The sequence below is a fragment of the Clostridium sp. L2-50 genome, from assembly GCF_000154245.1.
In the GTDB taxonomy this organism is placed as follows: Bacteria; Bacillota; Clostridia; order Lachnospirales; family Lachnospiraceae; genus Coprococcus.
The window spans coordinates 1-57,671 of record NZ_DS480323.1 but is presented as its reverse complement, the minus strand read 5'-3'; the positions used below and the strand labels follow the sequence as shown (position 1 = coordinate 57,671).

Annotated in this window: 52 protein-coding genes and 1 other annotated feature (1 of these 53 running past the window's edge); of the genes, 3 read left to right on the top strand and 49 right to left on the bottom strand. The window is 41.6% G+C overall.

Annotated features, from left to right (window positions below; all coding sequences use genetic code 11):
- The 12 genes from CLOL250_RS09085 to eno form a co-directional block, all read right to left on the bottom strand.
- Nucleotides 1–423 carry the 5' portion of an SMI1/KNR4 family protein gene (locus CLOL250_RS09085; RefSeq protein WP_008402087.1) on the bottom strand. Its footprint begins 3 nt before the window's first position, so the window shows 423 of its 426 coding nt (coding positions 1–423); its start codon is at nucleotides 421–423; its stop codon lies beyond the left edge, outside the window.
- 15 nt (nucleotides 424–438) lie between these two features.
- Nucleotides 439–1,512, bottom strand: a complete 1,074-nt coding sequence (locus tag CLOL250_RS09080; protein WP_008402086.1) for a hypothetical protein — start codon at nucleotides 1,510–1,512, stop codon at nucleotides 439–441.
- A 352-nt stretch (nucleotides 1,513–1,864) separates the two neighbouring features.
- Complete coding sequence (rlmD, locus tag CLOL250_RS09075; RefSeq protein WP_008402085.1) at nucleotides 1,865–3,256, bottom strand: 23S rRNA (uracil(1939)-C(5))-methyltransferase RlmD; 1,392 nt, start codon at nucleotides 3,254–3,256, stop codon at nucleotides 1,865–1,867.
- A 30-nt stretch (nucleotides 3,257–3,286) separates the two neighbouring features.
- Nucleotides 3,287–3,820: a metallophosphoesterase family protein gene (locus tag CLOL250_RS09070; protein ID WP_008402084.1), complete on the bottom strand. Its 534-nt coding sequence runs from the start codon at nucleotides 3,818–3,820 to the stop codon at nucleotides 3,287–3,289.
- Nucleotides 3,801–4,400 carry an XTP/dITP diphosphatase gene (locus tag CLOL250_RS09065; RefSeq protein ID WP_008402082.1) on the bottom strand — a complete coding sequence of 200 codons (600 nt, stop codon included), beginning with the start codon at nucleotides 4,398–4,400 and terminating at the stop codon, nucleotides 3,801–3,803. The genes CLOL250_RS09070 and CLOL250_RS09065 overlap by 20 nt, the downstream gene beginning before the upstream one ends.
- 265 nt (nucleotides 4,401–4,665) lie before the next feature.
- Nucleotides 4,666–6,366 (bottom strand): lectin like domain-containing protein, encoded by a 1,701-nt coding sequence (locus tag CLOL250_RS09060; RefSeq protein ID WP_147554322.1) that lies wholly within the window; start codon nucleotides 6,364–6,366, stop codon nucleotides 4,666–4,668.
- 7 nt (nucleotides 6,367–6,373) lie between these two features.
- On the bottom strand, nucleotides 6,374–7,519 hold the full coding sequence (locus CLOL250_RS09055) for a THUMP domain-containing class I SAM-dependent RNA methyltransferase (RefSeq protein ID WP_008402079.1): 1,146 nt from the start codon (nucleotides 7,517–7,519) through the stop codon (nucleotides 6,374–6,376).
- A gap of 85 nt (nucleotides 7,520–7,604) precedes the next feature.
- The gene (locus tag CLOL250_RS09050; RefSeq protein ID WP_008402077.1) at nucleotides 7,605–9,176 is read right to left on the bottom strand and encodes a hypothetical protein; all 1,572 of its coding nucleotides are present in this window, start codon (nucleotides 9,174–9,176) and stop codon (nucleotides 7,605–7,607) included.
- Between the two features lie 236 nt (nucleotides 9,177–9,412).
- The gene (locus tag CLOL250_RS09045; RefSeq protein WP_008402076.1) at nucleotides 9,413–9,721 is read right to left on the bottom strand and encodes a rhodanese-like domain-containing protein; all 309 of its coding nucleotides are present in this window, start codon (nucleotides 9,719–9,721) and stop codon (nucleotides 9,413–9,415) included.
- A 105-nt stretch (nucleotides 9,722–9,826) separates the two neighbouring features.
- Complete coding sequence (locus CLOL250_RS09040; protein WP_008402075.1) at nucleotides 9,827–11,068, bottom strand: PrsW family glutamic-type intramembrane protease; 1,242 nt, start codon at nucleotides 11,066–11,068, stop codon at nucleotides 9,827–9,829.
- A gap of 19 nt (nucleotides 11,069–11,087) precedes the next feature.
- On the bottom strand, nucleotides 11,088–11,918 hold the full coding sequence (locus CLOL250_RS09035) for a hypothetical protein (RefSeq protein ID WP_008402074.1): 831 nt from the start codon (nucleotides 11,916–11,918) through the stop codon (nucleotides 11,088–11,090).
- Between the two features lie 348 nt (nucleotides 11,919–12,266).
- Nucleotides 12,267–13,562 (bottom strand): phosphopyruvate hydratase, encoded by a 1,296-nt coding sequence (gene eno / locus CLOL250_RS09030; RefSeq protein WP_044945806.1) that lies wholly within the window; start codon nucleotides 13,560–13,562, stop codon nucleotides 12,267–12,269.
- A 439-nt stretch (nucleotides 13,563–14,001) separates the two neighbouring features.
- On the opposite strand from eno, the gene CLOL250_RS09025 reads away from it, so the two are divergent.
- Together CLOL250_RS09025 and CLOL250_RS09020 are read left to right on the top strand one after the other, a co-directional pair.
- A complete protein-coding gene (locus CLOL250_RS09025; protein WP_008402072.1) occupies nucleotides 14,002–14,553 on the top strand; it encodes a DUF3793 family protein in 552 nt (183 codons plus the stop codon).
- Between the two features lie 147 nt (nucleotides 14,554–14,700).
- The gene (locus CLOL250_RS09020) at nucleotides 14,701–15,123 is read left to right on the top strand and encodes a flavodoxin (RefSeq protein ID WP_044945779.1); all 423 of its coding nucleotides are present in this window, start codon (nucleotides 14,701–14,703) and stop codon (nucleotides 15,121–15,123) included.
- 149 nt (nucleotides 15,124–15,272) lie between these two features.
- On the opposite strand, the gene CLOL250_RS09015 is transcribed toward CLOL250_RS09020, so the two are convergent.
- The 22 genes from CLOL250_RS09015 to CLOL250_RS08910 form a co-directional block, all read right to left on the bottom strand.
- Nucleotides 15,273–17,048: an oleate hydratase gene (locus CLOL250_RS09015; protein WP_044945777.1), complete on the bottom strand. Its 1,776-nt coding sequence runs from the start codon at nucleotides 17,046–17,048 to the stop codon at nucleotides 15,273–15,275.
- Between the two features lie 222 nt (nucleotides 17,049–17,270).
- Complete coding sequence (locus tag CLOL250_RS09010) at nucleotides 17,271–17,852, bottom strand: TetR-like C-terminal domain-containing protein (protein ID WP_044945775.1); 582 nt, start codon at nucleotides 17,850–17,852, stop codon at nucleotides 17,271–17,273.
- 80 nt (nucleotides 17,853–17,932) lie between these two features.
- The gene (locus CLOL250_RS09005; RefSeq protein WP_008402066.1) at nucleotides 17,933–18,181 is read right to left on the bottom strand and encodes a hypothetical protein; all 249 of its coding nucleotides are present in this window, start codon (nucleotides 18,179–18,181) and stop codon (nucleotides 17,933–17,935) included.
- 171 nt (nucleotides 18,182–18,352) lie between these two features.
- Nucleotides 18,353–18,853 (bottom strand): DNA-deoxyinosine glycosylase, encoded by a 501-nt coding sequence (locus tag CLOL250_RS09000; protein WP_008402065.1) that lies wholly within the window; start codon nucleotides 18,851–18,853, stop codon nucleotides 18,353–18,355.
- A gap of 307 nt (nucleotides 18,854–19,160) precedes the next feature.
- On the bottom strand, nucleotides 19,161–19,805 hold the full coding sequence (locus CLOL250_RS08995; protein WP_008402063.1) for a methylated-DNA--[protein]-cysteine S-methyltransferase: 645 nt from the start codon (nucleotides 19,803–19,805) through the stop codon (nucleotides 19,161–19,163).
- The gene (locus tag CLOL250_RS08990) at nucleotides 19,806–20,378 is read right to left on the bottom strand and encodes a cytidylate kinase-like family protein (protein ID WP_008402062.1); all 573 of its coding nucleotides are present in this window, start codon (nucleotides 20,376–20,378) and stop codon (nucleotides 19,806–19,808) included.
- Nucleotides 20,379–20,416: 38 nt separating this feature from the next.
- The gene (locus CLOL250_RS08985; protein ID WP_008402061.1) at nucleotides 20,417–21,100 is read right to left on the bottom strand and encodes a FadR/GntR family transcriptional regulator; all 684 of its coding nucleotides are present in this window, start codon (nucleotides 21,098–21,100) and stop codon (nucleotides 20,417–20,419) included.
- 159 nt (nucleotides 21,101–21,259) lie between these two features.
- The gene (locus CLOL250_RS08980; protein ID WP_008402059.1) at nucleotides 21,260–21,952 is read right to left on the bottom strand and encodes an LrgB family protein; all 693 of its coding nucleotides are present in this window, start codon (nucleotides 21,950–21,952) and stop codon (nucleotides 21,260–21,262) included.
- Nucleotides 21,945–22,316, bottom strand: a complete 372-nt coding sequence (locus tag CLOL250_RS08975) for a CidA/LrgA family protein (RefSeq protein WP_008402058.1) — start codon at nucleotides 22,314–22,316, stop codon at nucleotides 21,945–21,947. Before CLOL250_RS08975 ends, CLOL250_RS08980 begins: the two co-directional genes overlap by 8 nt.
- 301 nt (nucleotides 22,317–22,617) lie before the next feature.
- Nucleotides 22,618–23,448, bottom strand: a complete 831-nt coding sequence (locus CLOL250_RS08970; RefSeq protein ID WP_044945770.1) for a TrmH family RNA methyltransferase — start codon at nucleotides 23,446–23,448, stop codon at nucleotides 22,618–22,620.
- 52 nt (nucleotides 23,449–23,500) lie between these two features.
- Nucleotides 23,501–24,403 carry an NAD-dependent epimerase/dehydratase family protein gene (locus CLOL250_RS08965; protein ID WP_044945768.1) on the bottom strand — a complete coding sequence of 301 codons (903 nt, stop codon included), beginning with the start codon at nucleotides 24,401–24,403 and terminating at the stop codon, nucleotides 23,501–23,503.
- A gap of 764 nt (nucleotides 24,404–25,167) precedes the next feature.
- The gene (locus CLOL250_RS08960; protein ID WP_008402053.1) at nucleotides 25,168–26,109 is read right to left on the bottom strand and encodes a helix-turn-helix domain-containing protein; all 942 of its coding nucleotides are present in this window, start codon (nucleotides 26,107–26,109) and stop codon (nucleotides 25,168–25,170) included.
- A gap of 150 nt (nucleotides 26,110–26,259) precedes the next feature.
- Nucleotides 26,260–26,634, bottom strand: coding sequence for a DUF3784 domain-containing protein (locus CLOL250_RS08955; protein ID WP_008402051.1), 375 nt, complete (start codon nucleotides 26,632–26,634; stop codon nucleotides 26,260–26,262).
- Nucleotides 26,618–26,995 (bottom strand): SdpI family protein, encoded by a 378-nt coding sequence (locus tag CLOL250_RS08950; RefSeq protein WP_003864540.1) that lies wholly within the window; start codon nucleotides 26,993–26,995, stop codon nucleotides 26,618–26,620. Before CLOL250_RS08950 ends, CLOL250_RS08955 begins: the two co-directional genes overlap by 17 nt.
- A 52-nt stretch (nucleotides 26,996–27,047) precedes the next feature.
- Nucleotides 27,048–27,464 carry a YjdF family protein gene (locus tag CLOL250_RS08945; RefSeq protein WP_008402050.1) on the bottom strand — a complete coding sequence of 139 codons (417 nt, stop codon included), beginning with the start codon at nucleotides 27,462–27,464 and terminating at the stop codon, nucleotides 27,048–27,050.
- 263 nt (nucleotides 27,465–27,727) lie between these two features.
- Entirely contained in the window at nucleotides 27,728–28,102 is a 375-nt protein-coding gene (locus CLOL250_RS08940) for a TnpV protein (RefSeq protein WP_008402049.1), read from the bottom strand.
- A gap of 4 nt (nucleotides 28,103–28,106) precedes the next feature.
- Nucleotides 28,107–29,525: a plasmid recombination protein gene (locus CLOL250_RS08935; RefSeq protein ID WP_342413218.1), complete on the bottom strand. Its 1,419-nt coding sequence runs from the start codon at nucleotides 29,523–29,525 to the stop codon at nucleotides 28,107–28,109.
- Between the two features lie 199 nt (nucleotides 29,526–29,724).
- A complete protein-coding gene (locus tag CLOL250_RS08930; protein WP_008402047.1) occupies nucleotides 29,725–29,955 on the bottom strand; it encodes a DUF5348 domain-containing protein in 231 nt (76 codons plus the stop codon).
- Nucleotides 29,956–30,102: 147 nt separating this feature from the next.
- Nucleotides 30,103–30,336, bottom strand: coding sequence for a complexin-2 (locus CLOL250_RS08925; protein WP_330412578.1), 234 nt, complete (start codon nucleotides 30,334–30,336; stop codon nucleotides 30,103–30,105).
- Nucleotides 30,337–30,451: 115 nt separating this feature from the next.
- Nucleotides 30,452–31,441 carry an AAA family ATPase gene (locus CLOL250_RS08920; protein ID WP_044945763.1) on the bottom strand — a complete coding sequence of 330 codons (990 nt, stop codon included), beginning with the start codon at nucleotides 31,439–31,441 and terminating at the stop codon, nucleotides 30,452–30,454.
- A complete protein-coding gene (locus CLOL250_RS08915; protein WP_008402044.1) occupies nucleotides 31,425–32,642 on the bottom strand; it encodes a site-specific integrase in 1,218 nt (405 codons plus the stop codon). The genes CLOL250_RS08920 and CLOL250_RS08915 overlap by 17 nt, the downstream gene beginning before the upstream one ends.
- Before the next feature lie 14 nt (nucleotides 32,643–32,656).
- Nucleotides 32,657–32,851, bottom strand: a complete 195-nt coding sequence (locus CLOL250_RS08910; protein WP_044945759.1) for a hypothetical protein — start codon at nucleotides 32,849–32,851, stop codon at nucleotides 32,657–32,659.
- Between the two features lie 159 nt (nucleotides 32,852–33,010).
- Between CLOL250_RS08910 and CLOL250_RS08905 the strand changes: the two genes are divergently transcribed.
- On the top strand, nucleotides 33,011–33,625 hold the full coding sequence (locus CLOL250_RS08905) for a helix-turn-helix domain-containing protein (RefSeq protein WP_044945756.1): 615 nt from the start codon (nucleotides 33,011–33,013) through the stop codon (nucleotides 33,623–33,625).
- Nucleotides 33,626–33,826: 201 nt separating this feature from the next.
- On the opposite strand, the gene tuf is transcribed toward CLOL250_RS08905, so the two are convergent.
- The 15 genes from tuf to CLOL250_RS08830 all read right to left on the bottom strand — a co-directional run bounded on the left by tuf (nucleotide 33,827) and on the right by CLOL250_RS08830 (nucleotide 57,539).
- Entirely contained in the window at nucleotides 33,827–35,014 is a 1,188-nt protein-coding gene (gene tuf, locus CLOL250_RS08900; protein ID WP_008402040.1) for an elongation factor Tu, read from the bottom strand.
- A 209-nt stretch (nucleotides 35,015–35,223) separates the two neighbouring features.
- Entirely contained in the window at nucleotides 35,224–37,341 is a 2,118-nt protein-coding gene (fusA, locus tag CLOL250_RS08895; RefSeq protein ID WP_084770701.1) for an elongation factor G, read from the bottom strand.
- A gap of 39 nt (nucleotides 37,342–37,380) precedes the next feature.
- Nucleotides 37,381–37,851, bottom strand: a complete 471-nt coding sequence (gene rpsG / locus CLOL250_RS08890) for a 30S ribosomal protein S7 (protein ID WP_044945754.1) — start codon at nucleotides 37,849–37,851, stop codon at nucleotides 37,381–37,383.
- Nucleotides 37,852–38,038: 187 nt separating this feature from the next.
- Entirely contained in the window at nucleotides 38,039–38,461 is a 423-nt protein-coding gene (gene rpsL / locus CLOL250_RS08885) for a 30S ribosomal protein S12 (RefSeq protein WP_044945751.1), read from the bottom strand.
- Between the two features lie 111 nt (nucleotides 38,462–38,572).
- Nucleotides 38,573–42,337, bottom strand: coding sequence for a DNA-directed RNA polymerase subunit beta' (gene rpoC / locus CLOL250_RS08880; protein ID WP_008402036.1), 3,765 nt, complete (start codon nucleotides 42,335–42,337; stop codon nucleotides 38,573–38,575).
- A 17-nt stretch (nucleotides 42,338–42,354) separates the two neighbouring features.
- Entirely contained in the window at nucleotides 42,355–46,194 is a 3,840-nt protein-coding gene (gene rpoB / locus CLOL250_RS08875) for a DNA-directed RNA polymerase subunit beta (RefSeq protein WP_044945749.1), read from the bottom strand.
- Between the two features lie 450 nt (nucleotides 46,195–46,644).
- Nucleotides 46,645–47,010, bottom strand: coding sequence for a 50S ribosomal protein L7/L12 (gene rplL / locus CLOL250_RS08870; RefSeq protein WP_021944598.1), 366 nt, complete (start codon nucleotides 47,008–47,010; stop codon nucleotides 46,645–46,647).
- A gap of 84 nt (nucleotides 47,011–47,094) precedes the next feature.
- A complete protein-coding gene (gene rplJ, locus CLOL250_RS08865; protein ID WP_008402032.1) occupies nucleotides 47,095–47,583 on the bottom strand; it encodes a 50S ribosomal protein L10 in 489 nt (162 codons plus the stop codon).
- Between the two features lie 55 nt (nucleotides 47,584–47,638).
- Nucleotides 47,639–47,776 (bottom strand) — a sequence feature (ribosomal protein L10 leader region).
- Nucleotides 47,777–47,928: 152 nt separating this feature from the next.
- Complete coding sequence (gene fabF / locus CLOL250_RS08860) at nucleotides 47,929–49,164, bottom strand: beta-ketoacyl-ACP synthase II (RefSeq protein WP_008402030.1); 1,236 nt, start codon at nucleotides 49,162–49,164, stop codon at nucleotides 47,929–47,931.
- A 202-nt stretch (nucleotides 49,165–49,366) separates the two neighbouring features.
- Nucleotides 49,367–50,122 (bottom strand): OmpA family protein, encoded by a 756-nt coding sequence (locus CLOL250_RS08855; protein WP_008402028.1) that lies wholly within the window; start codon nucleotides 50,120–50,122, stop codon nucleotides 49,367–49,369.
- A gap of 3 nt (nucleotides 50,123–50,125) precedes the next feature.
- On the bottom strand, nucleotides 50,126–51,136 hold the full coding sequence (locus CLOL250_RS08850; RefSeq protein WP_008402027.1) for a MotA/TolQ/ExbB proton channel family protein: 1,011 nt from the start codon (nucleotides 51,134–51,136) through the stop codon (nucleotides 50,126–50,128).
- A 278-nt stretch (nucleotides 51,137–51,414) separates the two neighbouring features.
- Nucleotides 51,415–52,263, bottom strand: a complete 849-nt coding sequence (locus CLOL250_RS08845; protein WP_008402025.1) for a hypothetical protein — start codon at nucleotides 52,261–52,263, stop codon at nucleotides 51,415–51,417.
- Nucleotides 52,264–52,338: 75 nt separating this feature from the next.
- The gene (locus tag CLOL250_RS08840) at nucleotides 52,339–54,234 is read right to left on the bottom strand and encodes a fibronectin type III domain-containing protein (protein WP_008402024.1); all 1,896 of its coding nucleotides are present in this window, start codon (nucleotides 54,232–54,234) and stop codon (nucleotides 52,339–52,341) included.
- A gap of 3 nt (nucleotides 54,235–54,237) precedes the next feature.
- Entirely contained in the window at nucleotides 54,238–56,436 is a 2,199-nt protein-coding gene (locus CLOL250_RS08835; RefSeq protein WP_044945746.1) for an ABC transporter substrate-binding protein, read from the bottom strand.
- Between the two features lie 35 nt (nucleotides 56,437–56,471).
- Nucleotides 56,472–57,539, bottom strand: coding sequence for a hypothetical protein (locus CLOL250_RS08830; protein WP_044945743.1), 1,068 nt, complete (start codon nucleotides 57,537–57,539; stop codon nucleotides 56,472–56,474).
- Between the last annotated feature and the right edge of the window lie 132 nt (nucleotides 57,540–57,671).

Here is a 57,671-nt window from a genome sequence, read left to right as displayed (position 1 = left end):
CTCTCCTATGCCAAGTAGTTCGTATAAATCATTTAGGAAAGCTACAAAGTCCGGATATACCAATTCTTCATCAATTTCTCCAATTTTCTGATTGTATATAGAAATTGTTTCTTCTGCCTTTTTGCATAGAATTGGGTCTCCTGAAGCAAATGCACCTATAACAATATAGTCATCACTCGGTCTTGAATTATCATTTACATCTATAAGGGGCTTATGCTCAATTCCATATAGCTGAACACCTGCCGGAAGAAACAGCTCTCCTCCGTCAGAAAACAACATCCATTCTTTGTACTTTGATGGAAGTGTAATTTCTTTTTCTTTTTCAAATTCCAGTATCTTTTCTTCAGTTGTTTCATCAAAGAAATTCATCTTTCCTTGCTCTTTAAACTTATCTACTATTGCTTTTAATTCTTCTGAAATCATAGTTCATCCTCCAGTTTATATTTTTTCAAAATTGTTAGGAACATCTTCTAATCCCCACAAAAAAGGTTCTTCCTTAATGTCTCGTCCCATTAAACAATCCTTCAAATTCGGATTTATATTTATGCTATTTATATCGAAAACAGCCGGTTCGCCTACTTTGATATTTGCTTTAAGATTAACATCGTAACCATCTTTATCAAAGTTATTAGTAACCAATACTAAATTATGGCCTCCCAAGCATTTGACCTCGTCTGATGAATTGCAAGATTCATATCTTATTCCATCGAAATCACGGTCATTCAATACCCATTGTAACAACAGTTGCGGAATTGTATATTCTTCAACAAATCTGCTCCCCGGATGCTCAACTACTATTGAACAAGCAGCTCTTAATGGATATGTACATATATACTTAAGTAGATATTTTCTTACTTGTTCTACGTCTTCTTCATTATGAAACCAGCAGAAGAAACTGTGCATAAGTGGCATTAACTTTTCTGAAAAGTCGATAAACTTCATGTAATTATCCTCACTCTGAGGAATGTCAAATCTTGATAAAGCAAATTTTTCAGGCTTTCCACATTCATACCAACATAATTCTGCTTGAGAAGCAAGGTATAAACACGGATGCCCCGGCATACTATATCGCTCAGTACCCACTAAATAGTTTTTATTGAATGGAATATGGAACAACTCTTTTCTGTTCAATGTAAAAGGATTATTGTCATTTACTGAACGTATTCTAAAATAGGCTTCTTGACGATAAGCGCCAGAATACCTCTGCATAAGTTGCGGTTTCATATTTTCGAATACTTCAAAGGCTTTTTGCGAAGCTAGAACAATCCTACCCTTATTATATAATTCCAATACTTCAATTAGCAGACTTGCATTTTTCTCTATAGTATCTATCTGCTCAGAAACCATTTTGCACATTTCCGCTCCTACCAGCTGATTATCCTTTGGTGATAAAGCCGCTTTTACATCAGAAATATACTCTGAATAATTATCTCGAAGAAAATCTACACTTGATTTATTTCCACGATTCAAATGACATCTATACTTTTCAAGAAGACATAGTAGCTTGTCCATTTATATCACCTTCCTTAACATCTATTCCACTGTCCGAAAATGCCCTTAGTATCGAGTTGCCGAATTTGTTGTCGGCTATTTTCACTTTTCAAAAACCACTCCAAAATCCCTGACATCTAATCCACTCACTCAATTTGCGTTATCTAATCCGAGGTCACAACCTGACACACATTTTGCAGTAGATATGTTTCCATATAAGAAAACCGAGTCTTTTCAGAGGTTGGGCTTCCAATCCCAACTTCCGAAAAAGCCCGGAAATACGCCACTTTCTGGCTGTTATTTATCTTTTCGTGACAAGGTTCAAGGAAGTTCTGCTCTCGCTCCGCTCGCCAGAACAACTGCGTTTCTAAGTTCAGACTGCGTGCGTTGCACTTGTCTTCTCTAAGAGAACGCAAGTTTCCACATGCCCGGTATTCACAAACTGATCCACTGCACATGCCTTTTTCACATAATATCCATGCTCCTGCAAGGTCACAAGATCTCTTGCGAGGGAGGTTGGCTTGCAGCTGATATAGACGATCTCATCTACACCGTAGTTGATGATCTTAAGGAGCGCCTTTGGATTGATGCCATCTCTCGGTGGATCGAGGATGATGAGATCCGGTTTTTCCTCGATGGTGTCGATGACCTTTAAGACATCGCCTGCGATGAATTCGCAGTTATCAAGTCCATTGCTCTTTGCATTTTCTCTTGCAGCTTCGACTGCTTCTTCCACGATCTCTACGCCGATAACCTTGGAGGCAACCGGTGATAACATCTGGGCGATCGTTCCGGTTCCGCTGTATAAGTCGAAGATCAGCTTGTCCTTGGTATCTCCGGCATATTCACGGGCTTTGCTGTACAGTCGTTCCGCGCTCTTTGTATTTGTCTGGAAAAATGAGAACGGCGAGATCTGGAAATGCAGTCCCAGCACCTCTTCCTCGATATAATCTCTTCCGTATAACAGCGTTACCTTCTCCGGCACAACAGCATCCGCCAGAGAATCATTTGCCGTATGGAGAATACCAATGATCGTTCCGTCAAGCGGAAGTGCCAGAAGCCCTTCTACATATGCATTCAGATCCAGATTCTCTAATCCGTCCGTGCTGGTTACAAGATTTACCAGAAGTCCGCCATTTGTCTTGGACTGGCGAAGCACCAGATGACGAAGCAGTCCTACATGCTGCATTTTCTTATGATAAGACAGTCCATGCGCCCTTGCGAATTCCATCGTATAAGAAACGATCCTGTTATAATCTTCGCTTACGATCACGCAGTTGCAGACAGGAACGATATCGTACATGCTGTTCTTCTTATGAAGTCCTAGTACCAGCGGACCATCCTTATATTCGTCGCCAAATGAATACTCCATCTTATTCCGGTATGCAGTTGTAACAGGCGAGCCGATGATGCCCTCCCAATCATATGGATGTGCCTCCAAATCGATCACACCGTCTAACAGCTTCTTCACCTGTCCTGCCTTTAATTCCAACTGATGCTCATAGCTCATGGTCTGGTATGCACAGCCGCCGCAAATGCCAAACTGTGGACATGGTGGTACTGCATCTTCGATCTCGGAGCGTTCCAGCACATCCAACAGACGTGCTTCTGCCTTATCCTTCCGCACCTTGGATACCATACAGGACACCTTTTGTCCGGGCAGTGCTCCCTTCACGATCACTTTTTTGCCATCCAGTTCAAAGCTTCCCTTATTTGGGAAATCATAGTCTTTTATAACACCTTCTATAATCTCTCGTTTCTTCACAGCCGACCTCTTTCTTGTCTCTAATAATCTCTACTCTTCCCGGTCGCCCCACATATCTTCAAATATGCTGCGCATCCGACGTTTCGGTTTCAGTTCATTTTCTGCAAAAAATGGTGTTCCATGCTGATCAAATTCCAGCAGCATGTATTTGCCATTCATGCCATCACGCGGATATGCCAGACTGCCCGGATTTACGATATAAGCACCGCCATATCGTTCCAGATTCTGGACATGCGTGTGTCCATACATCACAATATCGTAACCATCATATTTGATCAACTCCTGTAAGCGGTCCGTTCCATAATGGACACTGTACCGGTGTCCGTGCGTGATAAATACCTTATACCGGCCGATCATGAATTCCTCCTGCATCGGAAGATCGGAATCCCAGTCGTTATTCCCGGCAACCATGTGTATCGGACAGGTTACGTTATCATAAATATATTCTTCATCTCCGCAGACATCTCCCAGATGGATAAACATATCGATGTCACCCACCGTATCTAAGACATCCCGAATCGTATTGGTTCTTCCATGTGTATCACTAATTATCAGTATTCTCATTTATAACTTCCTTTATCAAGCGAAGTGCGTTTCCTCTGTGGCTGATCGTATTCTTTTCTTCCGGTGACAACTCTGCTGTGGACTTACCATACTTCGGCAGGAAGAAGATAGGATCATATCCAAATCCATTCTCGCCGCGTTCTTCATATCCAATGATTCCTTCGATCGTGCCACGTCTGGTAATGGTCTTTCCATCCGGGAATGCAGCCGCGATCGCACATACGAATCTTGCAGTACGCTTCTCATCCGGAACACCGGCAAGCTTGTCAATGATCGCTTTATTCTTGATCCGGTATGAGGTGTCTTCCCCCATAAATCTTGCAGAGTAGATTCCAGGTGCTTTATCGAGATAGTCTACCTCCAGACCGGAATCGTCCGCAAGCACCAGACAATTTGTCATCTTACGGATTGCCTCTGCCTTGATAATGGCATTTTCTTCAAATGTTTTTCCATCTTCTACGATGTCAGCCTGAATTCCGGCCTCCTTCATCGACAGGATCTCATATCCACAATCCGCAAGGATCATGCGGATTTCTTTCATCTTATTCTCATTACCCGTAGCAAAAATCAATTTCTTCATCTTGTCTTCTCCTTTTCTTTCTGTACTCCACCTGCCATATCGAGTGTGGCATGGCAAAGATACATATTATTCCGCAAGACGCTTTCGCTCTATCCTCATGTAGCGGTACTAAGTTCGCTGCATATAGCCGCTCACTAAGGACCGACATGAGTAACTGAGACCTTAGCGAGGTTTGACCGAGGTTAGTTCGAAGTTACACAGCGTGGACAGGCTTGCTGCATAACAGTATCATTTGCCATGCCACGCCCGATATGGCAGCACTTTCTCAATCCCCCACATCCGTGAAGGCTTTCAAACAGACATTACAGTCATTCTCCTGCTCCGCACTCGACCACTTCGTGCCATACAGGCTGATATAGCCCTCGCCATCCGTGATATCGAAGTTCGCCGTTTTCTCATCATTATTATATTCGATTGCGATTGGCATCGTGGAATCCTGTGTGTTCACATGCACAACCACCGCAAATTTCCGATCATCCGGAAGCGGTACTGCCTCATTTAGATTGATCGTATAATAACCCTCGTACTGCATTTCACCGGATGCCACCTTTGTCCGCTGCTGCAAGTCGGATACATCGGTAAAATCCGTCACAACATACACATCATATGTCGTTTTCGGACCTGTCGCATAGAAAGAAACCGCCTTCAATGTCTCGTTCTTTCCAGCCGTATAGACATTTGCAAAATAAGCCTCCGGCTTGTCGTCAAATCCCATCGTTCCGACCTCGCCCATCAGATCTGACTGATAGATCTTGTCGTAGTTGTCACTATTTCCAAGCTTCGTATATACTACGCTGTTCATACCGATATTGGTATCATAATAAGAGATATAAAAAAATCCCTCGTCACCAAAATCCTGCCCCCAGCTATTCTTGCAGATAAATGCGCCGTCTCCCGCCGGTTCTGTATTAAAATATTCCTTCGGATAGTTGTCATCCCAGCCAACGATCACCACGTCATGATTCGGTGTCTGATCTCCATTATAATAATAGGAACTGCGGTTTCTGTTATAATAATAAGAACTACTCGTCGCATTCTTCATATCACAGTAAATAACCGTTTCCACGCCACCATATTTGTATACGGATGATTTGATCGCCTCGTAATTCTTGTCCTTCAGGATGATGGCTTCTTCCAGATGCTTTACCGCTGACAGCCCATTTACCGTCTGGTTATCTCCGTACGGATCATCCTCCTCAAGTACCGGTCCCTGCCATGCCGCAAGATAGGCTATACTCATATAATATTCGCCACCGTCAAATGGGCTGACATTAAAGCTGTTATTCATTGCCATATGATCAACAGAAAATACCAGATTTTCAGCCGGACGGATCGTACTTTCCAGTGCCGCAAGTGATGCAAATGCCCAGCAGGTTCCATAGATACCCTGATCTCTTACAAGAGATACACGATCATGTTCTCTCATATCATATGCTGCCGGAAGCTTTTCTTCCTCGGCAATCTTTTTTAACACCACGGCATTTGTCTCCAGATTGATATTACAACTGTAGTTTAATGCCTCGCAGATCTCATTCACCGGCACATAGATGATATCATCCTTTTTCTCTGGCTTGTCGATTGCCTGTATTGCATTTCCATTGATATTTACCACATCCGAATCACCATAGACCTTTACCAGACTGTCTCCTTTGGAAAATGTGATCGTCCCATTTTCATATGCATTCACATGGCAATCCAGTTTATCGGTAAATGTCGCGATAGGGAGCATCAGCTGCAAATGGTCACTGAAATACGGCTGATACTCCGCTTCTGTGATCCTGCTGTCATTTATATATAATATAATGCCCTTTCCATTTGCATTCGTCACAATCTCTTTCAACATAGTTTCTGCGGCAGCACCCGCTTCTTCCGTCTTCTCAATGCTTACATCCGGATGTCTCAGAAAACCCAGATACAGAAATACCCCCAGAATAACAACCGCTGCCACGATCAAATACTTTTTCAACTCTGTCTCACTTTCTCTTTGGCGGCTTCGGTCCCATGAACTGATAGAAATATGATTTGATCATACCATTGTAGATCTTACGATTCTTATCCGCCTTTCTTCCTATATATTTCTCCGCCTCACTGTATGACGTGATCAGGAACATCGACCAGTCATCCAGTCGTCTGAAGCTTTCCCCGATCGTCTTATATAATTCAGGAAGGTCCTCCCGATCCTCGAGGCGCTCGCCATATGGCGGATTCGTGATGATAAATCCATATTTTTTCGGATGCCTGAGATCCTTTACATCTCTCTGCTGAAAATGGATATGTTCATCCACTCCTGCTGCTCTGGCATTCTCCATCGCACACTTCACCATCTCATTATCCAGATCATATCCCTGAATATTCATCTTCACATCATGGTCGATCATATCATTTGCTTCATCGATTGCATTGTACCACATCTTCTTGTCGCCGACCTTCGCCCACTCAGAAGCCAGAAAGTCTCTGTCAATTCCCGGTGCAATCCTTGCTCCGATCATAGCTGCCTCGATCGGAAATGTTCCGCTTCCACAGAATGGGTCAACCAGTACACGATCCTTATTCCATGGTGTAAGCATGATCAGTGCCGACGCCAGAGTTTCCGATATCGGTGCTTTGCCAACCAGTTTCCTATAGCCACGCTTATGAAGGGATATTCCTGATGTATCAAGTCCTATCGTAACAATATCCTTAAATATAAATACACGAACCGGATATTCTGCTCCATCTTCCGTGAACCATGATACATGGTAGGTCTGTTTCAAACGTTCTACCATAGCTTTCTTCACGATGGACTGGATATCAGATGGGCTGAACAGTGCGCTCTTATTTGATGTAGCCTTGGATACCCAGAATTTTGCATCACGGGTCAGATACCGCTCCCATGGAATACTCTTGGTTCCTTCAAATAATTCATCAAATGTTACAGCCTTAAAGCTTCCGCACTTGATCATGATACGTTCAGCTGTACGAATAAACATATTTGCTCTTGCAACCGCATCTTCTTCTCCTGCAAATGTTATTCTTCCGTCTTCTACCTGAACGATCTCATATCCAAGATCCAGGATTTCTTTTTTCAATACTGACTCCAATCCAAAATGACATGGAGCGATCAATTCGATTCTGCTCATATGCTTCCTTTCAATCACAAGTGCCAGATTCAGACATTTCTGTCCAAATCCAGCACTATTATTTTCTGTCTGTTAATTTTCTTTCTTATTTTCTGCGCTTTCTTATAATAACCACGCATGCCATTCCAAACGAAATGAGCATACCTGCAACTGCTGCCTTCATTGCAAATGCATCACCGGTTTTTACACCGGTTTTCTTCTGATCATTTTTGCCTTTATCACCGGTTGCTTCTGTCTCATCCTCATGAAGAACCTCTGTTGTCTCATCCTCGGTATCCACATCTTCCGTTTCTTCCTCATCCGTCGCATCTTCTGTCGTGGTATCTTCACTGGAAGCTGTTTCTGTTGTAGTATTCTCCGTTGTAACACTTTCTGTAGTAGCACTCTCTGTTGTAGATGCTTCTGTTGTATTAGAAGCTGCCAGACCGACTGTTACCTTTGCGGACGGTGATGCATAATAGTTTGCGGACTCTTTATATCTTACAAAATAATCGCCTGCTGCAAGACCATTTACAACTGTTCCTGTTACAGCCGTCCATGTAGTCTGGTCTGTAGAATATTCCATTGTCGCTGCGGCATTCGCAACAGATCCGTCTTTCTTTCCTGTTGCACTTTCATTAACTGCTGTCAGCCCTGTCGGTGCTGCCTGTGGTGCTTTCTCGATCGTATAATTCTTTACGATCTCTCCGTGATAGGTCTTGCTCTTTGCTGTTATCTTAACACTTGCTGTTCCGACATTGATATTATCTGAAAATATACAGGTATAATCCGTTCCTGCTATCAGCTTCTTGCCGTCATATGCCACCGTCACTGTTGGTTCCTTTGCTGTTCCATCATACACATACGAAGTCGGATCGATGGATACGGATACTTTCGCATCTGTCAGTCTGCGGTAACGAAGCTCTACACTTCTCGCCTTTGTGCCTGTTTCATCTAATATCGTATTATAGGAATTCGGCTGTCCATCCAATGTGTATCCGGCCGGAAGAAATTCCTCAATACCGCCCACAGCTTCATCTAATGAAAGCAACCCATAATTGCTTAGTCCGCTTGGCGAATTTGTAATCTTATAAACAGATGTCTGATCCATCTGCAGCTTTTCAAGCCACCATTCTGTAAATGTTGCACCATCATGTTGCTGTTCTATATTACTGTTTACCAGTTTAAGGCCACCCTTTGCATACCATCCAAGCTGCGTAAGATCTGCTCTCACATTTTCAAATGTTAATGTATGTTCATTCCCTGTCGCTGCATTCCTGATATAGCCACTATATTCTCCATTTTCTATCACAAGAGAACCCATAATCTCAAAATGAACAGCCTTTAATTTCTTTTTATTCAGATCAATTGTAAGATTCTTATTTCCCGCATCAATATATGCTGATGTACTCTCACAATTATATAGAAGCTTCAGTATATCACCATTTCCGGCTGCCGCCGCTGCATCTTCCAGTTTAGAATAGGTTCCCTTTGCTGTTCCGCTTGCATCCTCTACCTCAATGCATTCTACCGGATCATTACAATCCACACAGGTTCCATCCTTCACCTGTGAATGTTCACATGCCGCCTGTGTCTCTGTCAGCCCATTTGCCCCTGCAAATGCTGCTACTGCAACAAGCCCTACCGCAACGATTGTTGCTAAAAATTTTTTTCTCATTTACCCTATATCCTTTCTTTTCTGAAATAAATACCCAGGGATATCTTATGCTATCCACCAAATTTCCCTGACCATATTATACATACTTCCCCCTGCCACCACAAGTAAATTAAATAAAAAATCCCGGACATGTACTTTTCTTAATATACTCCGTCATGTCCGGGATCTATTTATTCTGTTATTCTCATATTCAAACCACGTTTTCCTGTTTGCCATAATGGTTTGCCTCACCTCTGTCAGCGGTTTTTGGTCAATGCACCCTTATACTGTACAATTCCACCAACTGTATTGATCACTCTGTAACCTGCCTGTGTCAGTATTCTTGCCGCCAGTGCGCTACTGCCTCCGTACTGACAATATGTGAGTAATACTTTATGTTTTGGAAGATTATAATTGCCACACTGAATCTCGGATAATGGCACATTAACAGCCATCGGTATATGCCCTCTCAGGAATTCTTCTTCTGTTCGAACATCCACGATCACCCCGCCATAACGAACTGCCTCCTGCATGATATCGCGAACGGGTATATTGTGAAATCTCATGCTTTCACCCCCTGATAAGCAAGCGATTTAACTTCTTACGAGCAAATAATTTTTGTGCTCATTATAGCTTATGCGATTTCCGTTAAAACGTTCGGCATATTCGGTCTATCTCATATTATAGTTATCTTCCTGTTCATTATATGATGAATACATCTGTCCATTATATGAATTCACACTGTATGGTGTTGTTGAATTTGGTGTCTGATCTGCTGCTGTGTCTGATCTACGATATGGATTTACTCCGGCATTTTGCGGATATGATGTGTTTCCGATATATCCGGTATTCTTTGGGTTCACTGTATTACCCGTATAATACTGATTCGACACATATGCATTATTTCCGGTATAACCCTGATTCTGTGGATTCATCGCATTACCCATATAACTCTGGTTTTGTGGATATGAGGTATTTCCTGCATATCCGTTATTCTGTGGATTCACTGTATTACCCGTATAATACTGATTCGACACATATGCATTATTTCCGGGATAACCCTGATTCTGCGGGTATGCGGTATTTCCCGGATAACCCTGATTCTGCGGATAGCCCATCGGATTTGCCTGCTGAGTCTGATAATAATAGCTTCTGCCCGGCCTGCGGTATTCGGTTCGATAGAATCCATAATCAGCTGTCTCAGGTCTGCCGTCAATTCTGTGATCATGATTGGAACATACCAGAATCAACACAACAGATATAATATATGCCCCTATCAGAATGACATAAATCCATCCTTCTGCAATTAAACCATAAGAAGCCGCCATGATCGCGTAATCATATGCCCCATGAATACATACCGGCACAAGATACGCCCATGCCATGTAACCGATCATTCCGCCTCTGTCACCGGCATATGCTTCTTCTCTCGCCTTTGCATATAATGCTCCCATCACAACACCGACCGTACAATGAAGGGGAATCGCTGTAAACGCCCTCATAATTCCGGTCAGTAGTCCACCCTGATATACATATAACACATTTTCCAGAATTGCAAATCCCAATGAAGAGCATACGGCATAAATCACGCCATCATAGCTATGCTGCATCTCCTTACTTTTCCATGTGATACATATCGTAACCAGATATTTACCTAATTCCTCGGCTACAGCTATAACAAAGAAACAGAAGATAAGCAGACGAAGTCCCAAATCATCTGAATCACCCATGACAAATGCCTGACCTATAAACTCTACGATAGCTGCCGGAACAGTAGTTGCTGCACCGGTCGCCAAAAGTAGAATCATCAACTTAACCGGCGGTTTCTCTTTGCGATCCCTGTAATATATAAATCCAAGCAACAATAATGCCGGAAGTGCCGCTACGATAAAAAGCACTCGTATATTATTCATCTTATTCTCCCCATTTATCTTACTTTGTCTCTATATCATCTATAACCTCTTTGATCGACTCCAGCTTATCCGTATCATAGCCTTCTGTTGCTGCCGAACTGTCATAGACTTGTGCAAAGTCAGCATTATACTCATCTTCGCTGACATCTTCTCCGTTCCAGTCATATGTGTAAATCGGCATCCCATTCTTATCAAATCTCAGCCCGGTTCCATCCTTCGCTCCATAATGCCCCTGTGCAACCAAGGTCAACTCTCCATCAACAATACTGTAAATATAGTCATAATAGGAATCCATCAGCCCATCCGAATTGCAAAGGAGATTCTTTCCTTCTATGTAAGTAAAGTACAAACGGTTCAATCCGTTTACATGAACGGAGCCATTTGAATAGTTTACAATACGGACACCGGATGCCTCCGACTTTCCTACTTCTACCAGCTCCGGTATATCATCATTGTCCAGGTAAATCAGCGTATACCCTTGCTGTCCCTCTGTATCTGACACATGTTCCAGATAATCAACATATGCAGTCTTCCAGTCATCACTTTTCTTTGATACCGAAGTTTCACCTTCTCCATCCAGCTCTGCCTCATCTGATTCTTCTTCAGATACAGTCTCGGTCTGTGTTTTATCGGAAGCAGGTCTGTCCGGTACTGCTTCTAATCTCTGTTTTCCAAATTCCGTCTTCTCTGTCGTTACTTCCTGTTCTTCTGTGGTCACATCTTCCGTGACATGCGCCGCTTCTGTCGTTCCATTGTTCATAGCTCCTGCTGACTCCTTCTCAGATGAGCAGCCGGTAAGCAATGTACCAAAAAGTACCCCGAAGAACAGTAAAAATTCAATTTTTTTCATCTATAATACAGCCTTTCCAACCGGCAGTTTTCTTCCACTATTCCAGTCTGTAAATTCTCGGTAATATATGTTTTACACTGATAAAAATTATACCATTCAAACAGCAAACACGCTATACGCTAATTCCTTTTTTCTTCTAAATCGAGATTTATTTTTTACCGGAATTTATCTGCTATTTTCAACATTTCGCCTAATAAAGAGTCACAAGTGACTCTTTCGCACCTGCGCGGAAACGCGAAGCAATTAACTACTTCTCCACAAAGTGCGATAAAAAATATAGGAGACGCAAAACTTACGTCTCCCATACCATTTATTCATATTTTTTTTGAGGAAAATATATGACAATAATTATTTTACATTGAAGGCTTTCATACCCGGATATACGGCTGAAGCACCAAGCTCTTCTTCGATTCTTAAGAGCTGGTTGTACTTAGCTACACGCTCAGATCTGGATGGTGCACCGGTCTTGATCTGGCAGGTATTTAAAGCAACTGCAAGATCTGCGATCGTTGTATCTGCTGTCTCGCCTGATCTGTGAGATGAGATAGCTGTGTATCCGGCCTTGTGAGCCATCTTGATCGCTTCCAATGTCTCTGATACAGAACCGATCTGGTTTAATTTGATCAGGATACTGTTACCACAGCCAAGCTCGATACCCTTTGCAAGTCTCTCTGTATTTGTAACGAAAAGGTCGTCACCAACTAACTGTACTTTGTCGCCAAGTTCTGCTGTAAGCTTCTTCCAGCCTTCCCAGTCTTCTTCATCCAGACCATCTTCGATGGAGATGATCGGGTACTTCTCAACCAGTCTCTTCCAGTGAGCGATCAGCTCTTCTGATGTATATACTGTACCGGCCTTTGGCAGCTTGTACTCGCCAACCTTGCCTGTCTTCCACTCGGATGAAGCTGCATCCATAGCAATCTTGAAGTCCTTACCCGGTTCATATCCGGCTTTCTTTACTGCCTCGAGAATTGTCTCGATTGCTTCTTCATCAGATGCAAGTGCAGGTGCAAATCCACCTTCATCACCAACTGATGTAGCAAGTCCTCTTTCCTTTAAGATAGCCTGAAGTGCATGGAATACCTCTGCACACCATCTGAGACACTCTTTGAATGAAGGAGCACCAACCGGCATGATCATGAACTCCTGAACATCCAGACCGGATGATAATGCATGACATCCACCATTGATAATGTTCATCATAGGAACCGGAAGTCTGTTTCCGCTTACACCGCCTAAGAAACGATATAAAGGTACATCCAGTGAAATAGCTGCTGCTCTTGCTGCTGCGATTGATACAGCAAGGATTGCATTTGCACCCAGATTTGACTTGTCCTTTGTTCCGTCTGCCTTGATCATTGCCTGATCTACAGCATATGTATCAGATGCATCCATTCCAACTAATACGTCATTAATTTTTGTGTTGATATTTTCAACAGCTTTCTGAACGCCCTTACCGCCAAAACGATTCTTATCACCATCACGAAGCTCTAATGCTTCAAACTCACCTGTTGATGCACCACTTGGAGCAGCTCCACGTCCGACAGTACCATCTGCAAGAATAACTTCTGCTTCTACTGTAGGATTTCCTCTTGAGTCAATAATCTCTCGTCCAATTACTTTTTCGATTTCTAAATAATTCATCATGCTTTGATCCTTCTTTCTGGTGACAGCTTCTGTCCCGGATCCGTCATTGCATCCGGGTACATACCCTGTTTTCAGCAGTCAGGGATGCATACAGAATGGAGCCACACGATTTATTCACAAGATTTTTAGTTAGTTCCTGCTAACCATTTATAAAAATACCATGCAGAAGCCTTTTCCGTCAACAAAAAACGGTCGAATTTATTGAGAATTTCTATCACATTTTTCGCTTGATTTTTACAGAATCAGACCGTATAATGCACCCATGAGTTAGATGTGCCTAACCTGTAGATTGAATGATTTACAGAGTTACGGTGCATACTAAAATTTGATATGCAACGCTGCTTTGACGCGAGCGTACCAGCACTGCATATAGCTTTAGGATTTTTGAATATAGCAGAATATTTGTCGGAATCGATGCAAAAAGGAGTTTGTGATTATGTTTGAAGAATATTTGATCACACATTGTTCGCCTACATTGGCGTCCTTAAAACCTGCCAGCCTGTTTCTTTATCGTTTTTCTTCCGGAGAAGAATTATACGAAAGTGTGGCTGTCTGGGATGCACAATTTCAGAAAAAAGGGATCCGGATCACGATCCTGCGAGAAGATACCGAAACTGCTTTGATCTATGTCTACAGACCGGATGCTATGGTTCGTGAATTATCAAGACCGGAGATCATCTCTTTTCTTGTAAGCACAGGATATCAGGCAGGAACGATCGATCAAATGCTTGAACAGCTTCGTAGCCGTCTTCATGGTTCGGAAGAATTTCCGCATGAGATCGGTGTCTTCCTTGGTTATCCGTTAAATGATGTTCTCGGATTTATCAAAAACCACGGAAGTAACTGCAAAGGCATGGGCGACTGGAAGGTATACGGAGATCTGGGTGAGGCCCAGAAAACATTTGCCAAGTTTAAAAAATGCCGTGAGATCTATGCAAATCTCTGGCATCAGGGACGAACGATCTGGCAGTTGACGGTTGCCGCATAAGTATTTAGAAAATTGCATCCGCATAACAAAATAAGTATTTATGCAAACGACGTTCACATAACAAAAATGAATATAGGAGATTCCCGCAGGCATTTCCATACGGAGATCTCTAAATATAAAATACATGATTATAAGGAGGAACCTACTATGAGTAAGGTTGCAGTTGTATATTGGAGTGGCACAGGTAACACAGCATTAATGGCACAGGCTGTTGCAGAAGGTGCAAAGGCAAAAGGAGCAGAATGTGATCTTTTAACATCCGCAGAATTCACTGTAGATATGGTAGATAACTACGATGCGATTGCATTCGGATGCCCTGCTATGGGTGCCGAAGTCTTAGAAGAAAGCGAATTCGAGCCAATGTTCGCTGAATGTGAACCGGCATTAAACGGTAAGAAGATCGCCATCTTCGGTTCATATGGCTGGGGAAGCGGCGAATGGATGGATACATGGGAAGCTCAGTGTCAAGCTGACGGTGCTGTATTTGCAGCAGCTCCACTGATCTGCCATGAAACACCGGATGAAGCAGGTCTTGCTGATTGTACCGCACTTGGCGAAGCACTTGTTTAATAAATATACACATCTCTAAACGCAACCAAAACACAGGAATCTGCCATGTGGCAGTCCTTCCGCTTGTACATTATCGTACAATCCCAAAAATGCTCTGGCAAACCACACCTCTGCCAGAGCATTTGTTATATTTATTATTCTATTTTTCTCTATATCGCTCCATGCTCCCGGAGAAGTTTCTCGACATCGGTTCCTTCTACCGCCTTTAAAAGCTCCTTCATTGCGATCTTCTCTTTCAGTCCAAGCTTCATATCTGTGATCTTTCTGCCATCGCGTATTGCTACGGTCGCATTTAACAGATCCCGTACATCATAGACACTGCCCCAGACCTCCGGCACACCACGGTCAATATTCAACAGGGTATATACTGCCTCCATACCGGTACGGATCGAATACTCGGTCGTAAATATCGTATCTCTTGCTGTCTCTGCAAACTGTCCGAGGAATGCAAAATTTACTGCTCCCTCCGGTACAACATCCGGGCGGTCACCTTTCTCACGCGGCATGAAAAATGCTGTAATATACGGCATCATAACCGGCACTGTATTTGCGCTGTGCTCAGCAAGCTCCGGTATTTTCTCCTCCGGTACTCCGATATGGTAGAGCCACTCTTCGCAAATCTCCTTACCGGTGCATTCCCGCATGGTCTTCTTTACATAATCACCCGGTTTATTCGAAAATAATCCATATACCCATACAAGCACCTGTCCCTTTGGCTGATTACGGAACTGCGGCTGACGATTGATCGTCCATGAAAGCAGCCATTCGGAATCTCTCGCAGTCACGATACCACCTGTAACTACCTTGCCGGAGAGTGGATCTCTCTTGCAGATTTTCTTAATATATGGAAGGATCTTTTCATCTAGTGTCGTTACCGTTGCACTCATCCAGTTCGACTGTTCCGGATCATAGCAGAATTTGTCCGGATGTCCGAAGGATGGATCCTGTGCAGCGATCTTCCGCCACATATCCCATCCACCGCCTTCGCGGATCTCGGTCTTAAACTCAGCCGGTTTGTTCTGGCTTCCGTATGAAGAATTCTCCACGCAGCCGCCATTTGTGATAAATACCAGATCATTCTCGGTCAGGTCGATCGCATCTGCTTCACCGTCACGGATAATATCAATCTTCTTTGCCAGCTTTCTTCCTGCTTCGATCTCGAATTCCACATTTATAACCTTAGTATTATAATGGAACACCACACCGAATGATTCCAGATATTTTACCATCGGAAGAATCATGGACTCATACTGGTTATATTTGGTAAAACGAAGTGCCGTGAAATCCGGCAGTCCTCCGACATGATGGATAAAACGCTTAATATAGAGCTTCATCTCAAGTGCAGAATGCCAGTTCTCAAATGCAAACATCGTCCGCCAGTACATCCAGAAATTAGAATTAAGCACTTCTTCATCAAAATACTCATCGATCCGTTTATTATATAATTCTTCATCCGGGGTAAAGAACAGCTTCATGATCTCCATTGCACCCTTATCGGACAATCCAAACTTCTTATCGGTATGTGCATCCTGCCCCCGATTCTCAGTTGCCCGACACAAAGAATAGTTTGGATCTGCCTTATTCAGCCAGTAATACTCATCCAGTACACTGACACCCTCTGTCTCGATGGACGGAATCGAACGGAACAGATCCCACATACACTCAAAATGGTTATCCATCTCACGTCCGCCACGCATAACATAGCCGATATCGCTGTACTGATAACCATCACATGCACCGCCCGGAATCGGGTCTTTCTCCAGAATGTGCACATGCGAGCCTTTCATCTGTCCATCTCTTACCAGAAAACAGGCTGCCGCCAATGCACCAAGTCCCGAACCTATAATATATGCCGATTTCTGATCCACACCCGCCGGCTTCTTTGGTCTGGCAAATGCTTCATAATTTCCACTTGCGTAATACATACGAATTACCTCCAATCTATACAGCCTGCCTGCAAACAGACCGGTTATCTCAAAAACTGTCTTTATTATAAGATTCCCCGTTTTTGCCCTCAATAAACAAAAAAAGTACCGTGATAAAAATATATTCACGGTACTTGTTCTGTCTAAAATTTTATCATTTCCCCTGTTTTGATGGGATAACCGGTCTGAAAAATAAGACACATTGTTTTTTCAATGTATCTGTCAGCTCTCTGTTTTTTTGTGAAAGACATCCGTCCGAAATGCTTCCAGTGCTCTGGTAATATTATCATGCATCACCAGTCCCATCTTATCCACGACCACATGTGGATCCTGCTTCATGCCATTCTCAATCCATTCAAGCAACACACCGACAAAGGAGCATTTGTAAAAATCAGCAATGAACTTCTTATCTTCATCCCGCACCTGCATATTCTTCGCCTTATCTTCGATGACCTTGATCATCAGATCATACGTCAGACTGTACAGATATTTTTCTACCTGATCTCTGCTGATCGAATGATATGCATTCATCATAAATGTCTTATTCTCGCTCACCGCTTCAAAGATACGAAGGAAGCCTTCCTGCCAGGTATCATAGGTTTTATTCTCACCCAGTATCCTCGTTGCATCCTCCACACACACCCACTCTACCAGATCATAGATATCTTTAAAATGATAGTAAAATGTCATTCGGTTGATGCCGCAGTCTTCCGTGATATCCGTTATCGTTATCTTATCAAGCGGTTTCTTTGTAAGAAGCTTCTTCAGTGATGCTTCCAACGCACGTTTCGTTATCTGAGACATTTCCTTGTAACCTCCACGTCTATTGTTCATCAGAAAAAAAGTTATCCTTACTATACCACACCCACCAGAATTTTGTAAAATTAAAAATAAACTAATGGCATGAGAAAAAACAATCTACATAATTCAGGATGTGAGAAAAGCCCTGCAGAAGGAACTGTTTCATATTGAAGCTTCTCTGTAAACTTCTGTTGACTTTCTTCGGATCGATTACTCATAATTGTTGATTTAAGACCAAACAACATTTCTGTCGTAAAACCTGCCAGACGATTCAATTCTTTGGATACCATATACATAGCTGCAACCGGCTGTTCGATCACATTTTCATTCATTTTCTTTCTCTCTTTCGTTCATCATTACTTTTTATAATATAAGTTTATCAATTAGAAAAAACGCCCGCTATCATACACAGGTAAAATCATCTGATGAATCTGTAAAGTTGTGTATAATTAATGTAAAATACTGTTCTTTTTATATGTCAACATCACTATTGTAAAATACTTTTACAAATATTTACCAATCTCCAATTTCCATATTTCTTCCAGTCGTTCCAGCGAAAACGCTGCATTTGCCGGGCTTGTCGATGGCAGTTCGATCATTGGAAGAGCGATATGTTCTGCCTGATATTTTTTGTATAATCTGCCGGCAGTCTTACCATTTGTAAAAACTGCCCGGATCGGTGTATGTGCTACAATGCTTTTAATATCTGCAGGAACAACATTTCGGATACTGCTGTCACTGGAACCGATGATCTCACAAGCCCGGATCACATCATAGACCGCCACATGACCGGCAAGCAGCATCCGTTTTTTCTCTTCTATCGTCAAGGGTTCCGGTACACCAAGTACAGCTGCCACAACCTTCCAAAAACGGTTTCTCGGATGTCCGTAGTAGAAGCCCTGCTCTCTGGATTTCACCGATGGCAGACTGCCAAGAACCAGCACCTGTGATTCTTCATTATATACCGGAGCAAATTCATGCTCTACATACTGATATTCTGACATTTTTATTTCCTTTCAAATAAAGAATTGCCTACAAATCTTACACATTCAAACGGAATTACAAAATAATTAACTTCCACTCCGTAAAATATGCATCCCAAACAAAAAAACCAGAGACTATCGCCCCCGACAAGTCTCTGGTTATATATGTATCCCAAACCTCATTTAAATCCCCATGTTGGAATTACGGATATATTATATACTGCCTCCCCCTTGCCTGTACAGTAGTCTTGCAAAAATGACTTGTTTTCTGTTTCAAATAACCTTTGTATTTGAACGGTCATTTCCTGCATATAAATCATTTTTCACTTTATATGATTTCTCCATCTAAGATCTTTATTCCAAATCTCTCCATATCCACCCGTCCATCGACAACTGTAACTCCATCTGCCGTCAATCGATCTGCCTGTACATTCTTTCCGCCGAATGCAAATGCTCCGGATAATTCACCCTTTGCATTTACCACACGAAAGCAGGGAATGTGCTCCGGATCCGGATTCTTATGAAGCGCGTTTCCCACTGCACGCGCCATCTTCTTATCCCCGGCAAGCTCCGCGATCTGACCATAGGTTGCAACCTTTCCGGCAGGAATCTTTTTCACCGCCTCATAGATTCTCTTTGATGGACTGGTTGTCACCAGATCATAACTCTCTGCGATCATCCGTTTCACATCCTGATCCGGAATACTTCCATCCAGAATGATCGTATTCCAGTGCTCCTTATTCTGATGCCAGCCCGGTATCACCGCGTCAAATGCGCTCCGCCAGAAATCCCGCCATTCAGGATCGACCTTTACATTCAGATTAATATATCCGTCTCTCTCATATGTCCACAGGAATACCTTCTTGCTTCCTTTCACACGCACCAGTTGCCAGTTCGGATCATGAAACGGCGCCTGCTGATATGTATCAGGAAAAGACAGTCCATATGCCAGCGCTTCTTCTCTCGTTGTCATTTATCTTCCTCCAACATGCTTTACATAGTCTGCGATCAATTCCGCCGTCTTATCAACACCCAGTCGTACCGCGTCTATACACAGATCATAATTCTCTGCATAGCCCCATTCTTCTCCGGTATAATATCTGTGATAACCACGCCGTTTCTCATCTGTCTTTTCAACAAGCGCTATAGCCTTTCGCTCCGAGATCTTATGCTTTCCCGCGATATGATGCGCCCGCTGCTTCTTATCTCCGCACAGAAACACCCGGACAGCATCCTTATCATCCCGGTAGGCATAATTCGAAGCACGTCCTATAATGATAAAACTCTGTCCTCCAAACATTGCTGACAATGCCCGTTTCGGTGTATCATACTGATTCCTCGGACAGAAATCATCCGCAACCGAACTGATCATCGCATTTACCGGCTGCTCACCAAAATACATTGGATACTTTTCATAAATTTTCTTTTCTTTTGCAAGCGCGATCAGCTCTGGCTTCGTATAAAAGGGAATCCCTAACAGCTCCGATAATTTTTTCCCAACTTCATCTCCGGCACATCCACATTGTCTTCCAAGTGTTACGATCATACTCTCTTACCTCCTTCTTATATATTACCTCTACTCACCTACAATGCAAGCATCTGGCTGATCAGATGATAATGCCCATCTACCGCCGCTTTCATGGCTGCTTCATCACGTTCTAATACACTATTATAGATCTGCTTGTGATAATTAAGCAAGTTTGCCTTTTCTTTTGTATTCACACGGCGCAGCACCAGATCGATCCATTCCCGATAAACGATCATAACCGCCTCCATGATCATCGAAAATAGTTCATTCTCTGTTGCCCGGATCAGCAATTCATGAAATTCCTTATCCACGCTAACCAGTTCGGAACCATCCGCCTGCTCCATCCTTGCCAGATTATCCTCCAGAAGCACCTGACACTCAAATGGTATTCCTTTCTCGATCAGCATACTGCATACAGACTTTTCCATTGTACAACGGAACTCACAGACCTCGGATTTCGTGATACTGCCAAGTGCCAGCATCATCATAAGCATCTGACGGATCGACTCTCCGGCATTTTTTGATATATAATTTCCCGATCCCTGTACGCGTTCGATCATTCCCATGCCATGCAGGATACTGAGTGCCTCCCTGGTCGAATTTCTTCCGATTCCTAACGTTTCCGCTATCGTACGTTCGGTTGGAAGCTTGCTTCCGTTCTGCAAGGTTCCGTCCTGCATCAGGCTGTAAATATATTGAATTGCTTTTTCATATTCTGATGTAACATGTTGTTTTTCCATACTCGTCTCCCTGACTATCAATAAATTTCGTTATTTCTATATTTTGATATCTGCTACCAGCGGATACCCGCCTATGAGATTATCAACTAACTTCATTATTTCTATATCCGATCTGTAAATTCGAAATAAATCCTTGCATTTTATAAGCAGCATATATATTTACATAAAATGCGCAAATAACGACGAAAGCACAACCGTAAGAATACCGGAAACCGCAATCGCCAGACTGCTCATTGCACCTTCCACTTCACCGATCTCGATCGCCTTTGCCGTTCCGATCGCATGAGATGCAGATCCAAATGCCAGACCCTTTGATATCGGTTCGGTGATTCGAAAAATCTTGCACACTAATTCACCAAATATATTTCCAAGAACACCCGTTACGATAATAACCGCAACCGTAATCGTTACATATCCACCCAGTTCTTCTGAAACACCCATACCGATCGCAGTCGTGATAGACTTCGGAAGCATCGTTACATAATCCTCATGTGTAAGTCCCATGATCTTTGACAATACAAACACCGTACAAAGACTTGTCACCACACCGGCAACAAGACCTGCCATAACCGCCTTACAGTTATGCTTCAGCAGTTCCCACTGTTCATAGAGCGGGATCGCCAGACATACGGTTGCAGGGGTCAACAGCCAGCTTAAATATTGGGCGCCTTCATTATAAGTATCATAATCCACCTTGCTCACAACCAGTACCAGGATGGTAACTACAATCGAGATCAGCAACGGATTAAATATTCCCAGTTTGAATTTCTTCTTTAATATTGACCCGATCAAATATGAGATCAGGCTAAGTGTAACTCCCGCAAACAGGGAGTTTTCAAAAAAATCATGCATCCTCTTGTTCCTCTTTCTTCCTATCCTTTCTGATGATCCACTGTGACAGTCTGCCTGTCATCGCCATAACCGTAATGATCGTAACGACCGTGATCACACATACCGGAATCAGCACCGGCTTCAGCGTTCCCCAGCTAACCATCAGACCAACACCGGCAGGAATGAACATCAATGGCATGATCTCAATTAAAAATTTCCCTGTCTCTTTCACTGCCTCTAACTTGATCCATCCAGTCATCAGGCATACAAATAAAATCGCCATTCCATAAATACTGGCAGGAATCGGCAAAGGTAATACATATTTGAGCAGTTCCCCGATAAATGAAATTGCAAGAATGATTAAAAACTGTCTAATATACTTCATTCAAATATCCTCTCTACATTTTTTATCCTTTTTCGTTTGAACTATACTTTTTCATATAAAAGAAATTGGTAGCACCAATTCAGTGCTACCAATCATTATACTGCCATCTTATTATTTGTCAATTTATTATTTTACCAAATTGGCATCAATATATTCCCAGCATGTTTTCTTGCGGGCTGCAACTTTCTGCGACTGATGCTATAACTTTCCAGATGAATACTATTTATTCCTGTCAGCGGTATCTCAACTGCCAGAAGACCACCCTTTCCTGTCGTCGACGCACAATCTTTACAAACGGATACTACTCCTGCCGCTGATGTCCCAGCTGCCAGAAAGCTACCGCTCCTGCCGCCGCTACGTTAAGTGAATCTACACCATGTGCCATCGGAATCATAACCGTATAATCGCAGTCAGCTATCGTATCTCCGGCCAGCCCATCGCCCTCTGTACCGAGCACAATTGCCAGCTTTTCCTCACTATTTAACTGCGGATCATCAATTCCTACACTATCTTCTCGGAGTGCCATTGCCGCCGTCTTAAAGCCCATTTCTTTCAATGTCTTCATTGCCTGCTCCGGCCAGACACCATCCTTCTTTGACAACATTGTCCACGGAATCTGGAATACTGTTCCCATACTCACACGACTTGCACGTCTGTAAAGAGGATCACTGCAGCCACCGGTCAATATCACTGCATCCATACCAAGTGCTGCGGCACAGCGGAACAATGCTCCCACATTTGTCGGATTGACCACTTCTTCCAAAATAGCGATCCGCTTCGCTCCCTGACATACCTCCTCTATCGTTGGCAATGTCCTGCGGCGCATCGTGCACCAGAGCCCCCTTGTCAGATGGTAACCGGTAAGCTTCGTCAATATCTCATCCGGTGCAACATAGATTGGGACATCCTCCATCCGATCCAGAATCTCCTCAGCCTCTGCAAGCTGTCCCTTTTCTGCCAGAAAAGACACCGGTTCATATCCACCATCTAATGCCCGCTCGATCACCTTCGGACTCTCGGTAATAAACAATCCTTCCTCCGGTTCATAAATTGTTGCAAGCTGCCGTTCCGAAAGCTCCGCATAAACCGCCAGTTCCGGACGATTCAGATCCGTTACTTCTATTATTTTCATCGTAATTTCCTTCCCGATACACACGCTTGTCATCTTATTATGTCAATTACCTTTATACCAAATTGGTATCAATATACTTCCAATATGGCTTCTTGTTTACCTCACCTTCATGCTCTATATACCAATTTGCAGCCTCCTGTAACCCGGCATCCATTGACATCGTCTCCGGATATATCTTCTTCTGCCGGGTCACATCAAGACAGTATTCATAATTATAAAAGCTGAAATAATTTCTCTGCTCTACTGTTTCCGGTACAGATACGAATTCCGGCACTTTATCAAAGCAAGCATAACATTTGATAACCCAGTCTCTTATCGATATTGACTTTTCATTTCCGACATTCAAAATATGATCCGTTGGGCACTTTGTAATTATTACTTCCATCAGCCTACACAAATCTTCCACATGGAAAAACTGTAATTTCATCTCACCGGCTTCCGGCAAATAAAATTTTCTGTCTGCCATTGCACAGTCAAATACAAACGCCTCCCGATAGACGTTGTCCATAGAACCATATAAATATGGCGGTCTTAAAATATAAGCATCCGGGACTCTCTCCAACAGTGCATTTTCTGCTTCGATCTTATCTGTTCCATATTTTCCCCAGAATTTATTTACTGCTCTTTCAGAATCCTCAGGAAATGGCTGTACACCATACTCCGGATATACCGCACTGGAACTAATCATTATATATTGATCAAAAGAGTCCAGCGAATTATGTAAATCAATTATGTCTTGTGCATCATAAGCGGTTATGTCGGCAACAACATCAAAATGCAGATTCTTCAGCTTATCCCCTAAATTATGCCTGTCGCTTTCAATCAGCGTCACGCCCTTAACCTGCGGTTTTGAATTACGGTTCACTACATAGACCTCATATCCATGCTCTACAAAATACTTTGCTGCATACTTACTGACAAATGTGGTTCCACCGGTAATCAAGATTTTCTTCATTGATATCTCCTTTTCTGCTGCACAGGGCTTGCTTATAAGCCCACCCAATTGTTTGCATCTACAAAATAACATACCGGTAATTTCATTGTCAATATTGCTGCTAATCGATAAACAAAAAAATACCCGGAAGAGTGTAAACACTCTCCGGATATTTTTTATTTATCTAATCTTCTCGTTACTTACGCGTAGATTACTCGATGATAGAAGCAACTCTTCCTGAACCTACTGTACGTCCGCCTTCACGTTTGTGAGGTTCTTAGAATCTCATTATTTTCTGTAATTTTCGTGTCTTTATTATCCTGTGTTATAAGATTTCTACGCTATATTTCTGTTCTTTTCATTTTTTAGTATCAAAATAGTATCACAGTCAGATTTTTATGGGTCATCAACTTTCCGGTTGCAGATTCCCACCTTGACTGTTATAATCGAAACATGGGTGCTATCATAACGGTAGGCGGTTAGTCCTTCATCAGAGGGACTGTGACCCTCTGATTACATAGAAACTCGAAAGAGAATCCACTGGAAAGGAGGGCTAAGCCATGAGTATTGTTGATTTTATAGCAGTAGTGAGCTTCGGCTTAACCTGCTTTGGTCTTGGATATACCTTTGGCAAGGATAATAATAAACCACAAAAATAGCCGCCCTGGTCTGGTAAACTAAGCGGCAATTTTTGTCAAAACATATATCGGACTAACCGTCTATCGGTAGCACTCTTTCTCTATAATTATATTAGCACGCATGTGTGAAAATGTCAAAAATTTTCTTCATTCTTGGTTATTAATCTCCTTGATCAACTGTACTGCCTTCTCTGCATCATCGGTTTTCACGAATATATCCACACCATATATTCCAAATCCTAGTGCCCCATGCATTGCAACATTCGCACCTGCTTCCTGCGAAAAAGCTGCTATTCCATTTTGCTTTAACATTTCTACAAGTTGTTCTGTCTCTACTATATTCTGTGCATTATAAATTTTTGTCCATTCTGCCTTAGATAGGGAAGTTTCCTTTTTCTCCGGAACATTTGACGAATTCTGGTTTCTTTTTCGATTAATAAATGCCAAGAGCCTAAGAACAATAAATGCCACAATAGTAATACCAATCAGAAATCCCAATGCTAATCGTGTTACCTGTGTTTCTGTAGCTCCCATTCTAAATAAACATATGCCATAGATGACTGTAAAAATTCCTGCACATATCACACTGGTGAAAAAATCGCGCCATATAGTAGCACTTTTGGGCAAACATTTATCCCATATTCCATTGTACACCATAATAGAAGCATACAGAATTCCTCCTACCAAAGCAGTTGCTGTCTCTCCTAAAACCAAGCGAATATCCACAGTTAATAACATCTGAATAATAATCGCTAACACACTAATCACAAACATTGATGCAAATGCAAGATTTCCAGCCTTTAATGCTTTTTGTTTCACCCATTCTTCATACACCGCAACTTTGTCCAATGTTTCTTTCATCTCTTTATTCATAGTCTGGCTCCTTTCTCCATCCAGGAGCTCTCTCATCTCAACATCGTAATACTCAGCAAGTTGAACAAGTATACTGAGATCTGGCATATTTATTCCTGTTTCCCATCTGGAAACTGTTCTTGCAGATACTCCAAACTTTTCAGCAAGCTGCTCTTGTGTAAGATTCTTTTCTTTACGACATTGCTTTAAAAAAGCTCCAATCTTTTTTGTGTCCATGTCTCTACCTCTCTTCCACTTACAGCTTACCAATATGTATCAAAATTACCACGACATAAAACGAGAATCCGCTAATTTTCAACCGGACATCGTATGTCTAAAACAAATAAACGGTATTTTCACCCCAAAAGCATTCTATTCCTCTATAAATTAACCTTCTCTTTTATGTCTATCCATAAGCAGCAGAATAAACATAACAAACCATATCACCCATGCAATTAAACAACCGATTCCTATATGCCAAATATCTATAATCATTCCAGCAATAAAAGGAATTGACATAAACATCATTCTTTTCCCATATGCCTTACACATAGCATTTTCATCATATTTTTTTCGTTCTTCTGCAGATTTCATATTATAACCAGACAAGAAGTTGGATGCTTGTCCTTTTGACCTATAAAACCATATTCCAAATAAAAGCATAATTACTGCCATTGCAAAATCAAAAATAATATAAATATAGAACATATAATGCTTCCTTTCAGTCGATTCCACAAACTTGAATTTATCGTCTTGTTCCATTCTTATCAAAATTCTTTTTTAATGCTATTTCTGTTGGGAGAATAGACCCAATTAAAGGAATAAGTTGAACACCACAGATAATCCCTCCTATACTCCCAACACAATCTTCATTTTTTCCAATCACTAAAAGCATGAATATTACTGTTATCGGCAACATAACCATTCCACAGACATACCAGACTTTACCACAATATTTATGAGCAAATTCCCATGTGTCTTTGTTCTTCATAGACATCGAAGTCCGATATCCAAATACTGAATTTATTTCCTTTGGAGCCTTTTTCATAAAATATCTTCCAAAACCAATCATCGTAAATGGAAGAAGCAAATCCATAATCAACATAAAAATCCAAAACCCCATTGTAAACCTCCTTTACTACAACTCCCGATTTGAGAAAAAGCCCAAGGGACTTTTAATGTCCCTTATGCTTTTCTCTTTTCTTTAGCTGTTTTAGTTCAAACATTCGCTGTTCTTCCGCTTCTTTTTTCTTTCGGCTTCTCTCTTTACGCTCATGCTTGTTCTGTTCCTGCTGTAATTTCAACGCCAGTTGTGATTTTGTACTAATGCCAGTTTCCAGCATCTGCTTTTTTGCTGAACGCTGCATCCGTTTCGGATTTCTTTTTATATCCTTTACAATAGCTTCAACAGCCGGACTGAATTTCAAACCGAAATAGTATTTTTGAATATATTCCTGCACTTCATAATCTTTTGGTTCTACGCCAAACGTTACCTTTGCCACAGATAATTTACCATCTTCAATATGCTCAAATATGCCTACCCAAAATGGTTCTTCAAAATATACCGTCAGTTTTCCATTTACTTTGTCCATAAAAATCCCTCCTGAAATTTATTGAACAAAGAATGGACAACCCGGAGGGGCAGGTTACTTACCCTATTTATATAGGACGGCCGGGCTACCTACCGGCTCTGGCACATTAAAGATGCACGTTGCGTTTTTATCTTTGTTTTGATAATCAAGCCATACGGCACGATTAACTTAATTCGGTAACTTTCGATTTACCTTCACTTTATTTTACCATAGTGCTTTCTAAAGTGCTATTCTAATATATACAAAAGTGTAAAAGGACGATCTCACACATATACCATGTTTTTCAATATAATCTCTTCTGCACTAACTTTTATATTATTCATTAACCTAACCCACTTCATCTGATCCTGTACCTTTAATTCTTCAGTTACACCCTTTTTTTCTGCCATCTGTTTCATAAGCATTTCCACCTGTTCTCTGGCTTCCTGATCTATCTGATTCAGATGTTCATTCAGTTTTCCAGTCAATAACAGATACTGATACCTTGCTGATCTGTGTTCTTTTAAGAACTGCTTTCGTAACATTCCATATTTTCCATATGTCGGTTCTGCTTCGTTCAAAACCAGATCCGGCAAATAGTAATCTCCATGCAACGTATAACTCATTCCGTTTTTCTCATCATAAATCTGTTTTTTCATAGCATTAAATCTCCAATCCTCTATATTTTGTTTTGTTCTTTTTATGCTGTTGATTTTCCATCTGCCTCTTTTGAGTTGCCCATTCCAACTGTTTCAGAACGCTTCCCTTTGGCATTTGTTCCATTCGACGCTGCTCTTCCAATTCCTTTTGTTCTTTAATATCCTGCTGCACCACATCCTCTACAGCTTCCGTTCCCAGAATACGCACCACTCTGTCATATCTATCCGAGTTCTCTTGTAAACGTTGATTATCATTTGATAATTTTCCATTTTCTTTACGCACATCATCTAACTGCTTCTGAATATCAACACATTTCTCCGCAGATTTTTGATATTTGTTTTTCCAGCTTTCTACCGTTTTGTTAAGTTCTACAACCTTTCCAGCTAATGCAGCAATCTGATTCTTCATCTTGATAAACAATGGTTTGATTTTATTTTCCCTGTAAGGTACTGCACGTTCAAATGTTCCTGCCTCCGGTAAAAACGTCTTAATCATTCCATATTCTTTTATTTCCTTACTGGCATTATCCATGATTGGTTGTAGCACATTCCGACGATCTTCCAGACTTTTTAGTTCTTTCTCTGCGTCCTCTGCCCTTTGTTCTGCTTCTTGCTTCTCCCTAATTGCCTGTTCCTTATCGTCTTTTAAAATCTGGATATCTGCTCTGGATTCCGCAATCTGTGCTGTCAGTTCTTCATTTTCTGCAGTTAGATACTCTTTCTCCTGCTCCAGCTCCTGTACTTCCTTTTTTCGCTCTTTCTTCTTGAAGTTATAAACATCCAAATGTTCCTCATGAGTACCTTTCTGTTCCCATTCAATGCCATGTTGTTTTGCAATCCCTGCCAGAACCTTTTTTTCATGGTTCATCCACTGGTTCAACTCTGTATCATGCTTATTTCCACCTTGAAATCCAAGACTTTTTAATGCCTGTTTCAACGAAACTCTAGTGTCCATTCCTTTTCCTTTCCAATCAGTCACATAAGGAATAAAATCAATATGTAAATGTGGAGTAGACTCATCCTGATGTAGATAACACCCAAATACCCGTAGCGTTGGATTCCGTTTCTGGAAGTCCTTTACATACTCATCCAGTACTTTTACAGCCTGACCTCCTTCTGCTGTTCCGACAGCCATATCTTCTCGATTTCCAATCTGGAAAATCACTTCATGGAACAATTTTTCCTGTTTTCCCTGCCGGATTTTTTCATAGTAACTTGTAATCTGCCGATCTTTTCTTTTTCCGATGTTGTATCTCCCCACAGCATCATCAAATAACTCTTTATAGACTTCCTTCAGATTTTCATTCTGGTAACAAATATTTAATTGTACTCTGTCCGGTTCTACATTCTCTGCGAAAAACTCTCTCCTGTTATGAGCCAGAGAGCCTTTCCCAATCATACCGCTAATTGTTCGTTTTATCATAATATTTCTCACCTCTTCTCTGAGCAAGTGCCAGATATGACACATAATTTTTATTTACGCCAGTCATGGCGATATTAAGAAATTTTCGCCGGATACGGCGGTTTTGTTACTTTTGTCAAAAGTAACGCAAAAGCACTTTCGACAGCCGTACCGTCCATCAAAAGTACCCTTGCGCCCTGCCGGGGGCTATCCAATCAAATTATTCCGGTATTCTTGCCTGTACATATTCCAGATCTCCGCAATATGATGTTCCCACCAGATACCATTCTCTTGCCGGATTCATCTCCATTCTTGTCCGTACCCACTTATCATCAACCAGCACCTCAAGACCTTCTCCACAGTGAAATCCCGTATCAATCCATAAGTCTGATGCCAACAATCCATATCTGTCATTACTGCTGTTATATCCTAATCTTCCCTGTTTCATCATATCTTTCTCCCTTCTTCACAACTATCAAATTTACAGTAATCTCACATTCCAGCCATAGTTTTCCGTCTGCACCTTACCAACTTTCTCCTTGTTTACTTCTCACAGGGGCGTGACACGCTCCTGTAAAAAGGTAATCAACACGAACTGTTACCATCGAAAGCTCTCTTGCATTCCTTTTCTGTCCAGATACTCCTGCCGGAACTTTTCCCGTTCTTCTTCTGTTGGTGCAGTTTTGGATTTACTGTATACCTCACGATTTACCATTGCATCCAGCTTTTTCTCCAAACCTTTTCTTATATCATCTGCTTCCTGTTCCTGATCCAGTAAATGATATTTTATAATCTTTCCAAATAACTCCTCTGGAATCATAACGTTTTTCAAGTTCTCACCTTCTTACAATTTATGTAAGGACGCAACACTGCAATGTCTTTACAGATTGCAACCTTGCATTTTAATTCCGCATTTTCTATATACTCTGCAATGTTGCACCCTTAATTTATTCCGGCTTAACTTTATTTAAATCCCAATACCAGGAATTACCGATTCGTCTTGCCTTAATTCCAAGTTCCTTTTTTGCATTTTCCAGTGTTCTTTTAGAAATATTCAAATCTTCTGCCATATCAAAGATTTCACTGCTTTGCACAGAAGTTGATGTTTCTGCCAGTTCCCTCAGCATCTTTTTTGCCTGTTCCAGTTTATTTACCTTTGGCGCAATTCCACCAAGCACCTCATCTGCTGTGATTTCATAGTCACCTATCCACTCAAATCCGGTTTCTGTCAGGCGAAATGCTTTGGAATGTCCAAATGCAGCCAGATTATTTTTAATCTGAACCACTGCTCTTAAGTCCGTTTCTCCCTCTATTCTTCCTACCAGTAATACGCTTCTGGCTACTGCAAAAAAGTCAATCGAACCCATTCCTCTATATGCAGCTTTATTTCCACCAGCTTTATTCATATGTCCGATTAATAAAATTGCACATTTATACTTTTCTGCCAGCAAGCTCAATCTTTTTGTCATATCCCTTGCTTCATTTGCCCGGTTCATATCCATTGTTCCTCCAAGGTATGCCTGAATCGGATCTAAAATAAGCACTCTCGCACCAGTCCGTTTGATAGCAGTTTCCAGTCTCTCATCTATCATGGAAAGTGATTTTTCTGTTTCATCTATAACCATGATTCTTTCACAGACCGCTTCTGCCAGCTCCAGTCTGGGTTTTACCGTATCTGCCAGCCCATCTTCCGCTGTCTGATAAATAATATTTACTGGTTCTGTTACTTTCATATCGTTATCCAGACCTTCTCCTTTAGACAATCTCGCTGCAATATTTAATATCAGCGTAGTTTTTCCATCGCCCGGATCACCCTGAATGATCGTTAATTTCCCATAAGGGATAAATGGATACCAGAGCCAGTCCACTGTCTGGGACTGGACATCTGACATCTTTATCATTTTCAATTCTGTTTTATTCTCATTTCTCTGTTCCATAAATTCCTCCATTTTCCCAACTGTTCTCGCCAATTCTCTGTTGTTCTCTGGAAGAATCCCTGCTATAATCAACTTGTCTAGGGTTGACATTTGTGGATTCGTCCCCATTTGTCACATTGCTCCGGTTGTTCGTACTTCCGGAGCTTTTTATATTTTCATCATCCAGCATATCTGCCACCACTTTCTGCTGATCTGGATATAAGTGCCCATAAGTATTCAATGTAATGCGAATGTCCGTATGTCCAAACCTTTCTTTAATCATCAATGGTGGCACTCCCTTATTAATCAGAAATGCCGCATGACTGTGACGAATGTCGTGTACTCTTATCTTTTTTACTCCGGTCTTTTGAACCACCTGTTTTAACTTATGCTGTACCGCTTCATGAACCATTGGAAAAATCCGTTCATCTTCGGGCAACTCATACAGTCTGCTAATATAGTCCTGAATCTCTTTTTTCAGAAATTCCGGTATGGAAATCGTGCGGTTCGATTCTTCTGTTTTGGGAGATGTAATCACGTCCTCTCCATGCATACGGTAGTAAGTTTTATTGATATGAAGTAGATTCCTTTCAAAATCAATGTCAGCAGGTGTAATGCTGAGTGCTTCGCCTTCTCTCGCTCCTGTCCAGAATAATAATTCAAACAGCACATAATATTTGCTTCCCGGTTCTATTCCGGTCATAAACTGCCGATATTCTTCAATTGTCCAAAACTTCATTTTCTTTTTTGAAGTCTTTCCCATACGTTTTACTTTGTCACAGGGATTATCTGCCAGATTGTAGATATTCTTCGCATGATTAAACAATGCCGTCATCTGATTCTGTATTGTTTTCAGATAATCATCTGAATATCCTTTTTCAATAATCGTATTCTGCCACTGGATAATCTCTGCTGGTGTGATACTGTTCATCGGTCTGTCCTTAAAATACGGTAACAGTTGAGCATTCATCGTATCTCTTTTGTTCTTGATACTCCTGTCCTTCAATGACTGAGACTTGTCTCGGAAGTAGACTTCTACAAACTCTCCCATTGTCATATCCATGTCTGCTTTCGCTGTTCTTTTATACTCCGCTTCAAAATTTAATGCTTCTTTCTTAGTGCGGAATCCTCTTTTTACTTTTCGCTTTTTGGCTCCTGTCCAGTCCTCATAATAAAATGAAACATACCAGGTTCCTCTTTCTTCATCTTTGTATGCTGCCATACTTTCTCACCCCCTTACATTGCAATCTGGGAATATCCATAAAATTTCTTTTCCCAGAATGCCCTCGGTATCTTGCCCGCAACGGTTACATATCCCTGATCTGCAAGCTCTTTGTTCAGTTTGCGAAGCAGCTTGTAAGCATATCCAAGTGAAATCCCCATGCTCTCTGCAACTTCTTCCGCTGTAATCATATAGTTCTGTCTCCGCATATCATTTCCTCCTTGTCTATAATTATCATTTTCACTGATACTATATCATTTTAAATAATCATTGTCAATAATTTTTATCTGTTTAAATGATATTTTTCTATATTGTTGATTTTTATCATTTGTGATATACTAATCATAGCTTTTAAGGAGGTGGATAATATGCAGGAATCATCTATTTCAGAAAAAATAAAAGAGCTGCGAACTGATCTGAAGATGAATCAGAAAAACTTTTCTGCAGCTATCGGTATACGTCAGTCAACTTTATCCAGTTATGAAAATGGTGTAGTTACTCCCTCTAATGATGTGTTATTGACTATTGCTCAGAAATTTCATGTCTCACTGGACTGGTTATTTGGATTATCTGAAAATAAAGTACAGATTTCTACTCTCAGCGATATTCTTTGGGTTTTACTGCAGATGAATGAATCCAATGAACTCCGGTATGAACTGGATATAAATAATAAACTTCCCGGTGATATAGAAACAGAAACACAGAAATGGTATGCCGGACTTCGCTTTTATGGAAATGATCCGGAACACTCTTTAAACGCAGATATGTGTAATTTTCTTGCTGATCTGCAGGAGAACAGAGAAAGCCTGGAATCTTATTTCACAGGTAAAGATATGTTTGATATGTGGAAAAAGCAGACGTTGGAATACTACACTTCCAAACCTGTTACCCATAAAGAAATTGAAGAACTGGATTTTGAGACACGAATCCGTAAACGAGATGAACTTCTAGCACAGAAATTTTCCAATAACGAACAGAAATAGTATCATAACAGTATCACAGGCAGATATGCGAAGATTTTCATTTTCTTCCCATACCTGCCTGTTTTTAATTTATTCGCTATTCTTTACAGCCCTATTTTAAACTTTTTACACAACAGAAAAACCCCGGAAACCTTACGGTTCCGGGGTATCTTACGTTTGGACACATGTACCTTGCGATACTCAATATATATTAGTCAGTGATTACTCGATAATTGTAGCAACACGTCCTGATCCTACTGTACGGCCACCTTCACGAATAGCGAATGTAAGACCCTGGCTCATAGCGATTGGGTGAATCAGTTCGATTGTCATTTCTACGTTATCACCAGGCATGCACATCTCTGTACCTGCTGGAAGGTTACAAACACCTGTTACGTCAGTTGTTCTGAAGTAGAACTGTGGACGGTAGTTGTTGAAGAATGGTGTATGACGACCACCCTCGTCCTTAGTAAGAACGTAAACCTGAGCTGTGAACTTTGTATGACATGTGATTGAACCTGGCTTACAAAGAACCTGACCTCTTACGATATCTTCTCTCTTGATACCACGAAGAAGAGCACCGATGTTATCACCAGCCTGTCCTTCATCAAGGAGCTTTCTGAACATCTCGATACCTGTTACAGTTGTCTTCTGGATTTCTGGCTTAATACCAACGATTTCAACTTCATCATTTAAGTGGATAACACCAGCTTCTACTCTACCGGTAGCAACTGTACCACGACCTGTGATTGTGAATACATCCTCTACAGGCATGATGAATGGCTTATCTGTATCTCTCTGAGGATCTGGAATGTATGAATCTATTGTATCCATAAGTTCCATAATCTTATCTCCCCAAGGTCCCATTGGATCTTCAAGAGCCTTAAGAGCTGAACCCTTAACGATTGGGCAATCATTGAATCCGTACTCTTCGAGCTGTTCTGTAACTTCCATCTCTACAAGTTCGATAAGCTCGTCATCATCAACCATATCGCACTTATTTAAGAATACAACGATGTAAGGTACACCAACCTGACGTGAAAGTAAGATGTGCTCCTTTGTCTGAGCCATAACACCATCAGTAGCAGCAACAACAAGGATAGCACCATCCATCTGAGCTGCACCAGTGATCATGTTCTTAACGTAGTCAGCATGTCCTGGACAGTCAACGTGAGCATAATGTCTCTTCTCTGTCTCGTACTCAACGTGAGCTGTAGAGATAGTGATACCTCTTTCTCTCTCTTCTGGAGCCTTATCAATGTTAGCGAAATCAACAGCTGCGTTACCAGCTACTCTCTCTGAAAGAACTTTTGTGATAGCTGCTGTTAATGTTGTTTTACCATGGTCAACGTGACCGATTGTACCAATGTTACAATGTGGCTTACTTCTATTAAACTTTTCCTTTGCCATTTTTTAATATCCTCCTTAAATTTCGTACCCCTAAGGGCTATGCTTGGCTAAAACTCATTATATAGAATATATAAAAGATTTTCAACCTTTTTTTATCTCTTTATACCAGCAGGCACAAGGATTTTCAACCTTTTTACCTGCTGATATGATTTATTTTACTCTTTTAAGTCGAAAGGCACGGCAAAATGCCTTTCTGAGTTGTCAAACTATTATTTTGACTTTTCTGCAATAACCTTCTCCTGAACACTCTTTGGACACTGAGCGTATCTCTCAAAGAACATTGAGTAGTTACCACGTCCCTGTGTAGATGAACGAAGCTCTGTTGAGTAACCGAACATCTCTGCAAGTGGAACGAATGCTCTGACGATCTTACCACCGCCGATATCATCCATACCTTCGATCTGGCCTCTCTTAGCATTTAAGCTTCCGATTACATCACCTAAGTATTCCTCAGGCATTGTAACTTCAACCTTCATGATAGGCTCCAGAAGAACTGGGTTTGCCTTAGCCATAGCATCCTTGAAAGCCATAGAACCAGCGATGTGGAATGCCATTTCTGATGAATCGACTTCATGGTATGAACCATCGTATACATTTGCATGGACACCAAGTACTGGGTATCCACCAAGAATACCAGCCTTAGCAGCTTCTTCGATACCTTCACCGACTGCTGGGATATATTCCTTAGGAATAGCACCACCAACAACTGTGGATTCGAACTTGAATGTCTCTTCGCCGTTTGGATCCATTGGCTCGAACTTAACTTTACAGTGACCATACTGACCACGACCACCTGACTGCTTAGCATATTTGCTATCAACATCAACAGCCTTGGTAAATGTCTCTTTGTAAGCAACCTGAGGTGCACCTACGTTAGCCTCAACCTTGAACTCACGAAGCAGACGGTCAACAATAACCTCAAGGTGAAGCTCACCCATACCGGCGATGATTGTCTGTCCTGTTTCTTTATCTGTATGTGCTCTGAATGTAGGATCTTCTTCAGCAAGCTTTGCAAGAGCCTCGCCCATCTTACCCTGATCATTCTTTGTCTTAGGCTCGATAGCAAGCTCGATAACTGGCTCTGGGAATTCCATTGACTCAAGGATAACCGGATGCTGCTCATCACAGATTGTATCACCAGTTGTTGTTACTTTGAAACCAACAGCAGCTGCGATATCACCAGCGTAAACCTTATCAATTTCCTTACGAGCATTTGCATGCATCTGTACGATACGTCCTACACGCTCTTTCTTGTCTTTTGTTGCATTTAATACATATGAACCTGAGTTCAATGTACCTGAATATACTCTGAAGAATGCTAACTTACCAACGAATGGGTCTGTCATGATCTTGAATGCCAATGCAGCAAATGGTTCTTCATCTGATGAATGACGAACTACATCATTTCCTTCAGGATCTACACCTGTGATATCAGGGATATCTGTAGGAGCTGGCATATATTCAATAACACCATCAAGCATCTTCTGAACACCCTTATTCTTGTATGCGGAACCAAGGAATACCGGAACTGCTTCACAAGCAATAGTTGCTCTACGAAGAACTTTCTTCATTTCGTCGATTGAAGGCTCTTCACCCTCAAGGTACATCATCATTAAGTCATCATCTAACTCGCAGATTTTCTCTACAAGATTCTCATGCCATTTATCAGCAAGCTCTTTTAAGTCATCAGGGATCGTTGTGATCTCGATGTCTTCACCCTTATCATCTTTATAATAGTATGCATCCATCTCAAATAAGTCGATCAGACCGATGAAATCGGATTCTTTACCGATAGGAATCTGAACTGGAATTGCATTCTTGCCCAGACGATCAATAATTGTCTGAACTGAGTAGAAAAAGTCAGCACCCATTTTATCCATCTTGTTGATGAATGCCATACGTGGAACGTTGTATGTGTCAGCCTGACGCCATACGTTTTCTGACTGAGGCTCTACACCAGCCTTTGCATCGAATACACCAACGGCGCCATCAAGTACACGAAGTGAACGCTCTACTTCTACAGTAAAGTCTACGTGACCTGGAGTATCAATGATGTTGATTCTGTGCTCTAAAGCACCAGCCTTTGGTTTGTGATGATCCTCTAATGTCCAGTGACAGGTTGTAGCAGCGGAAGTGATTGTAATACCTCTTTCCTGCTCCTGCTCCATCCAGTCCATAGTAGCTGTACCATCATGAGTATCACCGATTTTATAGTTAACACCAGTATAGTATAAGATTCTCTCTGTAAGAGTTGTCTTACCAGCATCGATATGAGCCATAATACCAATGTTTCTTGTTCTGTCCAATGGATATTCTCTTCCAGCCAACGGATTGTCCTCCTTTTATTATTCTGTAGACAGCACAGATTAGAATCTGTAGTGAGCAAACGCCTTGTTTGCTTCTGCCATCTTGTGCATATCTTCTTTTCTCTTTACAGATGCACCTGTGTTATTAGCTGCATCCATGATTTCTCTTGCAAGTCTTTCTTCCATGGTCTTTTCACTTCTGGCACGTGAAAATGTTGTTAACCAACGAAGTCCAAGAGCCTGTCTTCTATCTGGTCTTACATCGATAGGTACCTGATATGTTGCACCACCGATACGTCTTGCCTTAACCTCGAGTAATGGCATGATGTTGTTCATAGCCTCTTCAAATACCTCGATAGCGTCCTTACCAGTTTCAGTTGCGATACGGTCGAATGCACCGTAAACAATCTTCTGAGCAACACCCTTCTTACCATCTAACATTACGTTGTTGATAAGCTTGGTAACCACCTTGTTATTGTAAATTGGATCCGCTAATACGTCTCTCTTTGCGATATGTCCTTTACGTGGCACGGTTCTTCCCTCCTTAATATTTATTAATTCTTCGGTACTCACATTATAAAATGTGTTCGTGCTGTTATTTCCATCTCTTCTATCTATCTGATGTTTTCTGCATTTTATGCATCAACACCTTATCTCATAGCAAAAACATGGCCTAACCAGCACATTTTTTTGGAATGTTCCAATAATACGGTTTTAATTACTTCTTAGCATCTTTTGGACGCTTAGCACCGTACTTAGAACGAGCCTGACGTCTCTTTGCAACACCTGCTGTATCAAGAGTACCTCTGATGATATGGTATCTTGTACCAGGTAAGTCCTTTACTCTACCACCACGGATAAGAACTACGCTATGCTCCTGAAGGTTGTGACCTTCACCTGGAATATAACTTGTAACTTCGATACCGTTTGATAAACGAACTCTGGCGATCTTTCTCAGAGCTGAGTTAGGCTTCTTAGGAGTAGCTGTCTTAACTGCTGTACAAACTCCTCTCTTCTGTGGAGAGCTTGTCTCAGTTGGCTTCTTCTTTAATGAGTTGAAACTTCTCTGAAGAGCTGGTGCAGTTGACTTCTTCTCTACTGTCTGTCTTCCCTTTCTAACTAACTGGTTAAATGTTGGCATGTTTTCACCTCCTACTTTCAAAATAAAAAATAATATAAGGCATACGTTCTCACGCATGCCTTACCATTATATATATTGAAATTATTCGTGTCAAGCACTTTTCAAATTTATTTATTCGTTATCAGATGTCTCTGCCTCTACAGATTCCAAGTCTGAAGCATTTTCTTCCGCCTCATCCTCTGCATCTGCATCGGTATCAACTGCATCTTCTAACTCTGTGCTTTCCAGATCATCTCCGAAGTCGATCTCGTCATCATCATCATCATCAAAGAAGTTGATCTCATCCATCTCTGTATCAAGCTTTACAGAACGATAGCGCTTCATACCTGTACCTGCTGGGATCAGCTTACCGATAATAACGTTCTCTTTCAGACCATTAAGCGGATCCACCTTACTCTTAATAGCTGCATCTGTAAGAACCTTTGTTGTCTCCTGGAAGGACGCTGCTGACATAAAGGAATCTGTAGCAAGCGATGCCTTTGTAATACCAAGCATTACCTGTGAGCCTTCTGCCGGCTGTTTGCCTTCTGCGATGAGCTGCTCATTTGTATCTTCAAAATCAAGAACGTCAACCAGTGTTCCCGGAAGGTAGGATGAATCTCCGTTATCCTCGATCCTGATCTTCTTTAACATCTGACGAACAATGATCTCGATATGCTTATCATTGATATCAACACCCTGAAGTCTGTATACTCGCTGTACTTCACGAAGCATGTAATCCTGAACTGCACGGATACCTTTGATCTTTAAGATATCATGTGGATTAACAGAACCTTCTGTTAATTCATCACCGGCTTCCAGAACCTGATCGTCCAGAACCTTGATACGGGAACCATAAGGAATTAAGTATGCCTTTGATTCGCCTGTCTCGTCATTTGTGATAACAACTTCTCTCTTCTTCTTATTATCACGAAGCTGAACCTTACCGCCAAACTCTGCAATGATCGCAAGTCCCTTTGGCTTTCTTGCTTCGAACAACTCTTCTACTCTAGGAAGACCCTGTGTAATATCATCACCGGCAACACCACCAGTATGGAACGTTCTCATGGTAAGCTGTGTACCAGGCTCACCGATTGACTGAGCTGCGATGATTCCGGCAGCTTCACCAACCTGTACCGGCTGTCCGGTTGCCATGTTGGCACCGTAACATTTTGCACATACACCAAGGTGTGACTTACATGTCAGGATCGTTCTGATCTTAAGCTTTGCATCCTGTCTTGTAACACCTGTATCCGGATCAAGGAACGGAACACCGTTTGAATCTACACCCTGATTTACGATCAGAGCAGCTCTCTTTGGTGATACCATGTGGTTTGCCTTAACTAAAAGGTTACCATCTTTATCGTATACAGATTCTGCAAGGTAACGACCTGTAATTCTCTCCTGGAAGGATTCGATTACTTCTTTGCCTTCCATGAATGCTTCTACTTCCATACCAGGAATTGCTTTTCCTGCACAACAATCTGTCTCGCGAATGATCAGATCCTGTGATACGTCAACCAGACGTCTGGTCAGGTATCCTGAATCGGCTGTACGAAGCGCTGTATCGGACAGACCCTTACGAGCACCATGCGCTGAAATGAAATACTCCAGAACGTCAAGACCTTCACGGAAGTTTGACTTAATCGGAAGTTCGATCGTACGACCGGTTGTATCTGCCATCAGACCACGCATACCAGCCAGCTGTTTGATCTGCTGGTTAGATCCACGGGCACCGGAATCTGCCATCATGAAGATGTTGTTATATTTATCAAGTCCGTCCAGAAGGGCTTTTGTCAGAACCTTATCGGCTTCTTCCCAAACCTTAACAACAGCGAGGTATCTCTCCTCCTCTGTCATAAGACCACGTCTGAACATCTTTGTGATCTTGTCAACCTGAGTCTGAGCATCTGCAAGGATCTGCTTCTTCTCGTCCGGCACCTTCATATCTGAAATAGATACTGAAATAGCACCTCTGGTTGAATACTTGTAACCGATTGCCTTTACGTCATCCAGAACTTCAGCAGTCTTGGTTGCGCCATGTGTATTGATACATTTGTCAAGGATCGGCTTTAACTGTTTCTTACCAACATGGAAATCAATCTCAAGTTTCAGGATATTGTCAGGATTTGTTCTGTCAACATATCCAAGATCCTGAGGAATGATCTCGTTGAACAGCAAACGACCGAGTGTAGTATCGATGATACCTGTAACCTCTGCTCCGTCTTCTGTCGTAACAGTTCTTCTTACTTTTATCTTAGAGTGGAGAGTGATCTCCTTGTTCTCATATGCAAGCAGTGCTTCGTTCTTTGACTTGAAGAACTTGCCTTCTCCGATATCGCCATCCTTCTCCATTGTCAGATAGTAGATACCAAGGACCATATCCTGTGAAGGAACGGCAACCGGAGCACCATCTGAAGGCTTCAGAAGGTTATTCGGGGACAGGAGCAGGAATCTACATTCTGCCTGTGCCTCAACTGTAAGTGGAAGGTGAACAGCCATCTGGTCACCATCGAAATCGGCGTTGAACGCTGTACATACCAGTGGATGAAGCTTGATTGCCTTACCTTCTACAAGGATAGGCTCAAATGCCTGGATACCCAGTCTGTGAAGTGTAGGAGCACGGTTTAACATAACCGGATGCTCTTTGATTACATCCTCAAGTACATCCCAAACTTCCGGCTCAAGCTTTTCTACCATCTTCTTAGCAGCTTTAATGTTATTCGCTCTGCCGCTGGCTGTCAGTTCTTTCATAACAAATGGCTTGAATAATTCGATAGCCATTTCCTTTGGAAGACCACACTGATAGATCTTAAGTTCCGGTCCTACTACGATAACGGAACGTCCTGAATAGTCAACACGCTTACCAAGAAGGTTCTGACGGAAACGTCCCTGCTTACCCTTTAACATATCGGACAGAGACTTTAATGCTCTGTTACCCGGACCTGTTACAGGACGGCCTCTTCTACCATTATCAATTAACGCATCAACAGCTTCCTGAAGCATCCTCTTCTCGTTTCTGACAATGATGTCAGGAGCGTTCAGATCAAGAAGTCTTCTTAAGCGGTTATTTCTGTTGATAATTCTTCTATATAAGTCATTCAGGTCAGATGTAGCAAATCTGCCGCCATCCAACTGAACCATAGGTCTGATATCCGGTGGGATAACCGGAATAACATCCATGATCATCCACTCCGGCTTATTCTCAGAATTACGGAATGCTTCAACAACTTCCAGTCTCTTGATGATTCTGGCTCTCTTCTGTCCGCTTGAATTCTTAAGCTCAGCCTTTAATTCTTCGCTTTCTTTATCCAGATCGATTGCTCTTAAGAGCTCCTGAATGGACTCAGCACCCATTCCTGCACGGAAGGAGCCGTATCCGAAGTCCTCTTCAGCCTTTCTGTATTCCTGCTCTGTCAGAACCTGCTTATAAGTAAGCGGTGTGTCCTTTGGATCAAGAACGATATAAGATGCAAAGTATAATACCTTTTCAAGTACTCTTGGAGAAATATCAAGGATCAGTCCCATACGGCTAGGAATACCTTTGAAATACCAGATATGGGATACCGGTGCTGCAAGCTCGATATGACCCATACGCTCTCTACGAACGCTGGCCTTTGTAACCTCTACACCGCATCGATCACAGATAATACCTTTATATCTGATCTTCTTATATTTACCGCAATGACATTCCCAGTCCTTGCTAGGTCCAAATATTCTCTCGCAGAACAAACCGTCTTTTTCCGGTTTTAATGTTCTGTAGTTGATAGTCTCAGGTTTCTTAACCTCACCATGTGACCATTCTCTGATTTTTTCAGGAGATGCAAGTCCGATTCTAATTGCGTCAAAGCTTAAAGCCTGTTCCTGTTCTGGAGTTTCCATGTTAAATTCTGGCATCTTACAAAATCTCCTTTCTAAAATTCATCATCCGAGTTGCCATCATAGTCGTCATTGTAATCATCCAGATATTCTCCGTCTGATAATGATGTCAGCTCATCATTTTCATCTGTTCCGCTGAAGCCCGCTTCTTCAAATTCACGTCCATCAGCTTCCCGTTTATCATCATCGATCATGCTCTTAACATTCTCGTCATACGCTTCGATCGTCTCACCGAGATCAACCTCTGTCATATCGTCTTTTACAACTCTGACATCGAGACCAAGTGACTGGAATTCCTTCAGCAGTACCTTGAATGACTCAGGGATACCAGGTGTAGGAATATTCTCACCCTTAATGATCGCTTCATATGTCTTAACACGTCCGATTACATCATCCGACTTAACAGTCAGGATTTCCTGTAATGTATATGATGCACCGTATGCTTCCAGTGCCCAAACTTCCATCTCACCGAAACGCTGTCCACCGAACTGAGCTTTACCACCCAGAGGCTGCTGTGTAACTAATGAGTACGGACCGGTTGAACGTGCATGGATCTTATCATCAACCAGATGGTGGAGCTTAAGATAATGCATGTAACCGATTGTTACAGGGCTGTCAAATTCTTCACCGGTTCTACCGTCACGAAGCTGTACCTTACCGGTTCTGTCGATTGGAACGCCCTTCCATTCTTCTCTGTGGTCTCTGTTCTCATAGAGGTAATTCATTACTTCTTCCGAAACAGAGTCTTTATATTTCTCATAGAAATCTTCCCACTCGGTATTTGCATAATCATTCGCCATCTCAAGAGTATCCATGATATCAAACTCGTCTGCACCATCAAACACAGGAGTTGAAACCTTGAATCCGAGAACCTGTGAAGCAAGACCAAGATGGATTTCAAGAACCTGTCCGATATTCATACGTGAAGGAACGCCCAGTGGGTTCAACACGATATCGAGCGGACGACCATTTGGAAGGAATGGCATATCTTCTACCGGAAGTACACGGGAAATTACACCCTTGTTACCATGACGACCGGCCATCTTATCTCCTACCTGGATCTTTCTCTTCTGAGCAATGTATACTCTGACTGATTTATTAACACCCGGTGAAAGTTCATCACCGTTTTCTCTTGTGAAGATCTTGGTATCCATGATGACACCAAATGCTCCATGAGGAACCTTAAGGGAAGTATCTCTTACTTCTCTTGCCTTCTCACCAAAGATGGCACGAAGGAGTCTTTCCTCTGCTGTCAGCTCTGTCTCTCCCTTAGGAGTAACCTTACCGACAAGGATATCTCCGGCACGAACCTCAGCACCGATACGGATAATACCATTCTCATCCAAATCCTTTAATGCATCATTGGACAATCCCGCAAGATCTCTTGTGATCTCTTCCGGTCCGAGCTTGGTATCTCTTGCTTCGCATTCGTACTCCTCAATATGAATAGATGTATATACATCATCTTTTACAAGTCTTTCACTTAAAAGAACAGCATCCTCGTAGTTGTAACCTTCCCAGGTCATGAAACCGATCAGAGGATTCTTTCCAAGTGCGATCTCTCCACCTGAAGTAGACGGTCCGTCTGCGATAACCTCTCCGGCCTTAACATGCTCGCCCTTGAATACGATAGGTCTCTGGTTCATACAGTTACCCTGATTGCTTCGTGCGAACTTGATAACGTGGTAGATATCCTTTGTTCCATCTTCATCTGCCTTAATACAGATTTCCTTACTTGTGGAATATTCAACTACACCATCTCTCTTTGCAACGATACATACACCTGAGTCAACAGCTGCCTTTGCTTCCATACCGGTACCTACAACGGCTGATTCGGTAAGCATAAGCGGAACTGCCTGACGCTGCATGTTTGATCCCATCAGAGCACGGTTTGCATCATCGTTCTCAAGGAAAGGAATCATGGATGTAGCAACTGAGAATACCATCTTAGGAGAAACGTCCATCAGATCAACTCTTGATTTCGGGAACTCTGTTGTATCCTCTCTGTATCTTCCTGATACGTTGTTATTTACGAAATGACCATCTGCATCCAGAGGTTCATTTGCCTGTGCAACTCTGTAATTATCTTCTTCATCTGCCGTCAGATAAATAACCTCATCTGTAACTACAGGGTTTGCAGGATCTGATTTATCCAGTTTTCTGTATGGTGCTTCTACAAAACCATACTCATTGATTCTTGCATAAGTAGCCAGAGAGTTGATCAGACCGATGTTAGGACCTTCAGGAGTCTCGATAGGACACATTCTACCATAATGAGTATAGTGTACATCTCGAACCTCGAATCCTGCTCTGTCTCGTGACAGACCACCAGGACCAAGGGCTGATAATCTTCTCTTATGAGTCAGCTCAGACAATGGGTTGTTCTGATCCATGAACTGTGACAACTGGGAACTTCCGAAGAATTCCTTAACTGCTGCTGTTACAGGCTTGATGTTGATCAGAGACTGTGGAGTGATCGTCTCTACGTCCTGAGTCGTCATTCTCTCTCTTACAACTCTTTCCAGTCTGGAAAGACCGATTCTATACTGATTTTGAAGAAGTTCTCCGACTGCACGGATACGTCTGTTACCAAGGTGATCGATATCATCCTTTGTTCCAATACCATATTCAAGGTGAATGTTGTAGTTAATTGAAGCGATAATGTCTTCTTTTGTTATATGCTTTGGAACAAGGTCAGATGCATCTCTTGCGATAGCTGCCTTTAATTCTTCTTCGTCTGAATATTCATTTAAAAGGGTTTCAAGGACAGGATAGTATACACCCTCATGGATACCTACTTCAGCAGGATCAAATCCAACATACTTGGACAGATCTACTACCATATTTGAAAGCACCTTTACGTTACGTTCTTCTGTCTGGATCATAACATATGGTACAGCAGCATCCTGGATATCCTTTGCCTGTGCTCTTGTAAGTGTCGTGCCTGCTTCTGCGATCACTTCACCGGTTGCCGGATCGATCGCATCCTCTGCAAGTATCTGACCTGTGATTCTGTTCTGGAATGCCAGCTTCTTATTGAACTTATAACGTCCAACCTTTGCAAGATCATAACGTCTTGGATCAAAAAACATTGCATTGATCAGGTTCTCTGCACTCTCTACTGCAAGAGGCTCACCCGGTCTTATTTTTTTGTACAGCTCAAGAAGACCATCCTGATATGTCTCAGAAGGATCCTTTTCAATACTTGCTAAAATCTTTGGTTCTTCGCCAAACAGATCGATAATCTCTGCATTTGTTCCGATTCCCAGTGAACGGATAAGTACTGTGATAGGCACCTTTCTGGTTCTATCTACACGAACATAGAAAACATCATTCGAATCTGTTTCGTACTCTAACCATGCACCACGGTTTGGGATAACTGTACAGGAGTACAGCTTCTTACCAATCTTATCATGTGCAATATCATAGTAGATACCAGGTGAACGCACCAACTGGCTTACGATAACTCGCTCTGCACCGTTGATCACAAATGTACCTGTCTCGGTCATAAGAGGAAGATCACCCATGAAAATCTCATGTTCTGACATTTCCTTTGCGTCATTTGCATGGAGTCTTACTTTTACTTTAAGCGGTGCAGCATATGTTGCATCTCTTTCCTTGCACTCTTCGATTGAGTACTTCACATCATCTCTACATAACTGGAAATCTACAAACTCAAGACTAAGCTGTCCTGTATAGTCAGTAATAGGAGAGATATCTTTAAATGCCTCCTTCAGACCATCGGTAAGGAACCACTGGTATGAGTTTTTCTGAACTTCGATAAAGTTAGGCATCTCCAGGACATCTTTCTGTCTGGAATAACTCATTCGGATACCTTTACCAGATTGAACAGGACTAATTCTGTTTTTTTCCATCGACACATTCACCCCTTGGAATTTATTTTTAAGCGTATATTCTGTTGAAATGCTTACATTTAACCGAAATATATTAGCCGTGTCATTATACATCTGGTTTGAAAGCAAACCAACCCATAGTATAGACAGTCTACATCATATCACGTTTTCAAGGTGCATGTCAAGAAAAATTTGGAATATTTTTGAAAAAGAATTGAATATGAACTTTTATCCATATTTATATGCCCCTCTGCATTCTTTTGAAACAGCCTGCAGCGGTATTATTACAGAACAGATACATAACGCCGACTATATCATGTCGTATCTGTGTTCAGAATCTTAAAATCACTTATTCGGTCTCAACTGCTCTTATTGATAAAAATGATCAGTTCGCCGGAACTTTGACAAAAACGACCTGGCAGGTAATTCTCCCGCCAGGTCGAAAGATATTCATAAATACAAGGAATAAAATTACTTTAATGTAACCTTAGCGCCTTCAGCCTCTAACTTAGTCTTAGCTTCCTCAGCCTCGTCCTTTGAAGCTCCCTCTTTGATAACCTTTGGAGCGCCATCAACAGCATCCTTAGCTTCCTTTAAGCCAAGACCTGTGATCTCACGAACAACCTTGATAACCTTAACCTTGTTAGGACCAACTTCTGTAAGTTCGATATCGAATGAATCCTTCTCTTCTGCTGCTGGAGCGTCTCCGCCTGCTGCTGCTACAACAACACCTGCTGCTGCTGATACGCCGAATTCTTCCTCACATGCTTTAACTAAGTCATTTAATTCTAATACTGATAAACCTTTGATTACTTCAATAATTTCCTGAGTTGTCATTATTATTTCCTCCATTAATATAATATAGTTTAATAATTGCTGCTTCTATTAAATAGAAGCCGATGTGCCTGTATGCACAAATAATTAAGCTTCCTTCTGTTCTGCAATCTGCTTGATAACACGAGCGAAGTTTGCAATAGGTGACTGGATACTTCCAAGGAATTTGGAAATAAGTACTTCTCTTGAAGGAATGTTTGCAATAACTGCGATACCTGCTGCATCGTAGAATGTACCTTCTACAACGCCACCCTTAAGCTCAAGTGCCGGAGCAGTCTTTGCGAAGTTAGCCAAGATTCTGGCTGCTGCTGTAGCATCTGTCTTACAGATAGCTAATCCGGTAGGTCCTTCGAGACATGGCTTCAGTCCCTCGAACTCTGTGCCTTCAATAGCGAAGTTGATCATGGTGTTCTTGTATACCTTATAAACAACCCCAGCTTCTCTTAACTGCTTACGAAGCTGTGTGTCCTGCTCAACTGTAAGTCCACGGTAGTCAACTACAACTGCTGTCTGAGCACCATCTAAGTTAGCTTTGATTTCTTCAACTACTGGCTTCTTAATCTCTACCTTTGCCATAATGCGCCTCCTTGTTTTACTAATGACTGCACATAGTTAACAGAAAGCATCTTCTGCTAAAATAAGAAAAGCTCTCTGTCGATAAGACAGAGAGCATATAGTTAAAATAATATTAACGATATATTCCTCGGTAGGTGTTTTTCAACTTATGCCATCCGGCACCTACTGTCTTCGGCAGTTCATCGGGGGATACTTTACCATAACACAAGGAATATGTCAATACGTTTTTTCACTTTTTGATGTAAATTTTCACTTTTCCATGTAAATTTACACTTTTTCGTGCAAATACTTTTGCTCACATTATTTATGATGTGTAATTCTTTTATATCTGTTTTTGTCTGGATCTTATTCTTCCCATTTCTTTACAAGGATACTTGCATTGTGTCCGCCAAATCCAAGAGAATTGCTCAGTGCATATGTAATGTCCTTATGAACGCCCTCACCCTTTGTATAATTCAGGTCGATCTCGCCTTCTGTCTCACGAAGACCTACTGTTGGGTGAATGTATCCATCTTCGATAGATTTTACGCATGTAATAAATTCAACTGCTCCGGCCGCGCCAAATAAATGACCGATCATGGATTTTGTAGAATTGATATTTACATTATATGCATCCTTACCAAATGCTTTCTTAATGGCTCTTGTCTCATAAAGATCATTGTGGTGGGTACTTGTTCCGTGTGCATTGATATAATCAACATCTGCCGGTGTAATGCCAGCCTCGTTGATCGCAAGTGTCATGGCTCTTGCTGCACCCTCTCCATCCTCGGCAGGGGATGTAATGTGAAATGCATCACAGGTGGAACCATATCCGACAACCTCGGCAAGGATCTTTGCTCCTCTTGCCTGCGCATGCTCCAAAGATTCCAGAACTACGACTCCGGCGCCTTCACCGATAACGAATCCACATCTGTCTTTGTCAAACGGAATCGACGCACGATCTGCTTCTGTTGCACTTGAAAGAGCTGTCATGGAGATAAATCCTGAAACATTTGTCTCACAGATCGGTGATTCAGCGCCTCCGGCTACCATCACATCTGCATCTCCGACCTGAATATAACGATATGCCTCGCCAATGCTGTTTGTTCCTGTCGCACATGCTGTTACAACATCTGTACATTTGCCCTTTAAGCCATATGCGATCGCTACATTTCCGGCTGCCATATTCGAGATCATCATAGGAACCATCATTACACTGACACGGTTTGCCTTACCATTCATAACCTTGGCATGTTCCTTTTCGATCGTAGCTACACCGCCAAGTCCGTTACCGATACAGGTTCCGAATCTTGTCAGATCTTCTTTCTCAAGATCAATACCGGCATTCTTGATTGCTTCGCCTGTAGCTGCAACTGCATACTGGCAGAACGGCTCCATTCTTCTGGCTGCCTTTGGATCCATATATTGTTTTGGATCAAAATCTTTTACTTCAGCACCCATTTTGCATTTATATTCGGATACATCAAATTTTGTAATCTCGCCAATACCTACTTTATTCTTCTTAATGCCATCCCAGAATTCTTCTACGTTATTTCCGATCGGGGTTACAGCGCCCATTCCTGTTACAACTACTCTTTTCATCTCGTTTTCCTTTCAAAAGACAATCTATCCATTTAGTACATATAAATATGTACCGTCGCAATGCTCATTGTACCATTTCACCTGTCGGTTCAATGTTGGTTTCGCATTATGCTGGTATGTACAAACACATCCCATCGCAATGCTCATTGTACCATCTCGTTTTTAAAACCGCAAGTGTTGGTCTGTTTCTCTTTCAAAATATCTATTTCTCTTTCAGAATATCCATCATCTCAGCGATCATTTCTTCATCCTGAAGCCGGAACAGAATCTCTACTCGTCTGGATGCTTCCAGATCGACAGCTCCATCCTCCTTATAAATCGGATTGCTGTAGGACTTTCCATTTGCCGTCAGCACACTTCGAAGCAGTTCAACATCCGTGGAGCTTATGATCCCGTTACTCTCGGTCAGGCAATACTTTGCAACAGAAAAGGCTCTATGCTGGGAAAGTTCAAGATTATAAATATAAGATCCATTCGTATCTGTATGACCTTCTATAATAATCTCCGATACATAATCACGATATTTTTCATCCAGCAGCACTTTACAGTATTTGGGAAGAAATTCTTTCAAGAATGTCTTTCCTTCTTCCTTCAGATCACTGTCTGCTACATCAAACAAAACGCTTGCATCAAAGGTGATCGCACCCGTTTTCTCGTCTACCTTGACATTTAACGAACTGTCTGCGAACTCATCACGGAGTGCCGCCACCAGATCACTTCGGATGCCTGCGATACGGTCAAGCTCCTCCTGCTGGTCTTTTAACAACTGCTCCTGTTCCTTGATAATTTCTTTCTGCTTATCAAGCTCTGCCTGTTTACTCTCATACTGGCTCTTTGACTGCATCAGTGTAAAAGAAATGATCAGAATAAAGATCAGAAGGAGCGCCGCCATCATATCGGAATACGACAGCCAGTAAGAGGTTTCTTCTTCCTCCGGTCTTCTTCGTTTCTTACTCATGCCTTATCCCTCCCTGCTGCTCTGCTCGATCGCCCTCGGGCGGTTCAGTCTGCCCCGGAAGATGTCATTCTGATCTTTCGTCAGGATACGGATATCTTCGATATCTTCATGCATGGATTTCAGATATGCAAGTGTTTCTTCGATTGCCTTCTGTGTTGCTATCGTTGCTTCCAACTGTTTCTTCTGGAAATCAAGTTCCAGATTGCCATTGTCGTAGGTAGCATCCGGACGCACATACCGTTTGAACTCTGCTACAAATTCATCCAGCTTGTGATATGCCTGTTCCAGAACCGTCTTAAAGATCAGATTAAATGTCAGGGAAAAGATCATACCATAGATAGATGTATGGAACGCAACCTTGATACCATCCATCAGAGGTCCGATACTGTTCGTAATCTCCTCTGCTGAACCTGTATTAAATGCCTGAAGTCCGATTGACAGACCGATAAAGGTACCAAGGATACCCAGTCCTGTCATGGCTCCCGGAACCAGACTCAGACGACCTTTTTCAACCGCATCATCGATCAGCTGGTAATTGATAAAATCTTCGATATCGCAGGCATATTTTCCTTCCTCATCCTGCTCCAGACGTTTCATTTCTTCCACATAATCTACATAGGAATTTCTCAGATGTTCCTCATTAAAGATACCATACCGGGTCTCGGTACGATACAGATCCCAAAGAAGCTTCTTTTCTTTTGCATAGTCGCCCTTGATATAGCTGATGGCTATACGAAAATCTTCCCCCATCTGGTCGATATGCTTCAAATGCTTATATGCATAGACAAATATCGCTCCCACGATTCCAAACATACAGACACTGATCAGCACATTTGCCGGATCCAGACTATCATTTGTCACATTCAGTAAAATACAGATACCGAGCATCACCACATAGACAACAGGCAGCCACTTTTTATTCAGCTCTACCTTCATGTTCTGCTTCTTACGGAATGCTCTTGCCGCACGTTCATTCTGCGGCCGAATGGTTTTTAACCGGTTTCGTTTGTTCATTTTTTCGTTTCCTCTCGTATGATCTCATTCAGCCTTTTCATTCGTATCTGCCAAAGCGTTTCCCCATTCGTTTTATTGTAGCATTAATCCGCATTTTTTACCATCACAATGCGTAAAAAAACGGCACCAGATACAAATAAATTCTATTATCTGTATCTGATGCCGTATGCTAAATACAACATCGTCCATCTGATGCCATAAGCTCTAACTGTCTATCTGACGCTATAAGTTCTGACCCTCACCTGACACCGACCGGCTGTAACGCCTGTATTTTCATTTTACCAACCGCTTGCAGAAGGTTCTGAATATAAAACTTTGGATCCTTTCCCGTTCTTTTTCACGAGTATCAGTTTGGAATATCCATTTTTATCACATTTCTTATACACAATGTAATCACCCTGTAATGTATAATACTGTATCGTTGAAGTACTGCTTGCATTCTTATCCTTCAATACATTATAGATCTCCGTTTTCTTTCCCTTTGACGTCGTATAATCTATCGCCTGTGGAAAATATAAACTACCCACTGTCTTTCCTCTGGAGGTAAGTGAACCTTTTGATGTCTTGATCGGCGTTCTTGCATCCCGTTCTGTACTTAATACAACAGATTTTGCTTTCTTTTTATTTTTTCCGGTAAGTGACATGGAATATGTACCAACCGTTTTATCATATTCTATATCACTGGTCTTTACATGCTGCGTCTTTGTATAGTAGATCTTTTTGCCTGCAAATACAAAATCACGGCCTCTTGCAAGTTTTGTTTTCTTACCATTCTTAATAGATACACGCACGATATACTTATCTGATCCATCGGATCCGCCATAATTATCATAGACTGCATACAGATAATTTCCTTTTTTTCTCAAGCTTCTAAATCCTTTTCCACCTGCTTTGGCAATGGTTTTTGTCTTCTTCGTTTTGATATCATAGCAGAAGATTTTTCCAGTTTCCGTGATTGAATAATAAACCTTATTACCACTGATCACAACTGAACATCCGCCACCACCAATATAGTTATCCTGTGTCTGATATGTCTTTGCATCTGCCTGATTCGGGTAAATTAAGCATCCGATCAGGACTGCAAGCATACTGAATAAAATTGCATGTGATTTTAAAAATTGTTTCATATCTTATCCATCTCCTTCATTATTTGATTAAATATCTGCCTCTATATTCTTCGCCTCTTCATGTCCGGCGCGGCTCTAGTCTCTGATGACCTTATCCAGGCAGCCATGTTCTTCACATGAATTTCTTGCCATTCTTCCCTGCGCATCGATATATACAATATTGCCATCGGCATCTTTGTATGCCAGAGACTCATGCGCTCCTGCGCTTGGATTGGTACTGGCATCTCCGATCGTAAGCCATACGCCTTCGCCTTCTGCAACAGTATCTGTCGCTTTATCATACAGATAATTCAGTCTCAGATCCTCCTCTGCCGCAGCGCAGACAATATCTATAGCCACACAGGTTATGATACCGCCACGCAATGCCATCGCGCGGTTTAAAACCGGCATATTGAACATATTATAATAAAGCGCAATACCATCGACTGAGAATCCATCCCACAGAGTCGGATTTACATCTTTTTGAGTACATTGATATCCCGGATAATGCGCTGTCGTTGAAATATAATCTGCAAGAGTTTTCAGCTTATCATAATTCGACATATCATCTGTCCACAGCTTTGCCTCTACATTTCTCCGAACCTTTGTATACAATTCTGTATCAAGAAGATTTCCATCTTCATCATATGGCTTCGGAGCAACATACATAGTGTCATATAAAACACCATCCCTGTAAGCATCCAGTCTGCACACGCGCACACCTGCACCAGCTGTTACAGTAAGCTTGCACTGTGACATTGCCTTGCCGGAAAATTCTATTTTTCCACTTGTTGTCGAAGTCGTAACGGATGTTGTCTCTCCATATACCCCCTTCAGATTATAGGTTTCTACTTTTATTTCCGATTCTGAAGTATTCCAGCCTGCCCAATCCATCAGATTTCTGTATTCTTTCGGTGTAACATCGGATACCTTAAAGGTTATATGTTCATTTAACCATGCAGCATTACCTTCACATGCAAACCATTCACAAAAAGAACCTGTACCATTCGTTACGGTTATATCTTCAACCTCTTTCTTCATGGTTTCCCCGTACCTATAACCGGACAGATTAAATCCTCCAAGCGGGTCTTCATTATTGTATATTCTCACTTTTCCCAAAGCAATCCATGTCTCTTTATAATGCTCTGTCTCAGGGAATATAATACACAGGCTGGTATGTCCGGCACTCGTACATACCACATTTCCGTTCTCATTCTTTTTGGTATATCTTTCTGTATAATCGATATATTCTCCCTGATTACCATAAGTATAATATTCCTTTATTTCTCCTGCACATTCCGGCTGCTTGGAATAATGAACCTTTATTTCTTCTCCCACTTCATATTCCATTTTTTCCAGCTCTGCCGTGCCATCCCACTCTTTTTTTTGATCCTCGGACTCCTGTCCGCCGGAATTCGTGTCCCCGGTAGTGCCTGAGTTCCCGATGGTATCTGTATCCTTAGTTGCACCTGTGTTTCCAGTGATGTCTGTATCCTTGGTGGTGCCTGCGTTCTCAGTGGCATCCGTTACATCTGTGGTGTTCTCAGACTTATTGCTATCACCAGTATTCTTCTGACCGGAGTCCTTCTTTGTCGTCTTCTTTTTCACTTTAACAGACTTCACTTTACTCCATGCGCTGTGATATTTTTTCTTCTTTACAGTCCGGTACACACGCACTCTGACATAATATTTTTTGCCCTGCTTCAGCTTCTTAAACGTTACCATTGTTTTCTTAGCACTGACTTTCTGGCTTTTTACGTTTTTCTTAAACTTCTTGTCTGTACTGATCTGAATCTGATAGCTGCCCGCCTTTTTTGATTTCTTAAATCTTACTGTCACCTGTCCCGCTGATCTGGATCTTACTGACGTAATAGATGTCTTTGGAACTGTAACCTTACTGCCTGTTTTCGCTTCTGATGTAAATGAGCAATTCACGCATAGCAATGCTGCCACCATGCACCAGACAATGATCTGCTTCAATCTATTCTTCATGTATTATCTCACCTTTTTTACTTTTACACCCTTCTTCACATAGTAAACATGCTTTCTATAGGTGACATTTCCAGTGTAAGATTTCTTCCATACACCATTCTTGACATAACATTCTTTCTTACCATTTTTGATGAATGCTGTCTTGTCTGTCTTCAGACCTTTTTTAACATAATAAGTTGCCTTACCGACTTTTACAAATCCGGTCTTGGTGTTCTTTGCGCCCTTATTCAGATAATAGGTCTTCTTACCAACCTTTACGAATTCATTCTTTGTACTGCAGACACCCTTCTTTACATAGTAGTACTTCTTGCCTTTCTTCACGAATCCGGTCTTCTTATTCTGCACTACACCCTTCTTGATGTAATAGGTCTTCTTGCCAACTTTGATGAATCCGCTTCTGCCTGACTGGATCAGACCTTTCTTTACATAGTAATATTTTCCGTCAGATCCCTTTACAATGCCATTACTTGTAAGGGATACCTTTGGTTTTGAGATCTTATAAGAACCACCATTAATGCTTCTTGCCATCTTATCGAATACTTTATAAATATTCTGATTATTTTTCATAGCTGCAGGATTCTTACCCTTACTGATCACCTTCTGAGCTGCAACGGTATTATTTGGAAGGTCGCCCAGAGAACTCATTACAGAAGGATCGCAACATAAGGCTTTTAGGAACTGCACTGCTGCTTCATCCTGCCTGCCACTCTTAATTGCGTAGTATGTACCACCCCAGTTATAGGCAAATGGTCCCTGGCAGGCAGCCATCGGCTTGTCAAATGTAATGCTATACTGTCCCCAGGTGCCAGAGAACCAGCCAAATACCTTACCGGATGTCATATCAGCCACCCAAGCACTGCTCCACATCGAGCTTCCTGTATCATATCCATTTCTACGGGTCGCCTTCGCGATCTTTTCCACAGTCTTCTTATCTGCTTCAGATAACATAAATACCTTGCTATTATCCTCGTAAGAATACGATGTATCCCCTATCATGTTATTGAGAATACCCTCACAACCACTCATTGTATATTTTGATGCTCCGGAGGTCATATAGTAACCGGCCTCTTTCATCTTTGCAGCAACAGACAGATAGCCATCAGCTGTTCCGATCATCTTCTGAACCTTTTCAGGATCTGAAGTTCCAAGAACCTTCTGTGCAATATCCGGATCAAACATAAATGCTCCCGGTGTTGCTTCCGGTGTCATCGCTACAAGCTTGCCCTTATAGGTTCCTGCTTTTCTGGTATATGGATAAGACTGGCTGTAAGCATCTGTAAGTCCAAGCTTGTCCAAATCTGTAAATACTCCTGTAGATAAAAGTACATCCAGCTTTGCTGAATCCATCAAAACGATAAACGTAGCTTCGGGATTGTTTGCAAGCTTCTGCTGTACTAATGCATAATATTCAGCTGATCCTCCGCCAACTTCATATTTGATCACTTCGATATTCTTTGTATAAGACGGATATTTCTTATTAACCGCCTTTATCGCCTGTTCCACCTGACTATCCCATGTCAGAATATAGACCTTATTTGTCTTTAATTTGCTCTCTTTGGCTATACTGTTTACATATACAGTAAAGGAAACTGTGCTTGAATTACCCATTTCATCAGAAATCACACAGTGATAATCCTCAGTCTTCAGCTTTTTTGTTTTGTTTACCGGTGCTGTACAGGTATAAGATGCTCTATGCCCTAACTGTCCTACATCTCCCCCGTATGACTGTCCTTTATACCATGTATATGTAAGCTTCCCCTGATTACTGCTTGCGGATACCTTTAGTGTTACTTTCTCTCCTGAGTTCGCTATCACCGTATTATTGCCAACTGCTTTAGCTGTTATATTTGAAGAATTTACATAAATATAAAATTCACAAAATTTTCCATCTCTACTATTCTTGTCGGATATAGATACATAAACAAACTGGGATTTTGTAACATTTCTCAATGTATATGACAATCCATCTGCACTGACAGCTCCACCATCTGTAAGCCAGTTACAACTACCCACCTCAAAACCTGCCGGTAGATTTAACTTACTGAGATTTATTGATAAGGTGACATCTGCTCCGGATTCTACCAACACCGTCTCCTCGTAATCAACACTTCCCGCCTCTACCGGAAACTTTAGTCCCGGCAGCCATATGAGTGCAGCTATAGCGATGCACATAAGCGCCAGTAGTTTCTTCATTTTTTTCATAATCATCTCTCCTTTGCTTTTAAAATTGTGATATATTACTCATTATAATTTACATTGTAGCTATACAGATCTTTAATCTTCTTACCTTTATTATTAAGAAGCTGAAGGGTGATTTTACATTCACCCAGTTTCTTCTTTGCTTTATTCTTTCTTAACAGAATATAGTCTCCAAGCACAATATAGCTTCTTCTCTCGCTTGAGCTGGAATTAATGACCTTTTCTTCTCCTGTCGCAATATTCTTTTTGTTTAACAGGCCAAAAGATCCCATTGAGTCATATTCATATCCCTTATACTGTGCTTTCTCACCGTCAATTACGCAGCCGGATGTGCTGACCTTAACCTTCATATATGTTTTCGGCAGATTCTTGATCTTTGTCTTTTTCCCTTTTTTGTTTATTTTGTAGAAAACATCAAAGTTGTTATAGACATACACCGCATCTCTATAAACAATTATGCGGCTGTCCTTTACATTTCGACACACTTTCGTAAGCGCTTTTTGACTGATTACTTTTTTATGAGAGCCATCCAGATTCATAGATGCAAAATAATAATTATAGTTTGAAGTGCCATTTGAATATGCATAATATATCTTATTCTTATAAATGGAAAACTCAAAACCCGGCTCCGGCGAAACGCTGATTGATGAACGCTCAAAAAATAATTTTTTCACCTTTCCATTTTTCACATTTACGCGAATAATGCCATAACACATAAGATCATCCTTTAAACCACAATAAAGATATCCTTTATAGTAAAACATGTTGCTGATATTGGCATAATTCTTATAGGAATAATATGTATTCTTATTTCTTACCTGCTTTGGCAGCTTTGCTAACTTCTTGTTTGTCTTTTTCTTGACATCATAGCAAAAGATATAACCCATTCTGTCACTTGAATAATAAATCTTATTGCCTACCTGTACCGCAGCATAAGATGTATCATGCAATCTATGACATCCTATCACTGTCTGGGAATCATCCGCCGCTGATAATGATGCTGCCTCCGTCTTTAATACCGGTGCCGTAGGTATGATACCGCTGATACCCAGCATCACGGCTAATACAAGACACATGATGCGTTCTTTCATCTTATTCTTTTTCATCCATCTCTCTCCTTTTCTCTTATACACTATGCCTTCTATCGGTTACACTGCTTTTCTTATACTTATGTAAACCTCATTGATGTCTGTAAAAAAGCACAAATATTATAAAAAAAAAAAACGGCTGTCAATAGT

Bases quoted from the DNA above. Each gene is read 5' to 3' on its own strand.
- rpoC (WP_008402036.1), bottom strand. From the start codon at position 42,337: ATGCCAGAATTTAACATGGAAACTCCAGAACAGGAACAGGCTTTAAGC.
- CLOL250_RS09010 (WP_044945775.1), bottom strand. From the start codon at position 17,852: ATGTCTCAGATAACGAAACGTGCGTTGGAAGCATCACTGAAGAAGCTT.
- rplJ (WP_008402032.1), bottom strand. From the start codon at position 47,583: ATGGCAAAGGTAGAGATTAAGAAGCCAGTAGTTGAAGAAATCAAAGCT.
- CLOL250_RS08935 (WP_342413218.1), bottom strand. From the start codon at position 29,525: ATGATAAAACGAACAATTAGCGGTATGATTGGGAAAGGCTCTCTGGCT.
- CLOL250_RS09020 (WP_044945779.1), top strand. From the start codon at position 14,701: ATGAGTAAGGTTGCAGTTGTATATTGGAGTGGCACAGGTAACACAGCA.
- CLOL250_RS08855 (WP_008402028.1), bottom strand. From the start codon at position 50,122: ATGAGTAAGAAACGAAGAAGACCGGAGGAAGAAGAAACCTCTTACTGG.
- CLOL250_RS08830 (WP_044945743.1), bottom strand. From the start codon at position 57,539: ATGAAAAAGAATAAGATGAAAGAACGCATCATGTGTCTTGTATTAGCC.
- CLOL250_RS09050 (WP_008402077.1), bottom strand. From the start codon at position 9,176: ATGAGAAAAAAATTTTTAGCAACAATCGTTGCGGTAGGGCTTGTTGCA.
- CLOL250_RS08970 (WP_044945770.1), bottom strand. From the start codon at position 23,448: ATGAAAATAATAGAAGTAACGGATCTGAATCGTCCGGAACTGGCGGTT.
- CLOL250_RS08835 (WP_044945746.1), bottom strand. From the start codon at position 56,436: ATGAAAAAAATGAAGAAACTACTGGCGCTTATGTGCATCGCTATAGCT.
- CLOL250_RS08950 (WP_003864540.1), bottom strand. From the start codon at position 26,995: ATGGGGTTTTGGATTTTTATGTTGATTATGGATTTGCTTCTTCCATTT.
- CLOL250_RS08965 (WP_044945768.1), bottom strand. From the start codon at position 24,403: ATGAAGAAAATCTTGATTACCGGTGGAACCACATTTGTCAGTAAGTAT.
- CLOL250_RS09080 (WP_008402086.1), bottom strand. From the start codon at position 1,512: ATGGACAAGCTACTATGTCTTCTTGAAAAGTATAGATGTCATTTGAAT.
- CLOL250_RS09035 (WP_008402074.1), bottom strand. From the start codon at position 11,918: ATGAAAAAAATTGAATTTTTACTGTTCTTCGGGGTACTTTTTGGTACA.
- CLOL250_RS09065 (WP_008402082.1), bottom strand. From the start codon at position 4,400: ATGAAGAAATTGATTTTTGCTACGGGTAATGAGAATAAGATGAAAGAA.
- CLOL250_RS08995 (WP_008402063.1), bottom strand. From the start codon at position 19,805: ATGACAACGAGAGAAGAAGCGCTGGCATATGGACTGTCTTTTCCTGAT.
- CLOL250_RS08845 (WP_008402025.1), bottom strand. From the start codon at position 52,263: ATGAAACAATTTTTAAAATCACATGCAATTTTATTCAGTATGCTTGCA.
- CLOL250_RS08905 (WP_044945756.1), top strand. From the start codon at position 33,011: ATGCAGGAATCATCTATTTCAGAAAAAATAAAAGAGCTGCGAACTGAT.
- CLOL250_RS09000 (WP_008402065.1), bottom strand. From the start codon at position 18,853: ATGTCAGAATATCAGTATGTAGAGCATGAATTTGCTCCGGTATATAAT.
- fabF (WP_008402030.1), bottom strand. From the start codon at position 49,164: ATGAAAAGAGTAGTTGTAACAGGAATGGGCGCTGTAACCCCGATCGGA.
- CLOL250_RS08920 (WP_044945763.1), bottom strand. From the start codon at position 31,441: ATGGAACAGAGAAATGAGAATAAAACAGAATTGAAAATGATAAAGATG.
- tuf (WP_008402040.1), bottom strand. From the start codon at position 35,014: ATGGCAAAGGAAAAGTTTAATAGAAGTAAGCCACATTGTAACATTGGT.
- CLOL250_RS09040 (WP_008402075.1), bottom strand. From the start codon at position 11,068: ATGAATAATATACGAGTGCTTTTTATCGTAGCGGCACTTCCGGCATTA.
- rpsL (WP_044945751.1), bottom strand. From the start codon at position 38,461: ATGCCAACATTTAACCAGTTAGTTAGAAAGGGAAGACAGACAGTAGAG.
- CLOL250_RS08975 (WP_008402058.1), bottom strand. From the start codon at position 22,316: ATGAAGTATATTAGACAGTTTTTAATCATTCTTGCAATTTCATTTATC.
- CLOL250_RS09070 (WP_008402084.1), bottom strand. From the start codon at position 3,820: ATGAGAATACTGATAATTAGTGATACACATGGAAGAACCAATACGATT.
- CLOL250_RS08945 (WP_008402050.1), bottom strand. From the start codon at position 27,464: ATGGACAAAGTAAATGGAAAACTGACGGTATATTTTGAAGAACCATTT.
- CLOL250_RS08985 (WP_008402061.1), bottom strand. From the start codon at position 21,100: ATGGAAAAACAACATGTTACATCAGAATATGAAAAAGCAATTCAATAT.
- rpoB (WP_044945749.1), bottom strand. From the start codon at position 46,194: ATGGAAAAAAACAGAATTAGTCCTGTTCAATCTGGTAAAGGTATCCGA.
- CLOL250_RS09025 (WP_008402072.1), top strand. From the start codon at position 14,002: ATGTTTGAAGAATATTTGATCACACATTGTTCGCCTACATTGGCGTCC.
- CLOL250_RS08910 (WP_044945759.1), bottom strand. From the start codon at position 32,851: ATGCGGAGACAGAACTATATGATTACAGCGGAAGAAGTTGCAGAGAGC.
- CLOL250_RS08930 (WP_008402047.1), bottom strand. From the start codon at position 29,955: ATGATGAAACAGGGAAGATTAGGATATAACAGCAGTAATGACAGATAT.
- CLOL250_RS08955 (WP_008402051.1), bottom strand. From the start codon at position 26,634: ATGGAACAAGACGATAAATTCAAGTTTGTGGAATCGACTGAAAGGAAG.
- CLOL250_RS09045 (WP_008402076.1), bottom strand. From the start codon at position 9,721: ATGAGATTTCACAATATACCCGTTCGCGATATCATGCAGGAGGCAGTT.
- CLOL250_RS09055 (WP_008402079.1), bottom strand. From the start codon at position 7,519: ATGAGCAGAATCGAATTGATCGCTCCATGTCATTTTGGATTGGAGTCA.
- CLOL250_RS08940 (WP_008402049.1), bottom strand. From the start codon at position 28,102: ATGAAAAAACAGATTTATGATGAGAAAAACGGAATGAGTTATACGTTG.
- CLOL250_RS08915 (WP_008402044.1), bottom strand. From the start codon at position 32,642: ATGGCAGCATACAAAGATGAAGAAAGAGGAACCTGGTATGTTTCATTT.
- CLOL250_RS09015 (WP_044945777.1), bottom strand. From the start codon at position 17,048: ATGTATTACGCAAGTGGAAATTATGAAGCATTTGCCAGACCAAAGAAG.
- CLOL250_RS09005 (WP_008402066.1), bottom strand. From the start codon at position 18,181: ATGAATGAAAATGTGATCGAACAGCCGGTTGCAGCTATGTATATGGTA.
- rplL (WP_021944598.1), bottom strand. From the start codon at position 47,010: ATGACAACTCAGGAAATTATTGAAGTAATCAAAGGTTTATCAGTATTA.
- CLOL250_RS08980 (WP_008402059.1), bottom strand. From the start codon at position 21,952: ATGCATGATTTTTTTGAAAACTCCCTGTTTGCGGGAGTTACACTTAGC.
- eno (WP_044945806.1), bottom strand. From the start codon at position 13,562: ATGAATTATTTAGAAATCGAAAAAGTAATTGGACGAGAGATTATTGAC.
- CLOL250_RS08960 (WP_008402053.1), bottom strand. From the start codon at position 26,109: ATGGACACAAAAAAGATTGGAGCTTTTTTAAAGCAATGTCGTAAAGAA.
- CLOL250_RS08840 (WP_008402024.1), bottom strand. From the start codon at position 54,234: ATGAAGAATAGATTGAAGCAGATCATTGTCTGGTGCATGGTGGCAGCA.
- CLOL250_RS08990 (WP_008402062.1), bottom strand. From the start codon at position 20,378: ATGATCGTAACACTTGGAAGACAATGTGGATGTGCCGGAGATGAAGTT.
- CLOL250_RS08850 (WP_008402027.1), bottom strand. From the start codon at position 51,136: ATGAACAAACGAAACCGGTTAAAAACCATTCGGCCGCAGAATGAACGT.